The sequence below is a fragment of the Streptomyces sp. NBC_01176 genome (assembly GCF_045039825.1).
Classification (GTDB): domain Bacteria; phylum Actinomycetota; class Actinomycetes; order Streptomycetales; family Streptomycetaceae; genus Streptomyces.
The window spans coordinates 1545632-1601995 of record NZ_CP108600.1 but is presented as its reverse complement, the minus strand read 5'-3'; the positions used below and the strand labels follow the sequence as shown (position 1 = coordinate 1601995).

The following is a 56364-nucleotide window of genomic DNA, read 5'->3' as shown; positions in this document are numbered from 1 at the left end:
CGACACGGCCCAGCCGCAGCAGCGCGTCTCGGTCGTCGGGCGACAGATGGGCCATGAGCGTCCCCTGCGGCCAGCGACTCAAGGGCGTCGTGTGGCTCGTGGGACTGGAATGAGTGTGGTCGCGCATGTGGTCCCCCCTCGGTCGACACCGTCCGCTTCGTGCACGGACCGGCGTGCCGGTGCGAGGAACTTAGCGCACAAAAGAGTTGTCGGAGTATCAGATGGACAGAACACTCGTGAGGTCGAAAGAGCGTACGTATTCCCCTCGCGGTGTCTTGACTCGTCACGCCTTGTCCAGGCAACCGGTCACCTGACCGGTTCTTGCCCGGTTCGCTCCGCCACCATGGCCCGGCCGCCCGTGCGCCAGCCGAAGGAGCCGTATGGACATCGTGATGCTCGGACACAGCCGGGTGGGCAAGAGCAGCTATCTCTCGTTGATGTACGCGGCGATGCGCGACGGGATCCAGGGCTTCGGACTGTGCGCCCAGGAGGCGTCCCTGCACGACGAACTCACCTCGGCGTCCGAGGAGGTGCTGCGGGGGCGCCACCCCGGTGCCGGGCACCGGCGAGAGGTCCTCGACCTGCTGCTCCACTACCAGGGGCGCGCCGTGCTGCCGGTGCGCTGGCGCGACCACCGGTATCTCGCGGGTCGGGCCGAGGAAGGGCTGTTCCTCGGCCTGACCCGGGCGGACGGAATCATGGTGTTCGCCGACGCGCCCCGGCTGCTCGGCGACGACCCGTACCGCGCCGCCCTGCACCGCATGGCCGCGCTGGTGCAGCGGGCCCTGGCGGAGCGCGACGGGCGGCTGACACCACTCGTGCTGGTCTTCACGAAGTGCGACCGTCTCACGTCCGCGGCGGGCGCGCCTGCCCCGCTGGAGTCCCTGGTCGAACCCTTCGAGGACGTCATCGCGAAGGTCGCCGTCACCGAGAACCTGCGCGGCGCGGTCGCCCTGGTCGCCTGCGGCCGCGAGCCCGCGGGCGTGACGGTACCGGTCCTGTGGATCCTGCACCACGCGATCGTCGGGCGCGGGCTCGCCCTGCATGCCGCGCTGACCCCCGGGCGTGTCCTCGCGCCGGCGGACAAGGCCGCCGAGTACGAACGCCTGGTACCCCTGTTCGCCCCCGCCGAACGACTGGTGACCCTGCTGTCCCACGTACCCAGCTTCTGAGCGGCGCCCTGGACCCGGGAGCCGGATCGACCCCGTCGAGGGGGAACGTCCCGGCCCGCCGCCGGGTGGCGGCTCGGCCCCCGCTTTCGGGTGACCCCACAGCCTGTCGCCGACGCCGCTCCGTACGGCGTGTTCGACCATCGCAGTCGACCGGGGCCCTGCCGCCCGCACCGTCGCCGCCGGGAGGCCCTCATGCGCATCCCCGCTCGGCGACCGGAGACCCCCCTCACCCGGACGGGCGATCCAGGGCGCCACGGGCCGCCGGGGCGCGGCGCCCCTTCGGACCGGCAAGGGCAGGGGCACCGGACAGGCCCCGTCACTGGAACGGACGGTCATCGCATCCCATCGCGACCGGAGGAGTGGTACCAAGAGACCTGATGGTCGAATTAAAGGCTTTCATCCCCAAAAGGGCTTTCGTTCCCCCAGGGGATCTCATCCCTCACCTCCCCGAGGAGGCGGTCCCATGACAGCGACGACGCCGAGCACGGCCGGCGCCACGGACGCCGGTGGTGCGCCTGCCGACGAGACCCCCACGATCCACATCCTCTGGATCAACGCGGGGCTGAGCTGCGACGGAGACTCGGTCGCGCTGACGGCCGCGATGCAGCCGAGCATCGAGCAGATCGCCCTCGGCGGCCTGCCCGGCCTGCCGAAGATCGCCGTCCACTGGCCCCTCATCGACTTCGAATGCGGTCCGGTCGGCGGCGCGGACACGTTCATCGAGTGGTTCTTCAAGGGGGAGCGCGGCGAGATCGACCCGTTCGTGCTGGTCGTCGAGGGGTCCATCCCCAACGAGTCGATCAAGCCCGAGGGTTACTGGTCCGGTTTCGGGGACGACCCGGCGACCGGCCAACCGATCACGACCAGCGAGTGGATCGACCGGCTCGCGCCCAAGGCGCTGGCCGTCGTCGCCATCGGAACCTGCGCCACCTACGGCGGTATCCACGCCATGGCGGGCAACCCGACCGGAGCGATGGGCCTGCCCGACTACCTCGGCTGGGACTGGACGTCGCACGCCGGCATCCCCATCGTCTGCGTCCCCGGCTGCCCGATCCAGCCGGACAACTTCGCCGAGACGCTCACCTACCTGCTGTACCAGGCGGCCGGTTCCGCCCCGATGATCCCCCTCGACGACAAGCTGCGCCCCGCGTGGCTGTTCGGCGCCACCGTGCACGAGGGCTGCGACCGGGCGGGCTACTACGAGCAGGGCGAGTTCGCGACCACCTACGACTCGCCCAAGTGCCTGGTGAAGCTGGGTTGCTGGGGTCCGGTCGTCAAGTGCAACGTGCCCAAGCGCGGCTGGATGAACGGCATCGGCGGCTGTCCCAACGTCGGCGGCATCTGTATCGCCTGCACCATGCCCGGGTTCCCGGACAAGTTCATGCCCTTCATGGACGAACCCCCCGGCGCGAAGTTGTCCACCAAGGCCAGCGGCGCCTACGGCGCGGTGGTCCGCAGACTGCGGACCCTCACGACCCAGACCGTCGACAAGGAGCCGAAGTGGCGCCACACCGGGGACAAGATCACCACCGGATACCGGCCGCCGTGGTGATCCCCCGCCCCACCTGAGACGCAGCCCCACCACCCCGGCCACCCCTCCCGGACCACCCGCGCGAAGAAGGGCACGACACAGACGATGGCACCGAAGACGAAGGCGGCCGGCGACGGTAGCGGCCTGATGGAGATGGCCTGGGACCCGATCACCCGGATCGTGGGCAGCCTGGGCATCCACACGAAGATCGACTTCAAGCAGAAGCGGGTCGCGGAGTGCTACAGCACCTCGTCCGTCTTCCGCGGGTACAGCGTGTTCATGCGGGGCAAGGACCCCCGCGACGCGCACTTCATCACCAGCCGCATCTGCGGGATCTGCGGCGACAACCACGCCACCTGTTCGGTGTACGCGCAGAACATGGCGTACGGCGTGAAGCCCCCGCACCTCGGTGAGTGGATCATCAACCTCGGCGAGTCCGCCGAGTACATGTTCGACCACAACATCTTCCAGGAGAACCTGGTCGGGGTCGACTACTGCGAGAAGATGGTCAGGGAGACCAACCCCGGTGTCCTCGAACTCGCCGAGCGCACCGAGGCACCGCACGCCGGGGAGCACGGCTACCGCACGATCGCCGACATCATGCGCTCCCTGAACCCCCTCGAGGGCGAGTTCTACCGCGAGGCCCTCCAGGTGAGCCGGTACACCCGCGAGATGTTCTGCCTCATGGAGGGGCGCCATGTGCACCCCTCCACGCTCTACCCGGGCGGCGTCGGCACCATCGCCTCCGTACAGCTCTTCACGGACTACCTCAGCCGGCTGATGCGCTACGTGGAGTTCATGAAGCGCGTCGTCCCCCTGCACGACGACCTCTTCGACTTCTTCTACGAGGCCCTGCCCGGGTACGAGGAAGTAGGACGCCGGCGTGTGCTGCTCGGCTGCTGGGGCGCGCTCAACGACCCCGAGTACTGCGACTTCACCTACGCCAACATGACGGACTGGGGCCGGCGGATGTTCGTCACGCCCGGCATCGTCGTCGACGGCAAACTCGTCACCAACGACCTCACCGAGATCAACCTCGGCATCCGCATCCTGCTGGGCAGTTCCTACTACGAGGACTGGCAGGGCCAGGAGCAGTTCGTCACCCACGACCCGCTCGGCAACCCGGTCGACCCGCGGCACCCGTGGAACCAGCACACCATCCCGGCCCCGCAGAAGCGGAACTTCGACGACAAGTACAGCTGGGTCATGTCGCCCCGCTGGTTCGACGGCAAGGACCACCTCGCCCTGGACACCGGCGGCGGGCCCATCGCCCGACTGTGGTCCACCGCCCTGTCCGGTCTCGTCGACACCGGATACGTCAAGGCCACCGGGCACAGCGTCGTCATCAACCTGCCCCGCACGATGACGAAGCCCGAGACCACCTTCGAGTGGAAGATCCCGCGCTGGAGCAACGCGCTGGAGCGCAACCGCGCCCGCACCTACTTCCAGGCCTACACCGCCGCCGTCGCACTGCACTTCGCGGAGAAGGCCCTCGAGGAGGTCCGCGCCGGACGCACCCAGACCTGGGAGAAGTTCGAGGTGCCCGACGAGGCCATCGGCGTCGGCTTCACCGAGGCGGTCCGCGGCGTCCTCTCCCACCACATGGTGATCCGCGACGGCAAGATCGCCAACTACCACCCGTACCCGCCCACCCCGTGGAACGCCAGCACCCGGGACACCTTCGGCACCCCCGGCCCGTACGAGGACGCCGTGCAGAACACCCCGATCTTCGAGGAGAACTCCCCGGAGAACTTCAAGGGCATCGACATCATGCGCGCCGTCCGCAGCTTCGACCCCTGCCTGCCCTGCGGTGTCCACATGTACGTGGGCGGCGGCAAGACCGTACAGAAGATGCACATGCCCACCGGGCTGAGCGGACTCGGCGGATGAGCGCCGCGCGGGCGGCCGAGGCGCCGCACCCGGTGAACGCCACGCAGACCGGACTGCGCATCGAGGCCGTGCTCGACCGGCTCGCCGCCACCGGTGACCCGGCCGTCCGCGCGGCGGCCGAGGAACTGGTGCAGGCCCTGATGGACTTCTACGGGGCCGGACTGGACCGGGCGCTCCACCTGCTCTCCGCGCCCGCGAACCGCCGCGCCGACGCCGACCCGGTCGCGCCGCTGCTCGGCGACGAACTGGTCGCGAGCCTCCTCGTCCTGCACGACCTGCACCCCGAGGACCGGGCGACCCGTATCGCCCGCGCCCTCGACAGCGTGCGGGAACACGACCTGGACGTCGTGGACTTCGACGAGACGACCGGAACCCTCAGACTCCGGTCCGCCGAGGCGGCGGGCACGGGCTGCGGGTGCGCCGCGAACGGGACGACGGCGCGACAGGCCGCCGAGGACGCGCTCGCCTGCTTCGCGCCCGAGGTCACGGCCGTCGAGGTGGAGTCCGCCGGCACACCGGGGGAGCCCCCGCTCCTGCAGATCGGCCTCGGCCCGGACCGCCGGACCGCCGGCCGCCCGGCTCCGGCGAAGACCGCGTGAGCACGCCCACCGGCGCAGGCCCGGCCACCCGAGGACCGGGCCTGCGCCGGTTCCTGACCGGGCGTGGGCCGCGCCCGGAGCGGTGCGGACTGTGCGCGGTGGCGGTGGACGAGGCACACCACCGCCACCTGGTCGACACCGAGAAGCGGGCCATCGTCTGCGCCTGCCTCCCCTGCGCCCTGCTCATGCAGCAGCCGGGCGCCGCCGCCGCGGGCCGCTTCCGCGCGGTACCGGACCGCTACCTCACCGACCCGGACCACCGTCTCGACGACGGTGCCTGGGAAGCGCTGCAGATCCCGGTCGGCGTCGCCTTCTTCTTCCGCAACGCCGCGCTCGACCGGCTGGTGGCCCTCTACCCGAGCCCGGCCGGGGCCACCGAGAGCGAGCTCGACCCCGCCGTCTGGAAGACCGTGCTGGGCGGCAGCCGCCTCGCCGAACTGCTCGAACCCGACGTGGAGGCGCTGCTGCTGCGCCGCGTCGACGGCCGCGTCGAGTGCGCCCTCGTGCCCATCGACATCTGCTACGAACTGGTCGGCCGGATGCGCCTGTTGTGGCAGGGCTTCGACGGCGGCGCGGAGGCCCGCGCCGCCCTGGACGCGTTCTTCGAGCGGGTCGGGGAACGCACCCGGGACGTGGGGGAGGAGAGCCGGCCGTGACGGAGTTCTCCTTCACCTGCACCGGCGTGCGCGCCGACCGGTTCGCCGCCGGACCGACCCTCGTCTTCCGGCTGCGTGTCACCGCCTCCGGCGACGAGCCGGTGCACGCCGTCGCGCTGCGCTGCCAGATCCGCATCGAGCCCGCCCGGCGCGGCTACGAGCCCGCCGAGGCCGACGCGCTCGCCGACCTCTTCGGCGAGCGGTCCCGCTGGGGCAGCACCCTCCAGCCGGTGCAGTTCGCACAGGTGTCCGTCATGGTGCCCGCCTTCACCGGAGAGACCGAGACGGACCTCGTCGTGCCCTGCACCTACGACATGGACATCGCCGCGACCCGCTACTTCGACGCCCTCACCGACGGCGAGGTGCCGCTGCTGATGCTCTTCTCCGGCACCGCGTTCACCGGAGCGGGCGGCTTCCGCGTCGAGCCCGTCCCGTGGGACCGCGAGGCCGTCTTCCGGATGCCCGTCGCCACCTGGCGGGAGATGGTCGAACAGCACTTCCCGGGCTGCGGCTGGATCCGGCTGCCGCACGACACCATGGACGCCCTGGTCGCCTTCCGCTCCCGCAGGGCGCTGCCGTCCTGGGAGGCCACCGTACGGGCACTGCTCGACGAAGGCGCAGGCGAGGCTCCCGGCACCTCCCGGCCGGGGTCCACCCTCACCCGTATCACCGGAAGGACCGCTCCGTGAGCGTGACCACGTTCGCCCCGGAGACCGAGGCCCGTCTCGCCCTCGCCCGGCAGGTCGCCGACGCCGTCCTCTTCGAGGGCTATGTGCTCTACCCGTACCGGGCCTCCGCCGCCAAGAACCGGCTGCGCTGGCAGTTCGGGGTCCTCGTGCCGCCCACCTGGGGCGCCGCGACCGAGGAGCACGACTTCCAGCACACCGAATGCCTGATGGAACCCAGGGCGGACGCCACCCTCGCGGTCGAGCTGCGCTTCCTGCGCGCCCGGCGGCGGACCGTCCAGCGGGCGCGCCCCGACGGCGGCTTCGACACGGTCCCCGAACTCCGTCTGGGGGACCGGATCCTGGTCCCCTGGGACGAGGGAACCGAGGAACGCGTCGAGGCGGTCGTACGGGTCGACCAACTCCTCGGCGACGGCGTCACGATCCCCTTCGGCCGCCCCGCCGCGGAGGACACCGAACCCGTCCTCGACGAGACCGGCCGCCCGGTGGGCCGCATGATCCGCCGCTACGAGGAGACCGCGGGCGCCCTGCGACTGTCGGCCCGTGAACTCGACGGCCCCTACCGCGTGATGCGGCTGACCGCCGTCGTCGAGAACACCAGCACCTGGACCCCCACGGACGGCGCGACAGCCGACCGGGACGCGGCGCTGCCGCGCTCCCTGGTGGCCGCCCACCTCCTCATGGGACTGAGCGCCGGGTCGTTCCTCTCCATGACGGATCCCCCCGAGTGGGCGAAGGGCGCGATCGCGGCCTGCCGCAACCTCCACACCTGGCCCGTACTCGCGGGCGAACCCGGCCGCGCCGACGTGGTGCTCTCCTCACCGATCATCCTGGAGGACCACCCGGCCATCGCCCCGGAGAGCCCCGGAGCCCTGTACGACGCCACCGAGATCGACGAGATCCTCGCGCTGCGCACCGCCGCCCTCACCGACGAGGAGAAGCGCGAGGCACGGGGGACCGACGAGCGGGCCGCCGCCGTGATCGACCTCGCGGACTCGATGCCCCCCGAGGTCCTGGAGCGCCTGCACGGGGCCGTGCGCAGTCTGCGCGAGGTGACCGGATCGGCCCCCGCCCCCGCCGCGGACGGATTCCCCGACGAGTTCGGGGTACCGCGACCGGACACGCCGTGGTGGGACCCGGCGAGCGACGCCGGATTCGACCCCGGGCACGACCGGGTCGTCGTCGACGGGCACTCACTGGGCGCGGGCAGCCGGGTGCTGCTGCGGCCCGGCCTGCGGCGCACCGACGCCCAGGACCTGTTCCTGGCCGGGCGCACCGCCAGGGTCGAGGCCGTCCTGCACGACGTGGACGGCGGAGTGCACCTCGCGGTGACGGTCGAGGACGACCCGGGCGCCGACATCCGCCGCGAACAGGGCCGCTTCCTGTACTTCCAGCCGGACGAGGTCACCCCGCTGGAGGACGACGCATGAGCGCCGCCCCGGACCGGCCCGGCACGCCGGGCGGCAGGGTCCTCGTCGCCGGCATCGGGAACATCTTCCTCGGCGACGACGGCTTCGGCGTCGAGACCGTGCGCGTCCTGACCGGGAGGCAACTGCCCGCACACGTCGAGGTCGTGGACATCGGCGTACGGGGAGTCCATCTCGCCTACCAGGTCCTCGACGGCTACGACACCCTGATCCTGGTCGACGCCACCGCGCGCGGCGAAGCACCGGGCACCCTCTACGTCATCGAGCACGACGGCGCCGAAGGGGAAGCGCCGCCCGGTGCGGTCCTCGACGGGCATCGCATGACCCCCGACACCGTGCTCGCGCTGCTCGGGACCCTCTGCGCCGGAACCGGCGGCCGACCGCCCCGGCGCACGCTGGTGCTCGGCTGCGAACCGGCCTCGGTGGAGGAGGGCATCGGCCTCAGTCCGCCGGTCTCCGCCGCCGTACCGGAGGCCGTCCGGCTGATCGAAGAGTTGCTGCGGGCCGACGAGCCGGGAGAGTCCGCGCCGCGGGCCACGGTCGGCGAAGCCGCGAAGTGAGGAGAGAACCATGATCAAGACCCTCGTCGGCGGCGTTGTCGCCGCCGTTGTCGCCGCCGTCCTCGTGCAGTCCCTGCCCGACATCAGGCGCTACCTGAGGATGCGCAGCATGTGAGCCGGCGCCCGCCCGGCCGGACGGCCGACGGCGCGCGTGAACGCGTACCGCGCTGTTGCGGCGAACGGCGTACCCGGCCGGGCGACGACGGCGCGCCGGGCGTCCGCCCCCGGACGCCTCCCCTCTAATGAGGGCGGCGGACCCCCGCCCCACGGGTCGCCCCACGGGACGGCCGACCGGGTGGCGGCCGGCCCGGACCGGCCCCTGCCAGGACGGAGACCGATGCACGAGATGTCCATCGCGCTGGCCGTGATCGGCCAGGTGGAAGAGGCGGCGGAACGGGCCGGCGACGTCACGGCCGTGCGCTCGGTACGGCTCCAGGTGGGCGAACTCGCCGGTGTCGTGCCCGACTCCCTGTCCTTCTGCTTCGAACTCGCCTGCGCCGGAACCCTCCTCGAAGGCGCCGAACTGGTCACCGAGTCGGTGCCCGGACGGGCCCGCTGCGCGCCCTGCGCACACGAATGGGCCGTCGGCATGCCGCCCCTGCTGGCCTGCCCGCGCTGCGGCGGAGCGGGCACCGACCTGCCGGCGGGCCGCGAACTGCAGATCCTCAGCGTGCAGTGGGAGGACGGCCCCACGCACGCGCACCTCCGCGAACCGATCCCCGAGGAGCGCTGAACCATGTGCCGTGTGGTCGACCTGCAGCAGGCCGTACTCGCCAAGAACGACGAGAGCGCGCAGACCCTGCGCGCCGAACTGGCCGCCCGCGGCACCACCGTCGTCAACCTGCTGTCCAGCCCCGGCAGCGGCAAGACCGCCCTGCTGGAACGCGAACTGGAGCTGGCCCGGCGGCGGTCCGTGCCGGTCGCGGCGCTCACCGCCGACCTCGCCACCGAGAACGACGCGGTGCGGCTCGCCCGCTCGGGCGTCCCGGTCAAGCAGGTCCTCACCGACGGGCTGTGCCACCTGGAGGCCGAGATGCTCCGCCGCCACGTGGAGGGCTGGCTGCCCGACCGCACCCGGCTGCTGTTCGTGGAGAACGTCGGCAACCTGGTCTGTCCGGCCTCCTACGACCTGGGGGAGACCCTGCGCGTCGTGCTCGCCTCGGTCACGGAGGGCGAGGACAAACCCCTGAAGTACCCCACCGCCTTCGGCCTCGCCCACCTGGTCGTCGTCACCAAGACCGACATCGCCGAGGCCGTCGAGTTCGACGAGGCGGCGTTCCGCGCGAACGTCGAACGCGTCAATCCCGGCGTCGAGGTGCTGCTGACCTCGGTCCGCCGCGACCTCGGGATCGGGACCCTGCTCGACCGGGCGCTGGCGGCCGCGGACGGCGCCCCGCCGCACGTCCCCGTCATGGCCCACCGCGCTGACGCCTCCCCGCACTCCGGCGCCCCCCACACCCACGTCCACGAGCACCCCGACGGCACCGGCGCCATGGCGCACTCCCACTCGTGAGCGAACCCCGGTCCCCTGCCGCCGTCCTCGGCGGGACGCCGCTGCGCCGTCGTGTCCTCGTACGGGGCGTGGTGCAGGGCGTCGGCTTCCGCCCGTACGTCTACACCCTCGCCACCGGCCTGGACCTGCGCGGACATGTGACCAACACCCCCGAAGGCGTCGTCGCCGAGGTCGAGGGGGCGCCCGAGGCCGTCGCGCGGTTCTGCGACGGGATCGCCGTGCACGCGCCGCCGCTGGCCCGCGTGGAGTCCGTCGACCACCAGGAGGTGCCCGCCACCGGCGACACCGCGTTCAGCATCCTCGCCTCCCGCACCGACGGCCCGGCCCGCACACTGATCCCGCCGGACACCGCCACGTGCGCCGCGTGCCTGCGTGAACTCGCCGACCCGGCCGACCGGCGCCACCGCCATCCCTTCGTCAACTGCACCCACTGCGGCCCCCGGTTCACCATCGTCACCGGCCTGCCCTACGACCGCGCCCACACCACCATGGCCGGCTTCCCGATGTGCCCCGACTGCGCGCGCGAGTACGCCGACCCCGCCGACCGGCGCTTCCACGCGCAGCCCGTCGCCTGCCCGGCCTGCGGCCCGCGGCTGCGGCTGCTCGTCCCCCCGCCCGCAGACGCCGGCCCGCCGCGGCCGGTCGCGGCCGACGACCCGGTCGCCGCGGCCCGCCGGCTCCTGGCGGACGGCGCGATCCTCGCGGTCAAGGGACTGGGCGGCTACCACCTGGCCTGCGACGCCACGAACCCCGACGCCGTCGCCCTGCTGCGCCGCCGAAAGGCCCGAGGGGACAAGCCGTTCGCGGTCATGGCCCAGGGCGTCGACGACATCGGGCACCTCGTCCGTCTCGGCGCAGCGGAACGCGGCCTGCTCACCGGCGCCACCCGCCCCATCGTGCTGCTGCGCCGCCGCGCCGGCACCGCACGCCCTGCGCACGCCCCGTGGCCGGCCGGGTCCGTCGCGCCCGGCAGCCCCGACCTCGGTGTGATGCTGCCGTACACCCCGCTGCACCACCTGTTGTTCGGCCTGCCCGGCGACCCCGAGGGCCCGCGTCTGCTCGTCATGACCAGCGGCAACGTCTCGGGCGAGCCGATCGTCACCGACGACGGGGAGGCGCTGCGGCGGCTGGCCCACCTCGCCGACGCCTGGCTCACCCACGACCGCCCGATCCATGTGCCCTGCGACGACTCGGTGCTGCGGGTGTGCGACGGCGAGCCGCTCATGGTGCGCCGCGCCCGCGGCCACGCCCCGCTGCCGCTGACGCTCCCGGTGTCCGTCCGGCCGGCTCTCGCCGTCGGCGGCGACCTCAAGAACGCGTTCTGCCTCGGCGAAGGCCGCCGCGCCTGGCTGTCCGCCCATGTCGGCGACATGGACGACCTCGCCACCCAGCGGGCCTTCGAGCGGGCCGTCGCGCAACTGGGGTCCATCACCCCGGTGCGCCCGGAACTGCTGGCTGCCGACCGGCATCCCGGCTACCGCTCCGCCCGCTGGGCCGACCGCAATGCGACGGGACGGCCCGTCGTGCGCGTCCAGCACCATCACGCCCATGTCGCCTCCGCGATGGCCGAGGCGGGCCTCGACGGCAGCCGCCCGGTCCTCGGCGTCGCCTTCGACGGCACGGGGTACGGCGACGACGGAGCGGTGTGGGGCGGCGAGTTCCTGCTCGCGGACTACGACGGCTTCGTCCGGTTCGGGCACCTCGCGTACGTGCCGCTGCCCGGCGGTGACGCCGCCGTACGACGGCCGTACCGGATGGCGCTCGCGCATCTGCGGGCTGCCGGGATCGACTGGTCCGACGACCTGGCCTGCACGCCCGCCTGCCCGGCCGACGAACGCCTCGTACTGGCACGACAGTTGGAGCGTGACCTGAACTGCGTCCCCACCTCGAGCATGGGCCGGCTCTTCGACGCCGTGTCCTCCCTGGCCGGTGTCTGCCACCGGTCCGGATACGAGGCCCAGGCGGCGGTCGAGCTGGAGGCCGCCGCGCTGACGGCGCCGGCCGGGGACACCGGGGCGTACGGGTTCGCCGTGCGGTGCGCGGAGCCGGGCCGGCCCGTGGTGACGGGCGGCGGCGGGCCACGGACGGACAGGGCGCCCGTGCCGGCCGGCCCGGCGCCCGTGCTGGCGGATCCCGCACCCGTGTTCGCGGCGATCGTCGGTGATCTGCGCGCGGGCGTGGCGCCGGGTCTGGTCGCGGCCCGCTTCCACCGGGCCGTCGCCGCACTCGTCCACCGGCTCTGCGCGCTGGCACGGGACCGGCACGGAGTGGACACGGTCGCCCTGACCGGCGGTGTCTTCGCCAACTCGCTGCTCTCCTCGGCCTGCGCCGCGGCCCTGCGCGCGGACGGCTTCACGGTCCTGCGCCACCACCTGGTGCCACCGGGGGACGGCGGTCTGGCCCTGGGCCAGCTGGTGGTGGCAGCCCGCGCCGAGGAACGGACCCCGGCCGCCGACTGACGAACCGATCCGATCCGGCCCGGCCCGACCGGGCGACGACGTAGGACCCCGCACGACCCGCACGCCCCACAGCAAGGAGAGGCCCATGTGCCTGGCGGTACCCGGCAGAGTGCTGGACATCGAAGAACGGGACGGTACCCGGATGGCCAACGTCGACTTCGGCGGTGTGGTCAAGGAGGTGTGCCTGGAGTACCTGCCCGACCTCCAGGTCGGCGAGTACGCCATCGTCCACGTCGGATTCGCCCTCCAGCGGCTGGACGAGGAGTCGGCGAAGCAGACGCTGGAACTGTTCGCCACCCTCGGCATGCTGCAGGAGGAGTTCGGCGACCCCTGGGAAATGGCCGCGGAGGCGGGCGGGACAACCCTGCCGGCCGAGGAAGAGGGGGCGCGGACGTGAAGTACATCGACGAGTTCCAGGACCCGGACCTGGCGCGCAGGCTGCTCGACGACATCCACTCCACGGTGACCAGGCCGTGGGCGCTGATGGAGGTCTGCGGCGGACAGACGCACACCATCATCCGCCATGGGATCGACCAACTCCTGCCGGAACAGGTGGAGTTGATCCACGGCCCCGGCTGTCCGGTGTGCGTCACCCCGCTGGAGGTCATCGACAAGGCGCTGGAGATCGCCTCCCGCCCCGGGGTGATCTTCTGTTCCTTCGGCGACATGCTCCGTGTGCCCGGCACCGGACGGGACCTGTTCCAGGTGCGGGGAGCGGGCGGCGACGTACGGGTCGTCTACTCGCCGCTCGACGCCCTGCGGATCGCCCAGCAGAACCCGGACCGGGAGGTGGTCTTCTTCGGGATCGGCTTCGAGACGACCGCGCCGCCCAACGCCATGACGGTGTACCAGGCCCGCAAGCTCGGCATCAGGAACTTCAGTCTGCTGGTGTCCCATGTGCGCGTACCCCCGGCCATCGAGGCGATCATGCAGTCCCCGAGCTGCCGGGTCCAGGGCTTCCTGGCGGCGGGACACGTGTGCAGCGTGATGGGGGTGGAGGAGTACCCGGAGCTCGCGGAGCGCTTCCGGGTGCCGATCGTGGTGACCGGTTTCGAGCCGCTGGACATCCTCGAAGGCGTCCGCCGGACCGTGGCGCAGCTGGAGCGTGGCGAGCACACCGTCGACAACGCCTACCCCCGTGCCGTCCGCCCGGAGGGGAACGCCGCGGCGCGGGCCATGCTGGAGGACGTCTTCGAGGTCACCGACCGGGCGTGGCGCGGTATCGGGGTGATTCCCGACAGCGGCTGGCGGCTGTCCGCCAAGTACCGTGACCACGACGCCGAGCACCGCTTCTCGGTCGACGGCATCCAGACCCGGGAACCGGCCGAGTGCCGCAGCGGTGAGGTCCTTCAGGGGCTGCTCAAGCCGCACGAGTGCGAGGCGTTCGGAACCCTCTGCACCCCCCGCACCCCGCTCGGAGCCACGATGGTCTCCAGCGAGGGCGCCTGCGCCGCGTACTACCTCTACCGGCGGCTGGACCTCACCCCCGCTCCCCGGGAGGCGAGCCCCGTTGTCTGACACCACGGAGACCACCGACGTGCGGACGCCCGCCCTCGATCCCGCGGCCTGGACCTGTCCGGCGCCGCTGCGCGACCAGCCCCGTGTCGTCATGGGGCACGGCGGGGGCGGGGCGCTCTCCGCCGAACTCGTCCAGCACGTCTTCGCGCCCGCCTTCGGCGGCAGCGTGCTCGCCCAGATGGGCGATGCCGCGGCCCTGTCGGTGGGCGGTGTCCGGATGGCCTTCTCCACCGACTCGTTCGTGGTGCGGCCGCTGTTCTTCCCCGGCGGCAGCATCGGCGACCTCGCCGTCAACGGCACCGTCAACGACCTCGCCATGAGCGGCGCCCGTGCCGCCTACCTCTCCTGCGGTTTCATCCTGGAGGAGGGCGTCGAGATGGAGACCGTCGCCCGCGTGGCGGAGGCGCTCGGTGCCGCCGCGCGCACCGCGGGCGTGGAGATCGCGACCGGTGACACCAAGGTGGTGGAGTCCGGCCACGGCGACGGGATCTACATCAACACGGCAGGGATCGGGCTCATCCCGGCGGGTGTCGACCTGCGTCCGCAGCGGGTCGTGCCCGGCGATGTCGTGATGGTCAGCGGCGCGATCGGTGTGCACGGCGTGGCCATCATGAGCGTCCGTGAGGGCCTGGAGTTCGGGGTGGAGATCGAGAGCGACTGCGCGGCGCTCGGCGGGCTGGTCGACGCCATGCTCGCGGTCACCCCCGACCTGCACGTGCTGCGCGACCCCACCAGGGGCGGCCTCGCGGCCTCCCTGAACGAGATCGCGGCGGCCTCGGGCACCGGGGTCGTCGTCCGGGAGCGCGAGGTCCCGGTCCCGCCCGCGGTCGCCAACGCCTGCGCCGTGCTGGGGCTCGATCCCCTGTATGTCGCCAACGAGGGCAAGTTGGTGGCCTTCGTTCCCCGCGCGCACGCCGATGCCGTGCTCGACGCGATGCGGGCGCATCCGCTGGGCGCCGGATCGACGGTCATCGGCGAGGTGGTGGCCGACCATCCGGGCATGGTGGTGGCCCGTACCGGGCTGGGCGGCACCCGGGTGGTCGACATGCCGATCGGGGAGCAGCTCCCGAGGATCTGCTGACGCACGGAGGGCCGCACGGAGGGCCGCACGGAGGGCCGCACGGATGGCGGGAGGCGGCGAGCGGGTCTCGTCCCCTCCCGCCCTCCGTGCGTCCGCTCACACGGCGTCGGACGTCGGGCGCGCGGTGTCCTGGACGTCGTCCCGCGAGATGGCGAGGTAGGCGACGAACCCGACGATGGCGGCGGTCCAGGACAGGGTGACGGGCCCCAGCCCGAGTCCGAGGCCGCCGCGGGTGTGGCCGAGGGCCATCCAGTCGGCGACCGAGGCGCCGAGCGGACGGGTGAGGACGTACGCCGTCCAGAAGGCGGCCACGGCGTTGAGGGCGTTCCAGCGGTGCAGGACGGCCGGGACGGCGATGGCGACGGCGTACAGCACGGCCGAGCCCAGGTAGCCGAGGCCGACCGTCGCGGAGAGGTCCCCGGCGGCGGTGCCGAGCGCGAAGGTGGCCAGCACGGTGACCCAGTAGAAGAGTTCGCGCCGGCGGGTGCGGATGCTGTGGATGGAGAGGGTGCGTTCGCTCGCGTACCAGAGGACGAGGACCGCCGTCAGGGCGAGCATGAAGAACGGGGTCGAGACCGTGTAGGGCACGCCGAGGCCGACGTGCAGGACGTCCGCGGCCATCGTGCCGAACACGCTGACCATGACGATCGCCGTCCAGTAGATCCAGGCGACGTAGCGGCGGGCGGTGAGCTGGAGGGTCAGCGCGGCCGCGAGGGCCAGACCGCCGAGGCCGACCGCGGGGACGGGGCCGAGCTTCTGCGCGAGGAGGTCCGAGGCCGTTTCACCCATACCGGTGGTCAGCACCTTGATCAGCCAGAAGCAGACGGTGACGTCCGGAACCTTGCTCGCCATGCGGGTGGCGGTGGCGGCGCGACGATGGTGGGTGAGGTGCTCTGTGCTCATGCCCCGCACGATGACATGGCGAACTGGCCTGGTCACAGGGGTCTTTGCCATTGCTTTGGGGCTTCTGGTGCAGGTGTTGCCGGGCGCCCCCGCGAGCCTGAACACAACCTGAACGCGTCCGCGGAAACCCCTGGATCCGCTGGCCCGCCACGTGCACTCGGTGATACCAAGGTCCATCGGCCCGACGGCGCGGCCCGACCGCGATGCCCGACGGCGCGGCGCGACGCGATGCCCGACCGAGCGGCCCGACCGCGATGCCCGACCGAGCGATCCGGTCCGGATCTCCGCCCGGTGTGGCCGCCCCGCCCCGCCCGCCCCCGCCCTGGGCCCGCCCCGATTCCGAAAATCGCGCACTCGAAAAATTCACGCGTCGGCCGCGGAAATGCGCGACCCGTGAATGTCCGGCACGCGAAGGGGCGGCGCGTGAATCGGCCGGGGTGCGCACGAATGAGCCGTGTGCGAATACCGCGGTTTTCCCTACGCTCCAGCGTCGGTCGGCTGCCCGGTGTCACTTTAATGAACCGAGGGGTTCCGGATGACCGATATGGGGTAATTTAAGTCACAGTGCTTCGGACAGGAGGCACGTCCGTGGGAGCTGGTCCGCCAGATCGCGGGTGTGCCCCGTTCGTCAGTGTGCGCTCGCCCCCATGGACTGCCGGTCAGTAGCCCTGAGGGAGCTGTGAGCGCCATGCACACCACGGTCAGTACGAGGCATCACCCCCACGACGACGCCCCCGACACCGGCGAGGCCTTCGTGCGGTTCGCCGCACTTCCGGACGGGCCCGAGCGGGACGCACTGCGGGACGAGATCGTCCGCGCCTGGCTGCCCATGGCGCAGCGCGTCGCCGGCCGGTACCGCGGCAGGGGCGAGGCGGCCGAGGACCTCGTGCAGGTCGCGGCGCTGGGCCTGCTCAAGGCCGTGGACCGCTACGACCCCGCCCGGGGCAACGCCTTCGAGAGCTACGCCGTCCCGACCGTCACCGGCGAGATCAAGCGTCACTTCCGCGACCACATGTGGATGTTGCACGTGCCGCGCCGCGTCCAGGAAGTGCGCGCCAGGGTCCGTACGGCGCTCAAGGAGCTCTCGCAGACCACACCGGGCCGGCAGCCCACCGTCGCCGAGATCGCCGCGTGCGCGCACCTCGGCGAGGACGACGTACGCCTCGGGCTCGAAGCCCTGGACTGCTTCGCCACCCTGTCGCTGGACGCCGAACTGCCCGGCGAGGACGACGGATGCGCGCTGGCCGACACGCTGGGCGAGACCGACGCCGGATTCGACCTGGTCATCGACCGTGAGGCGGTCAAGCCCGCGCTGCGCGGCCTCCCGGAGCGCGAGCGCACCATCCTCTATCTGCGCTACTTCCGCGGAATGACGCAGCTCAGCATCGCGGAGCAGCTCGGGATCTCGCAGATGCACGTCTCGAGGCTGCTCAGTACGTGCTGCAGCACCCTGCGGGAGCAACTGCTCACCGAGGCGGCGTAGGGCACGGGAGGTGCGGGGCCGGGTGGTGCGCGGCCCAGGTGATCCCGATGACGGTGTACTGCCCGGCCGTCCGGCGGGTCGCCCCGTCCGGGCGGCCGGGGGGCGGGCTCACTGCCGAACCCTCCCGGGAATGGTTGGCCAGCGGGCCGCCTCTCTTCGAACTACCTGGGTGGACTCGATCCAAACAAATTCCGGGCGACGGGTTGAGCGCGCCGTCGCCCGATTTCCGCGTGGACCGCGACATTTCCGGGGATCCATTCCAGTGGCACGCGCATATCGACCGGAAGATCCGTCGCGCGGGCGGAAACATTTTCCCCGCACTCCGGCACCGCGGATTCCGCCCGACCCGCCCCGGGCGACCCGCCCCGGGCGACGCGGACCCATGACGACCCATGACACTCGTCCGCGCGCACGCAGTGACACCCCGTACGGGTCACCAGAACGCGCCGCCCCCCTGCGGGCCCGTTGCAATGGACAGATGACGGCGCCTCCGGACGACTGCCTCGCGCGCAACGAGTGGATCTGCGGCGCGTATCTGACCACCCGTCGCCAGATCCTGCTCGACGCCGTCGCCCAGCACCTCCAGCTCACCGTGATCGCCGTGCTCGTGGGACTCGCCGTCGCGGTGCCGCTGGCCGTCCTCGCCCGCCGCTGGGGCTGGGCCGCCGGCCCCGTCCTGGCGGTGACCACCATCCTCTACACCGTCCCGTCACTGGCGATGTTCTCGCTGCTCCTGCCCGTGTACGGACTGTCGGCCGCACTCGTCGTCGCGGGCCTCGTCCTCTATTCGCTGACCCTTCTCGTACGGAACATCCTCGCGGGCCTGCGCGCCGTCCCCGAGGAGACCCGGCAGGCCGCGCGCGGCCTCGGATACGGGCCCGTCCGGCTGCTGCTCACCGTGGAGCTGCCGCTCGCCGTGCCCGCCGCGATGGCCGGGCTGCGGATCGCCACCGTGTCCGCCGTCTCACTGGTCACGGTCGGCGCGATCGTCGGCTTCGGAGGCCTCGGCAACCTCATCTACGCGGGCATGAACACCTACTTCAAGGCGCAGGTCCTCACCGCGTCCGTGCTGTGCGTCGTCATCGCCGTCGCGGCGGATCTCCTGCTGCTCGGGGTGCAGTGGCTCATCACCCCCTGGACCCGCGGAGCCCGCGGATGAACACCCTGGCCGAGGCCTGGCACTGGCTCGGCGACCCCGCGCACTGGACGGGCGACGACGGTGTCTGGCACCGCCTCGCCCAGCACCTCGTCCTCACCGCCGTCTGTCTGGTCGTCAGCTGTCTGATCGCGCTGCCTGTGGCCCTCGTCCTCGGCCATCTCGGCAAGGGCGGCGCGCTCGCGGTCAACATCTCCAACGTCGGCCGGGCCGTCCCGACCTTCGCCGTCCTCGTCCTCCTGCTGCTCACCCCGCTCGGCAGGTACGGCGAGGGGCCCACGGTCGTCGCACTCGTGCTGTTCGCCGTCCCGCCGCTGCTCACCAACGCGTACGTCGGCATGCGCGAGGTCGACCGCGGCGTGGTGCGGGCGGCACGCGGCATGGGGATGACCGGGCGGCAGATGCTGTTCCAGGTCGAACTGCCCCTCGCGCTGCCGATGGTGATGAACGGCGTACGGATCGCCGCCGTCCAACTGGTCGCGACGGCCACCATCGCCGCGCTCGCGGGCGGCGGCGGGCTCGGCCGGATCATCACCGCGGGATTCAATCTGGCGAGCACCCCGCAGGTCGTCGCGGGTGCCGTTCTGGTCGCCGTGTTCGCGCTGATCGTCGAGGGGCTCTTCGAGACCGCCGAACGGCTCGCGCCCCGCTGGGTGAGAGGCGCGCGGTGAAGCGACGCGCCGTCCTCGCGGGTGTGCTCCTGCTGGCCGGCTGCGCCACCGGGCCGTCCCTGGAGAACCGCGGCGCCGTCACCGCGCCGCCCGGCGACAGCAGGCACCTGACCGTGGGCTCGGCCGGATTCACCGAGAGCGACCTGCTGGCCCAGATGTACGCCCTGCTGCTGAAGCAGGCCGGATACCGGACCTCCATGCTCACGGTCGCCAACCGCGAGCTCTACGAACCCGCCCTGGAGTCCGGCCAGATCGATGTCGTCCCGGAGTACGCGGCCACCTTCGCGGACTGGCTGAACGCCAAGACCCGGGGCCCCGACGCACCACCGGTCGGCTCGCCCGACCTGACCGCCACCATGAAGGCGCTGCGGTCGCTCGCCACACCGCGGGGGCTCACCGTCCTCGATCCAGGCAGGGCCGTCGACCAGAACGCCTTCGCCGTGACCGGCCGGTACGCGCGGCAGCACCGGCTGAAGAACCTCAGCGACCTCGGGGCGTCCGGTCTGAAGGTGCGGCTCGCGGCGGGCGACGAGTGCGTCAAGCGGCCCTACTGCGAACCGGGCCTGAGGAAGACGTACGGCATCGACATCACCGCGGTCGATCCGAAAGGCGTCGGCACCACCCAGGCGAAGCAGGCCGTGCAGAGCGGCCGGGACCAGATGGTGCTCACCACGACGACGGACGCGACCCTGGGCGAGTTCGGGCTCGTCCTGCTCGCCGACGACAAGCACCTGCAGAACGCCGACTACATCGTGCCCGTCGTCAACCGCTCGCGCGCGGGCAGCGCGAACGTCACCAAGGCACTCGGTGCGCTCAACGGGGTGCTCACCACCGCGGACCTGGCGTCCATGAACCGGCAGGTGGACAGCTGGCGACGGCTCCCGGAGGACGTGGCACGCGCGTATCTGAAGGAGAAGGGCCTACTGAAGTGACCGGCCGGACATGACGGGCCCGAGCGACTGTACGGGGCCGCTGGACCCGGCGGCCGGGCATGCCCGACGATCACCCTCATGACCTCGATCCCGTCCTCGTCCTCGGCCTCGCGCTCCTTCCTGATCCTGCACGGCTGGCAGAACCGTCGCCCCGAGGGCCACTGGCAGCACTGGCTGGCCGGCGAACTGGCGGCCCGGGGCCAGGGCGTGACATACCCGCAGCTCCCGGACCCCGACCACCCGTCGCTGACGTCCTGGCTCGACCGGCTGCACGCCCACCTCGACGCGCGGGAGCACGAGCGCGTGGTCGTCTGCCACAGCCTCGCCGTTCCGCTGTGGCTGCACGCGGTGGTCCGCGGCACGGTCCGCGCCGACCGGGTCCTGCTGGTCGCACCGCCGTCCGAGGCGGTCATCGCCGGCTACGAGGACATCGCCGGGTTCGGCCGCTCCGGCGCCACCGCCGCGCACCTGCGCGCCGCGGCGCCGGTGACCCGGCTCGTGGCCGCGGACAACGACCCGTACTGCCCGGGCGGTGCGGCCACGGAATACGGGGTGCCCCTCGGCCTCGACACCGACGTCGTCCCCGGCGGCGCCCACCTGGACCTCGAAGCGGGCTACGGCTCCTGGCCCTCGGCCTTGTCCTGGTGCCTCGACGAAACGACCCGCATCACCCCCCGCCCACCGAAGGCCCCATAGCCGGCGCGGAAACCGACACCCCACCCGGGTGCACGGGCAACAGCGCGCCCACACCCGAGTCCCGCTCGTACGGTTCCCCATGCCTCCCCGGCTCACGAACCGCCCCGGAAGGGGCGCGGGGAACGGCGCGCCCAGCCCCCACCCACCCGCACCCGAGTCCCGCACGTAGGGCGTCCCTTGCCCCCGGCTCACGAACCGCCCCGCAGGGGGCGCGGGGAACGGCGCGCCCAGCCCCCACCCACCCGCACCCGAGTCCCGCACGTAGGGCGTCCCCTGCCCCCCGGCTCACGGACCGCCCCGGAAGGGGCGCGGGGAACGGCGCGCCCGGCCCCCACTCACCCGCACCCGAGTCCCGCACGTAGGGCGTCCCCTGCCCCCCGACTCACAGACCGCCCCGCAGGGGGCGCGGGGAACGGCGCGCCCAGCCCCCACCCACCCGCAGCCAAACCCCACCACCCCACCCCCCCCCGCAAGCCCACCCCCCAACCCAGCGGAGCGCCTACGCCTTGGTCACCGAGTCGAACGCCACCTCCCCCCGAGCCACCCCCCGCGCATCCGCGTCCACCGAGCGCCGCAGCGCCTCGTGCAGCTTCGCCGGGGTCAGGACGCCGAGGAACCGCGCGCCTTCCAGTACCGCGACCCACCCCGCGTCGTGCTGGAGCATGACACCGAAGGCCTGTTTCAGCGGGGCACCCACGGGGACCCAGGAGTCCATCCGGTGGACGTGGTCCCCGACGGAGCCGCCCCCGGCCAGCTCGTCCACACCCACCCAGCCGTGCAGATCGCCCTCGGCGTCCAGCACCACCGCCCAGCGGGCGCTCCCGGAAAGCAACCGCTCGGCGGCCCGCCCGGCGGACTCGTCCATGCGGGCGACGGGCGGCTGTTCCAGGTCGTCGTGCTGGATCTCGGTGACCGACAGCCGCTTCAGCCCGCGGTCGGCCCCGACGAACTCGGCGACGTACTCCGTGGCCGGGGTACCCAGGACGGCCCCCGGCGTGTCGAACTGCTCGACGCGCCCCTGCCCGTACACCGCGATGCGGTCGCCGAGCCGGACCGCCTCCTCGATGTCGTGCGTGACGAACAGCACCGTCTTGCGCACCGACTCCTGCATCCGCAGGAACTCGTCCTGCAACTGCTCGCGGACCACCGGGTCGACGGCCCCGAAGGGCTCGTCCATCAGCAGTACGGGCGGGTCCGCCGCGAGCGCCCTTGCCACACCGACCCGCTGGCGCTGACCGCCCGACAGCTGGTCCGGATAGCGGGATCCGTACGTCTTCGGGTCCAGGCCCACCAGGTCGAGCAGCTCGGCGGCGCGGGCCCGGGCCTTCGCCCTCTTCCAGCCGACCAGCGTCGGAACCGTCGCCGTGTTGTCGAGGACGGTCCGGTGCGGGAACAGGCCCACCTGCTGGATGACATAGCCGATCCGCCGGCGCAGCTGGACCGGGTCGACCGTGGCGATGTCCTCGCCGTTCACGAGGATCCGGCCCGAGGTCGGTTCGATCAGGCGGTTCACCATCATCATGGTGGTCGTCTTGCCGCAGCCCGACGGGCCGACGAGCGTGACGAGTTCGCCCTCCGCGACCTCGAACGAGAGGCCGTCCACGGCCGTCGTGCCGTCCGGATAGCGCTTGGTGACCTGTTCGAACCGGATCATCCCCTCACGCTATCCGCGCACGTCACCCGCCGCTCACCAGCACCACCTCCAGGGTGCGGGGACCGTGCACCCCTTCGACCCGGTCGAGTTCGATGTCGCTGGTCGCCGACGGGCCGGAGATCCAGGTCAACGGGCGGGCCGGGTCGAGGCGCTCCAGGGCCTGGGGCACGGAGGAGACGACCTGGCCGGGGACACGGACGACACAGATGTGGTGATCGGGGACCAGCGTGATGCGGCGACGGCCCTGATCGGGGCCGCCGTCCAGTACCAGGGTGCCCGTCTCGGCGATCGCCAGCGCGCACCCGGTGACCACGCTGTCGACCCGGTCCAGGTCGGCCGCCGTGTCCTCGGCCCGGTCCGGTACACGCGTCACCTCGGTCGCGGCCAGCCATGTCTCGTCGAGACCCGCCGGTACGACCACCGAGGCCGAGCCGTGCGCGGCGAGCAGCCCGGCGACGGTCGCCGCCAGTTCGCCTGCCGCGCAGCGGTGCACGAGCGCCCGGTAGTCCGCCAGGTTCTCGGCCAGCAGATCCACCGTCTGCGCGACACCCCGGTCGCCGTGCGCGCGCAGATACCCGCGAGGTACGGCCTGCTCGTACGGCGTGTCGTCCCGCGGAACGTCGGCGAGCGCGCGCCGCACCCGCCCCAGGATCAGCTCCCTGCTGCTCACTTCGGCACGTCCTTTCCGTCTTGCGTCCGCTGCCACCAGTCGCGGAACGGCTCCGCGGGGAGCGTCGGCAGGTCCCGGGTGTCGCTCCACGCCCGGCCGGGTCCGGGCAGCGTCCGCGGATGGAAACGGCGCGTCCGGGACGCCAGCCGCTGGCCGGTGCGCAGCGCGCCGGGGTGGCCGAACGCCCAGCGCGCCGCCCGCATGGCGGCCCGCTCGGCGGCGTGCCCCTTCGCGGGCTTCAGGACGACCTTGTTGCCCTGCCGCGTCACCTGGCCACCCTCGGCGATCCGTTCCCGCAGATGGACGAGGACCTCCGGGATGTCGATGGCGACCGGGCAGACGTCGTAGCAGGCGCCGCACAGCGAGGAGGCGTACGGCAGGGAGGCGTCGATCTCGCTCTCGGTGCCCCGGAGCTGGGGGCTGAGGATCGCGCCGATCGGGCCGGGGTAGACCGAGCCGTAGGCGTGCCCGCCGGCCCGCTCGTACACCGGGCAGACGTTGAGACACGCCGAACAGCGGATGCAGCGCAGCGCCTGGCGGCCGACCTCGTCGGCGAGCGTGTCGGTGCGGCCGTTGTCGATCAGGACCAGGTGGAAGGTCCGCGGACCGTCCGCCGTGTCGGAGTCCGTGGTGCCCGTCCACATCGAGGTGTACGGGTTCATGCGCTCGGCGGTCGAGGAGCGGGGCAGGGTCTGCAGGAAGACCTCCAGGTCCTGCCAGGTCGGCACGGTCTTCTCGATCCCGACGACCGAGATCAGCGTCTCGGGCAGGGTCAGGCACATCCGGCCGTTGCCCTCGGACTCCACCACCATCATCGTGCCGGTCTCGGCGACCATGAAGTTGGCGCCGGAGACACCGACCTTGGCGCGCAGGAACTTCTCGCGCAGATGCAGCCGGGCGGCCTCGGCGAGTTCGGCGGGCGTGTCGGTGAGGCCCTCGGGCGCCGGGCGGCCCCACTCGCTCATCTCGCGGGCGAAGATGTCGCGGATCTCGCCGCGGTTGCGGTGGATCGCGGGGACCAGGATGTGCGAGGGCCGGTCCTTGCCCAACTGCACGATGAGTTCGGCGAGATCGGTCTCGTAGGCGTGGATGCCGGCCGCCTCCAGGGCTTCGTTGAGACCGATCTCCTGGGTGGCCATCGACTTGACCTTGACGACCTCGCTCTCACCGGTCGCGCGGACCAGCTCGACGACGATCCGGTTGGCCTCGTCGGCGTCGGCGGCCCAGTGCACGACGCCGCCGGCCGCGGTGACCGACTCCTCCAACTGGACCAGGTAGCGGTCGAGATGACGGAGCGTGTGGTCCTTGATCTGTTTGCCGGCCTCGCGCAGGGCCGCCCAGTCGTCGAGTTCGGACACGGCGACGGCGCGCTTGGCGCGGATCGTGTGGGTCGCGTGGCGCAGATTCGCGCGCAGGGTGGGGTTGTTGACCGCCTCGTGGGCGGCCTCGGGGAAGGCCGGCATGCCGACGAAGGTGCCACTCATGCGCTCGGCTCCCCTTCCGTGTTCGCCAGGATCTCCGCGATGTGGACCGGCCGCATGTCCGTGCTCAGCCGGGTCATCGTGCCGCCGATGTGCATCAGACAGGAGTTGTCGGCGGCGCACAGGACGTCCGCGCCCGTCGACTCGGCATTGCGTACCTTGTCGGCGCCCATCGCCGCGGAGACGTCGGGGTTCTTGACGGCGAAGGTGCCGCCGAAGCCGCAGCACTCGTCGGCGCCGGGCAGCTCGCGCAGTTCGAGTCCCCTGACGGCCTGGAGCAGCCGGCGCGGCCGGTCGCCGAGCCGCAGACTGCGCAGCCCGTGGCAGGTGGGGTGGTAGGTGACGGTGTGCGGGTAGTACGCGCCCACGTCCGTCACTCCGAGCACGTCCACCAGGAACTCGGTGAGCTCGTACGTCTTGGGAACGACCGGGGCGAGCGTGGCCGCGAGGGAGTCGCCGCGCCCCTCGGCCCGTGCCCGCTCGCCCATCCGCGGATAGAGCTCCCGCACCATCGCGCCGCACGACCCGGAAGGCGTCACGATCGCCTCGTACCCCCCGAAGACATCGGAGAAATGCCGGGCCAGTGGTTCGGCCTGATGCCGGTATCCGGTGTTGTAGTGCGCCTGTCCGCAACAGGTCTGGGCCATCGGGAAGTCGACCTCTACGCCCAGCCTGGTCAGCAGTTTCACCACGGCGCGGCCGGTGTCCGGATAGAGCGTGTCGTTGACACAGGTCAGGAACAGAGCGACACGCATCGCGGCTCCTAGGGATCGATCATCGGATGAGTGCAGAGTACGCGGCGGGCGGGCGCAAGGGGAGTCCCCGCTCGCGGCGCCGGGTCGGTCCCCCCTCACGGACGGACGAGCCGGTCCTGCGCGGCGCGCCAGACGGCGGCGTCGCCCCGGGGCTCGTACCGCCGCAACGGCTGCGTACGGGCGAGCAGTCGCCGCATCGACGTACGGTCGCCGACCAGGCCCTGGGCCCGGGCCTGGACGAGGACGTTGCCGAGTGCGGCCGCCTCCGCCGGACCCGCCACCACCGGCAGCCCGCAGGCGTCGGCGGTCAGTTGGCAGAGCAGTTCGTTGCGGGCGCCGCCGCCGACGATGTGCACGACGTCGACCGGGTGGTCGGCGAGCTCCTGCGCCTCGGCGACGGCCCGGTGGTGGGCGAGCGCGAGGGAGTCGAGGATGCAGCGGGTGGTCTCGGCACGGGACCCGGGCACCGGCTGCCCCGACGCCCGGCAGGCGTCGGCGATCCGGGCCGGCATCCGGCCGGGGGCGAGGAAGGCCGCGTCGCCCGCGTCCACGACCGATCGCAGCGCCGGGACCTCGGCGGCGGCCCGCAGCAGCTCGCCCAGGTCGGGGTGGTCCCACTCGCGCAGGCACTCCTGGAGCAGCCACAGCCCCATGATGTTGCGCAGATAGCGGACCGTGCCGTCCAGGCCCAGCTCGTTGGTGAAGTTGGCCGCCCGGCTCGCCTCCGTGAGGACCGGCGCGGCCAGCTCCAGGCCCGCCAGGGACCAGGTGCCGGTGCAGATGTAGGCGAAGCGTTCCCCGACGGCGGGGACGGCGGCCACCGCGGAGGCAGTGTCGTGCGAGCCGACGGTCGTCACCGGGACCGGGCCGGTCAGTCCCGTCTCCTCCAGCACCCGGGGCGTCAGGAGGCCCGCCGGGTCGCCCGGCCGGCGCAGCGGCGCGAACAGCTTCAGGTCGATGCCGAGCCGCCCCGCGAGGTCGTACGCCCACTCGCGCGTCCTCGGGTCGATCAGCTGGGTGGTGGAGGCGTTGGTCAACTCCGTGCCCGCCTCGCCCGTCAGCCAGTAGGCCAGCAGGTCGGGGATGAGCAGAAGCCGTTCGGCGTGGGCGAGTTGGGCCGTCGAGCGGGCCGCGGTGAGCTGGTAGAGCGTGTTGAACGGGGCGTACTGGAGCCCGGTCGCCGCGTACAGCTCGGCGGCGGGCACGGTGGCCCACACCTGCTCCGCGACGCCCTCGGTGCGGGTGTCGCGGTAGTGCACCGGGTTGCCGAGCAGCGCCCCGTCGGCGTCCAGCAGCCCGTAGTCGACGGCCCAGCTGTCGATGCCGACGGAGTCGACCTGACCGGCGGCGCGCAGTCCGTCGAGCACTCCCGCGTACAGCGCGAGAACGTCCCAGCGCAGCCCCTCGGGGACCCGCACCGGCCGGTTCGGGAAGCGGTGGGCCTCGGTGAGGTCCAGGGCTTCGGGGCCGACGCGGCCGACCATGACGCGCCCGCTGGACGCGCCGAGGTCGACCGCGGCGAAGGTCTTGTGGTGCCCGTTCATCGCAGGAATGCCGCCGCGACACCGGCGTCGACCGGGACGTGCAGACCGGTGGTGTGCGTGAGGTCCCCGCCGGTCAGCGCGAACACCGCGTTCGCGACGTGCTCGGGCAGCACCTCCCGCTTGAGGATGGTCCGCTGGGCGTAGAACTCGCCGAGCTTCTCCTCCTCGATCCCGTACGTGGCCGCGCGCTGGGCGCCCCAGCCGCCCGCGAAGATGCCCGACCCGCGCACCACCCCGTCCGGGTTGACGCCGTTGACACGGATGCCGTGCTCGCCCAGCTCGGCCGCCAGCAGCCGGACCTGGTGGGCCTGGTCGGCCTTGGTCGCGGAGTAGGCGATGTTGTTCGGGCCGGCGAAGACCGAGTTCTTGGACGCGATGTAGACGATGTCGCCACCCAGCTCCTGCTGGATCATCACCCGGGCGGCCTCCCGGGAGACCAGGAAGGAGCCGCGGGCCATGATGTCGTGCTGGAGGTCCCAGTCCTTCGCGGTGGTCTCCAGGAGCGGCTTGGAGATGGAGATGCCCGCGTTGTTGACCACCAGGTCGACGCCCCCGAAGGCGAGCACCGCCGCCCGGAAGGCCTCGGCGATCTGCTCCTCGGAGGTCACGTCGACGGTGACGGCGACGGCCCTGTCAGGACCGCCCAGCGACGTGGCGACCTCGGCGGCGTTCGCCGCGTTCAGGTCGGCGATGACCACGCAGGCACCCTCGGCCACCAGCCGCTCGGCGATCGCCTTGCCGATGCCGCTGCCCGCGCCGGTCACCAGCGCCACCCGGGTGGCGAGCGGCTTGGGCCTGGGCAGCCGCTGGAGCTTGGCCTCCTCCAGCGACCAGTACTCGATGCGGAACTTCTCCGACTCCTCGATCGGCGCGTACGTGGAGACGGCCTCGGCGCCCCGCATCACGTTGATCGCGTTGACGTAGAACTCTCCCGCGACGCGAGCGGTCTGCTTGTCCTTGCCGAAGGAGAACATGCCGACGCCGGGGATCAGCACGATCGCCGGGTCCGCGCCGCGCATCGCGGGGGAGTCGGCGTCGGCGTGCCGCGCGTAGTAGGCCGCGTACTCCTCGCGGTACTCGGCGTGCAGCTCCTTGAGACGGGCGATCGCCTCGGCCGGTTCGACGGTCGGCGGCAGGTCGAGGACGAGCGGCCTGACCTTGGTCCGCAGGAAGTGGTCGGGGCAGGAGGTGCCGAGCGCGGCGAGACGGGGGTGCTCGGCGCGCGCGAGGAAGTCGAGGACGACGTCGGAGTCGGCGAAGTGGCCGACCTGCGCACGGTCCTGGGAGGCCAGGGCCCGGACGTACGGCGCGAGGGCCGCCGCGCGCTCGCGGCGCTCGGGCGCGGGGAGGGCCGCGTAGCCCTCGACGGCCGGCCCGAAGGGCTCAGGCCTGCCGCGCTCGGCGAGGAACGCCTCGGCGGTCCTGATGATGTGCAGCGAGTTGCGCTCGCACTCCTCGGCCGTGTCGCCCCAGGCGGTGATGCCGTGGCCGCCCAGGACACAGCCGATCGCGCGCGGATTGGCCTCCTTGACGGCCGCGATGTCCAGGCCGAGCTGGAAACCCGGCCGGCGCCAGGGCACCCAGACCACGGTCTCCCCGAAACACTCGGCGGTCAGCTTCTCGCCGTCGGCCGCGCAGGCCAGCGCGATACCGGAGTCCGGGTGCAGGTGGTCGACGTGGGCGGCGTCCACCAGACCGTGCATCGCCGTGTCGATGGACGGGGCCGCGCCGCCCTTGCCGTGCAGGCAGTAGTCGAACGCGGCGACCATCTCGTCCTCGCGCTCCACACCGGGGTAGACCTCCGTCATCGCCCGCAGCCGGTCCAGCCGCAGTACGGCGAGCCCGGACTCGGTCAGCGTGCCGAGGTCACCGCCCGACCCCTTCACCCACATCAGTTCGACGTCGCCGCCGGTCACGGGGTCGGTGTCGGTGCCCTTCGCGGAGGTGTTGCCGCCCGCGTAGTTGGTGTTGCGGGGGTCGGCGCCGAGCCGGTGCGACCGGGCCAGCAGAGCGGCGGCTTCGGGATGGGGTGCCATGTTCCTGGTCCTTACAGAAAGAGGAGTGAAGAGAGAGGACGTACGGGTGCTGCGGCGCACCCGGCGGGGTCCGGGCGGCCGCACGGCCGGCGACCCGCGGGCCCCGGCCTGCCGCCGGGGTCACCCGGCGGACGCGACACGGTGGCTACGCCCCCCACCCGGCCTGCTGTCCGCCCACCCGCTCCGCGGCGATCTTCCCCGCCCACCCGGAACGGTGGTACGCGGCCACCGGGTCACCGTCCAGGCCGAGTTCCTCGCGGACCTCGCGCAGCAGCGGCCGTACGTCGGTGTTGTACGCGTCCATGATCACCGCGTTCGCGGCGAGCACGTCGCCCTCCCGCTGGGCGGCGGCCAGCGCGTCCCGGTCCACGAGCAGCGCCTTGGCGGTGGCCTCCTGCACGTTCATCACCGAACGGATGATCGCGGGGATCTTCGCCTCGATGTTGTGGCACTGGTCCAGCATGAACGCCACGTCGGGGGTGAAGCCGCCGCCGCGGATCACCTCGTACATGATCCGGAAGAGCTGGAAGGGGTCGGCGGCGCCCACCATCAGGTCGTCGTCCGCGTAGAAGCGCGAGTTGAAGTCGAAGCCGCCGAGCTTCTGTTCACGCAGCAGCGTGGCGACGATGAACTCGATGTTGGTGCCGGGCGCGTGGTGCCCGGTGTCGACGACGACCTGTGCCTTGGGGCCGAGCTTGAGGCAGTGCGCGTACGCGGTGCCCCAGTCCGGCACATCGGTCGCGTAGAAGGCGGGCTCGAAGAACTTGTACTCCAGGAGCATCCGCTGGTCGTCCCCGAGCCGCTCGTAGACCTGGGCGAGGCTCTCGGCCAGCCGGTCCTGGCGCTCGCGGATGTCGTCCTGGCCGGGATAGTTCGTGCCGTCGGCGAACCAGAGCTTCAGGTCCTTCGAGCCCGTCGCGTCCATGATGTCGACGCACTCGAGCAGATGGTCGAGAGCCTTGCGGCGCACCGTCGCGTCCGGGTGGCAGACGCTGCCCAGCTTGTAGTCGTCGTCCTGGAAGGTGTTGGAGTTGATCGTGCCCAGCCGCAGGCCGCGCTCCCCGGCGTACTCGGCCAGGGCCGCGTAGTCGTCGACCTTGTCCCAGGGGATGTGCAGCGCGACGGACGGCGCGGCACCGGTGTGGGCGTGCACCTGGGCGGCGTCGTCCAGTTTCTCCCGCGGACTGCGCGGCACGCCGGGCTGGGCGAACACCTTGAAGCGGGTTCCCGAGTTCCCGTACGCCCACGACGGCGTCTCTACTGCCTGGGTCTTGAGTGCGGCCTTCACCGCGGCGAGCTCGGTCACTTCGGGGCTCCTGTGACTTCGGGTGGGACGTCGGGTCTGAGCGACGGCGACTTCGGTCCGGACGGCTTCGATCTGAACAGGGGTGGTCTGAAACGATTCAGACCGCTGAAGCTATGAGCACCCCGAAACGCTGTCAACCCCCTCGGCAAAGACCGCTCTCCGTGACTCGGTTGTGACCTTTGGCTATCGAGAATTTCGACCCGAACCCATTGACGTGACCTGGGCTACATGCCTAACGTCCCGGCAACCTAGTTGAAACCTTTCACGACGTCGTGAGGCCTCTCCGCCCGCGTCGTTGAGGAGCTCCCATGACCCACCGGTCCGACGCGGGTCCGGCCCCCGTACTGGCGCTGGAGGACATCTCCAAGTCCTTCGGCGCGGTGCGCGCCCTGCGGGACGTGTCCCTGGAACTGTTCCCCGGCGAAGTGCACGCACTCGCCGGTGAGAACGGCGCGGGCAAGTCGACCCTCATCAAGACGCTCGCCGGCGTGCACCGACCGGACGCCGGCCGGGTGCTGCTGGACGGCGAGCCCACCGTCTTCCACGGTCCCGCCGACGCCCGCGACGCGGGTATCGCGGTGATCTACCAGGAGCCCACGCTCTTCCCCGACCTGTCGATAGCCGAGAACATCTTCATGGGCCGCCAGCCCCGGCGCGCGCTCGGCCGCATCGATCACAAGGCCACCCACGCGGCGACCGCCGGCCTGATGAAGCGCCTCGGCGTCGAGCTCGACCCCGAGCGCCCGGCACGCGGACTGTCCATCGCCGACCAGCAGATCGTCGAGATCGCCAAGGCGCTCTCCTTCGACGCCCGGGTCCTGATCATGGACGAGCCGACCGCCGCCCTGACCGGCAGCGAGGTCGCCCGCCTCTTCGGGGTCGTGCGCACCCTGCGCGAGCAGGGCTCGGCGGTGCTGTTCATCTCGCACCGGCTCGAGGAGATCTTCCAGATCTGCCAAAGGGTCACCACCCTGCGCGACGGCGCCCTGATATCCAGCGAGCCGCTGGAGGGCATGACGGAGGACGACCTCGTACGCCGGATGGTCGGCCGCGACCTCGACGAGCTCTACCCCAAGCAGGACGTCGAGGCGGGCGAGATCGCCCTCAGCGTGCGCCGCCTGACCCGCGAGGGAGTCTTCACCGACGTCTCCTTCGACGTCCGGCGCGGTGAGATCGTCGGTCTCGCCGGGCTCGTCGGCGCGGGCCGTACGGAGGTGGCGCGGGCCGTCTTCGGCGTCGACCGCTGGGACGCCGGGGAGGTGGAGGTCGACGGCAGGGCGCTCACCAACGGCGCGCCCTCGACGGCCATGTCCGCGGGCCTCGCCCTCGTCCCCGAGGACCGCCGCGCCCAGGGCCTGGTGATGGACATGTCCATCGAGCGCAACATCGGTCTCACCGGGCTGCGTACGACCGTCAGGGCGGGCCTGATGGACCGGGGTGCCGAGCGCAGCCGGTCCCTCGACTGGGCGGTCAAGCTCCAGGTGAAGTACGCCCGGCTCGCCGACACCGTGGCCACGCTCTCCGGCGGCAACCAGCAGAAGGTCGTCCTGGCCAAGTGGCTCGCCACCGGCCCCAAGGTGCTGATCGTGGACGAGCCGACGCGCGGAATCGACGTGGGTACGAAGGCCGAAGTGCACCGGCTGCTCAGCGAGTTGGCCGCGGACGGCGTCGCCGTCCTGATGATCTCCTCCGACCTGCCCGAGATCCTCGGCATGGCCGACCGGGTCCTCGTGATGCACGAGGGCCGGCTCACCGCCGAGATCCCGCGCTCCGAAGCCACCGAGGAATCCGTGATGGCCGCAGCGACCGGGAGGGCCGCCGCATGACGACGACCGACACTGAGAGGGCCGCCGCATGACGGTGACCGCACCCAACCCCGCCCCCGCCGCCGAGGTCCCCCGGTCGAGCGGTACCCGGCTGGTGGACCGCGTCTTCAAGATGCGCGAACTCGCCATCCTGGTCGTCTTCCTGGTGATGATCGCCATCACCCAGATGGGCAACAGCCAGTTCCTGTCCGAACAGGGCATCAAGGACCTGCTGTTGAACGCGACCATCCTGGTGCTGGTCGCCACCGGCCAGTCGCTGGTGGTGATCACCCGGAACGTCGACCTGTCGGTCGGCTCCACGCTCGGCATCAGCGCCTTCGCGGCCGGCACCTATCTGCAGGGCGGCGGAAACCCCGTCGTCGCCGTGGTCCTCGCGGTGCTGCTCGGCATCGGCTGGGGACTCGTCAACGGGCTGCTGGTCAGCCTCGGCCAGGTGCCCGCGCTCGTCGTCACCCTCGGCACGCTCTACATCATCCGCGGCATCGACTCCATCTGGGTCGGCTCCCGGCAGATCACCGCGGCCGACCTCCCGGGCAGCTTCGTCGACTTCGGTTCCGGCGGCATCTCGGCGGTGCCGTACCTCGCGCTGATCGCCCTCGCCGTGCTGCTGGTCACCGCCTACTACCTCAAGCACTTCGGCAGCGGACGGGAGTTGTACGCGCTCGGCTCCAACCCCGAGGCCGCGCGGCTGGCCGGCATCCCGGTCCGCAAGCGCATCCTGACCGCGTACGTCGTCTGCGGCGGTCTCGCCGGTCTCGCCGGCGCCCTGTACCTCGCCCGGTTCGGCAACGTCGACTCCGGCACCAGCACCGGCTACGAACTCACCGTGGTCAGCGCGGTGGTGGTCGGCGGCGTCGTCTTCACCGGCGGTTCCGGCAGCGTCTACGGCGCCGCGCTCGGTGCGCTGCTGCTCACCTCCATCAACAGCGTGCTGCCCGCGCTCGGCGTCAGCTCCGTCTGGGTGCTCGCCATCAACGGCGTCCTGCTCATCCTCGCCATCGCGGTCGACCGGGTCGTCGCGCTGCGCGTGGCCTCCGCACTGAAGAAGAGGAACGCCCGCCATGGCTGACTCGCCCCTCGCGCGCGCCGTCCGCTGGGACACGGTCGTCGGCGCCCTCCTCATCGTCCTGCTGCTGTTCTCCTTCGGCTTCGTCGACGGCTTCGGCAACGCCCTCAACCTGTCGTTCCTGATCGGCAACACCCTGCCCATCGCGCTGATCGCGCTGCCGATGACCCTGCTCGTGGTGGCCGGGGAGATCGACCTCTCGGTCGCCTCCACGGCCGGTCTGTCCGGCTCGGTGATGGGCGCCCTGTGGAACCAGGGCATGACGATCGAGACGATCATCCCGCTGTGCCTGCTGCTCGGCGTGGTGTGCGGACTGGTCAACGGCCTGCTGGTGACCCGGCTCGGGCTGCCCTCCCTCGCCGTCACCATCGGCACGCTCGCCGCCTACCGGGGCATCGCGCAGATCGTGCTCGGCTCGGACGCGGTGACCGACTTCCCCACCCAGTACCAGGACTTCGCGGCCGGGCGCATCGGTGACACCTTCGTCCCGCAGGCCTTCCTGCCCTTCCTGGTGCTCCTCGCGATCGCCGTGGTCGTCCTGCACGCCACCCCGTTCGGACGCTCGGCCTTCGCGGTCGGCGCCAACGAGGAGGCCGCGCGGTTCGCCGGTATCCGGGTCAAGCGGCAGAAGCTGATCCTGTTCGTCGCCACCGGCTTCATGGCCTCGCTGACCGGCATCTTCTGGGCGCTGCACTACGCCAGCGCCCGCTACGACAACGCCACCGGCCTCGAACTCTCCGTCGTCGCCGCCGTCCTGCTGGGCGGCATCGACTTCGACGGCGGCAAGGGCACGCTCGGCGGCGCGATCGCGGGAGTCTTCCTGCTCGGCGCGCTGCAGAACGTGATGAGCCTCTCCAATGTCTCCGCGCAGTCGCAGATCGTCGTCACCGGCGTTCTGCTCGTCGTCTCCGTGCTCGGCCCCCGGGTCGCGCGGCAGATCTCCGTAGCGAGGGCGGGCCGCAGAGCCGCCTCGACTCCGACCTCGTAACCGCCCACCCTCGTAAAGGAACTTCCGCCATGCGCAAGTCAACGATCCGCCGCACCTGCGTGGCGCTCGCCGCCGTCACCTCGCTCGCCCTGGCCGCCACCGCCTGCGGTGGCACCACCAAGAAGGACGTCAAGAGCGACAGCGGTTCGAACGCCACGGCCGGCAAGGCCGACCCGAACGCGGCGACCAAGAAGGGCCTGACGGTCGGGTTCCTGCCCAAGCAGGTCAACAACCCGTACTTCACCTCCTCCGACAAGGGCGGCGAGAAGGCGCTGACGGAGCTGGGCTCCAAGTACAAGGAGGTCGGCCCCAGCAGCGCCACCGACACCTCGGGCCAGGTGAGCTACGTCAACACCCTCACCCAGCAGCAGGTCGACGCGATGGCCGTGTCCGCACAGGACCCGGGCGCGCTGTGCACCGCGCTCAAGCAGGCCATGAGCAACAAGATCAAGGTCGTCACCTACGACTCGGACACCAAGCCCGAGTGCCGCAACGCCTTCGTCTCGCAGGCCAGCGCCGAGGACCTGGGTCGCACCGAGGTCCAGCTGCTCGCCGAGCAGATCGGCTACAAGGGCGAGATCGCGATCCTGTCCGCCGCGCAGACCGCGACGAACCAGAACACCTGGATCGACTTCATGAAGGACGAGCTGAAGGACCCCAAGTACAAGGACGTCAAGCTGGTCAAGGTCGCCTACGGCAACGACGACGCCCAGCAGTCCTTCCAGCAGACCCAGGGCCTTCTCCAGGAGCACCCGAACCTCAAGGGGATCATCTCCCCGACCACGGTCGGCATCAAGGCCGCCGCCCAGTACCTGTCCGGCTCCAAGTACAAGGGCAAGGTCAAGCTGACCGGCCTCGGCACCCCCAACGACATGCGCAAGTACGTCAAGAACGGCACCGTCGACGGCTTCGAGCTGTGGGACCCGGCGAAGCTCGGCGAGCTCGCCGCCCGTACCGCCGTCGCGCTGGTGTCGGGACAGATCAGCGGCAAGGAGGGCGAGACCTTCAAGGCCGGCGACATGGGGTCCTTCACCATCGGCAAGGACGGCGTGATCAACCTGGGCAAGCCGACCGTCTTCGACGCGAAGAACATCGACCAGTTCAACTTCTAGGTCCCGGAGGGTCCTTGATGCAGCGTGTGTGCTTTCTGCTGAAGGTCCGGGCGGACCGCCTCGACGAGTACCGCGAGCGGCATGCCGCCGTGTGGCCCGAGATGCTTCAGGCGCTCTCGGCCACCGGCTGGCACAACTACTCGCTGTTCCTGCGCGAGGACGGGCTGCTGGTCGGCTACGTGGAGACCGAGGACTTCGCGGCCGCCCGGGCCGGCATGGAGGCCACCGGCATCAACGCCCGCTGGCAGGCGGAGATGGCGCCGTTCTTCGAATCGCTGGACGGCGCCGGACCCGACGAGGCGATGACCCCCCTCACCGAAGTCTTCCATCTCGCCTGACCAGGAGCCCCCACATGAGACGACGCACGCTCCTGACGACGGCGCCCGCGGGCACCGTCCCGGGTCGCGGTCACGCCGGTAGGGCACGGGCCGCCGGCCCGGGCCCCGTCACCGCCGCCACGCACCGGGAGAAGGCCGGCGGCACGACGCTCCGGGCACTCCACGTCGGCGTGTCCCGGTTGCCCGCATGAGCGCCGGTCCCGGGGGACACGCGGGTAATGTGAAGGCCCGCCCGCCGCTTCTCGTTTACCTGGAGGTTCCTGCCTGATGGCTCAGTCGGTGGGTATCAAGGACGTCGCCCGCGCCGCTGGAGTCTCCGTGGGCACGGTCTCGAACGTGATCAACCGCCCGGACACCGTGGCCTCCGAGACCCGGGCGCGCGTCCAGTCGGCCATAGACCGGCTCGGCTACGTCCGCAGCGAGTCGGCGCGCCAGCTGCGGGCCGGACGCAGCCGGATCATGGGCCTGCTCGTCCTCGACATGGGCAACCCCTTCTTCGTGGACGTGGCGCGCGGCGCCGAGCGGGCGGCGCGGGACGCCGGGCTCGGTGTGATGGTCTGCAACAGCGCGCAGAGCGCGAGCGAGGAGGCCGACTACCTGTCGCTCTTCGCCGAGCAGCGGGTCCGCGGGGTGCTGCTCACCCCCGCCGACGCGACGGGGCGCAACATCGGGACCTTCCGCCGCAACGGCATCCCCTTCGTGCTGGTCGACCGGGTCGCCGAGGGCACCACCGAGTGCTCGGTCTCGGTCGACGACGTGGCGGGCGGCGCGCTGGCCGTACGCCATCTCGTCGACGCCGGCCACCGCTCGATCGCGTACGTCAGCGGTCCGCCCGGACTGAACCAGGTCACCGACCGGCGCACCGGCGCGCTGAACGCGCTGGCCGAGGCCGGACTGCCGCCCACCGCGCTCAGGGAGCTGCCGACCGAGCGCCTGGACGTGGCCGCGGGGCGTGACGCCGGAGCCCGGCTGCTCGGCCTGGCCGTGCGCCCGACCGCCGTCTTCTGCGCCAACGACCTGCTCGCCCTCGGTGTCCTGCAGGCCATGTACGCGGCGGGCGTCGGCGTCCCCGACGACCTCGCGATCGTCGGCTACGACGACATCGAGTTCGCCGCCGCGGCGGCCGTCCCGCTCACCTCGGTACGCCAGCCCGCCATGACGATGGGCGCCCTCGCCGCCGAGCTGCTGCTGGAGGAGACGGAGGCCGAGACGGCTCCGGTGCCGCACGAGCACCGCCGGGTAGTGCTCCAGCCCGAGCTGGTGGTACGCCGTTCCAGCCTGTCGGCGCGCTGAATTCTCCCCGCCCGGTGCTGAGCCGCTGTTCAGTACGGTTTCTTGATCCCCGGGCTCGGCCGGCCCGGGAGCATGTGTTCAACTGGGACGCAGCCTGGAATCCGTACGTCTGGGGAGTCCCGTTGACCGTCAGCTACCGCCAGCCCGGTGTCGTCCTCACCGACCACCGCTTCACCGTGCCCCTCGACCACGACGACCCGGCGGGGGAGAGCATCCAGCTGTTCGCCCGCGCGGTCGTCGCGAGCGAGAAGGCGCACCAGGACCTCCCCTGGCTGGTCTACCTCCAAGGCGGCCCCGGCTTCGGCGCCAACCGCTTCGTCGGCAAGCAGGCCTGGCTCGGCCGCGCACTCAAGGAGTTCCGGGTCCTGCTGCTCGACCAGCGCGGCACCGGCCACTCCACGCCCGCCAACCGCCAGACGCTCCCGCTGCGCGGCGGTCCACGAGCCCAGGCGGACTACCTCACGCACTTCCGCGGCGACTCCATCGTCCGTGACTGCGAGGTCATCCGCCCCCGGCTCACCGGCGGCGCGCCCTGGACCGTACTGGGCCAGAGCTTCGGCGGCTTCTGCGCGGTGAACTACCTCTCGACGGCCCCCGAGGGGCTGCGCGCGGTCCTGGTCACCGGCGGGCTGCCCGCGCTGGACGCGCACGCGGACGACGTCTACCGGGCCGCGTATCCCCGTATCGAGCGCAAAGTGGCGGCACACTACGCGCGTTACCCCCAGGACGTGGAGCGGGCCCGGCAGATCGCCGAGTACCTCGTGCGGCACGAACCGGTCCTGAACGGCGGCTACCGCCTCACCGTCGAGGCCTTCCAGTCGCTCGGCATCCTCCTCGGCGGCAGCGAGGGCAGCCACCGGCTGCACTACCTCCTGGAGGAGGCCTTCGTCCGCACCCCGCAGGGGCCGGCCCTCTCCGACGCCTTCCAGGAGGAGGTCCAGGGGCTGCTGTCGTACGCGGGCCACCCGCTGTACGCGCTGATCCACGAGGCGATCTACGGGCAGGACGACCGGCCCACCGCCTGGTCGGCCGAGCGGGTGCGCGCCGAGTTCCCGCAGTTCGACGCGGCCAAGACACTCGCGGACGACGGGCCGCTGCTGTTCACCGGCGAGTCCGTGCACCCCTGGATGTTCGACACCGACCCCGCGCTGCGGCCACTGCGCGAGACCGCCGAGGAACTGGCCGCCCGCACCGACTGGCGGCCGCTGTACGACCCCGCCCGCCTCGCCGCCAACGAGGTCCCGGTGGCCGCGGCGGTCTACCACGACGACATGTACGTCGACACCGGGCACGCGTTGCGCACCGCCCGTGCCATCGGCGGTCTGCGCACCTGGGTGACCGACGAGTTCGAGCACGACGGCGTACGGGCCGGCGGCCCTCGTGTCCTGGACCGTCTGCTGGCGTTGACGCGCGACGAGGTCTGAGGTCCCCTACGGTTCTGACGGTTTGTCAGAATCGAGAGGGGACCTGGTGATCGACACCTTGCGTACCGACGTCCCGGAGGGTGAGGAGCGCTTCCGCCTCGACATCGAGGACGGGATCGGCGTCCTCACCCTCTGCCGTCCGGGCAGGCTCAACGCGTGGAGCTGGGAGTCGACACGCCAACTCGGGCTGCTGGCCGACCGGATCCGCTTCGACGAGTCGGTCCGGGTGGTCCTGGTGCGGGCGCAGGGGCGGGCCTTCTGCGCCGGCATCGACGTGACGGCACCGGGCGGCGCGATCGAGGGGCGCTCGGACGCGGAGCGGGCCCGCAACTACTACGAGGGGATCCGCTGGGCGCACGAGCGGTTCGCGGTCTTCGCGGGGCTGCCGCAACCGGTGGTCGCGGCCGTCCAGGGACACTGCCTGGGCTTCGGCTTCGAACTCGCGTTGATGGCGGACCTCAGGATCGCCGCCGACGACGCGGTGTTCGCTCTGCCGGAGGCGCGGCTCGGGGTCGCCGTCGACGCGGGCGGGGATCTGCGCATCGCCCGGGAGGCGGGGGCCGGTTGGGCGAAGTTCCTGGCCCTGACGGGGCGTTCACTGGACGCCGCGACCGCCGAGCGGCTCCATCTGGTCCAACTCGTCGTCGCCCGCGACGAACTGGACGCGGCCGCCCGTGCCGTCGCCGCCGAGATCGCGGCGAACGCACCGCTCGCCGTGCGGGGCATCAAGCGCGACATCGACGGGTACGCCGACGCGGGGCTCGCGGCGGCCCTCGACCGGACCGCCGGATCGGCGGCACTCACCCTGGCCTCCGAGGACTCCCGCGAGGGATACGCGGCGAAGGGTGCGCGCCGCGTGCCGCGGTTCGAGGGGAAGTGACCGGCGTGCTTTGATCGGACGCGGCTCCGAGCCGCGTCCGACTCGGCCGGCCGAGCCGAGCCGGCCCGGCCCGGCCCGGCGAACGGTCCCGCACGAGGTCGCGTGCGGTGGGGAAGGGAGACGGGTGAGGGACGACGAAGGGCTTCTCGCCGAGCGGTTCGAGGAGCACCGGGGCCGCCTGAGAGCGGTGGCCTACCGGATGCTCGGCTCGCTGAGCGAGGCCGACGACGCCGTGCAGGAGACCTGGCTCAAGCTGAGCCGGACCGACGCGACCGGCATCAGGAATCTCGCGGCCTGGCTGACCACCGTGGCAGGCCGGGTCTGCCTGGACATGCTGCGCTCCCGCGCCGCGCGTCGTGAGGAGCCCATGGACACCTACGTCCCCGATCCGGTCGTGAGTCCCCTGGACCGGGTCGATCCCGAGCGGGAGGCGCTGCTGGCCGACTCGGTCGGGCTCGCCCTGCTCGTGGTGCTGGAGACGCTGGAGCCCGTCGAGCGGCTCGCGTTCGTGCTGCACGACATGTTCGGGGTGCCCTTCGACGACATCGCGCCCGTCGTGGGCCGTTCCTCGGCCGCGACGCGTCAGCTCGCCAGCCGCGCGCGACGCCGCGTTCAGGGGGCGGCCCCGGAGTCCGAGCCGGATCTCGGCCGGCAGAGGGAGGTCGTGGACGCCTTCCTCGCGGCCTCACGCGCGGGGGACTTCGAGGCGCTGGTCGCCGTCCTCGACCCCGAGGTGGTGCTCCGCGCCGACTCCGGTGCCCTCGTCGGTGGCGCGGCCGCGTCCAAGCTGGTGCGCGGTGCCCGGACCGTCGCCGGGCAGGCGCTCCTGTTCCGGCAGTTCGCGGACTCCTCGCGGCTCGCGCTGGTCAACGGTGCGATCGGCGTCGTCACGGCACCCGGGGGCCTGCCGCTGGCGGTCATGGGCGTCACCGTCGCCGACGGGAGGATCGTCGGGATGTACATCCTGTCCGACCCCGAGCGGCTGGCACGGCTCGACCTCACCCCGTTCGGCGACTGACCGTCAGCCGGTGAAGGGGCCGAGCCCCAGCTGGTCGCGCACCGGTACCACCGGTGCGCCGACGAGCCCCCTGCGCTGCCAGTTCGCGCCGTCCACCACCAGGGTGTGGCCGGTGATGAAACGGGCGTAGGGGGAGGCCAGGAAGGTGGCGGCCCAGCCGAGTTCGCGCGGCGCGCCGACCCGCAGCGCGGGTTGTCGCGCGTCGTGCGTCCCGGCCCGGTCCAACGCTCCCCGGATGTCGGCGGTCATGTCCTCGTGCGGCATCAGGCCGGGCACCAGCCCGTTGACCTGGATGCCGTACGGGCCCCACTCCACGGCCAGGGTCTCCACCAGGTTGCGCACCCCCGCCTTCGCCGCAGCGCTGTGCGCGTATCCCGGGCCGCCGGTCCAGGCGTACGAGGCGCCGACGTCGATGATCGAGCCGGGTGTGCCCGCGGCCAGATGACGGCGGCCGAACTCGCGCGTCATCAGGAAGGTCCCGGTGAGGGTGATGTCGACGACCGCCCGCCAGGCGTTCGGCGTCATGTCCTCAGCGGGCACGGGGAAGTTGGCGGCCGCGTTGTTCACCAGTACCCCGGGCAGCGGGCAACCGTCGAAGACCTCGGTGATGCGCTCCGCGTCCCGTATGTCGCACACCGCCGTCGTCACCCCGGTGCCCAGCCGGGCCAGTTCGGCGCGGGCGGAGCGCAGATGCTCCGGGCCGCGGCTCACCAGCAGCAGATCGGCGCCGAGCCGCGCGAACTCCGCCGCGATCGCCTTGCCCAGCCCGGTGCCGCCGCCGGTGACCATGACCAGCGTGCCGTCGTACGTTCCGGGCGGGAGCGCGCTCGCGCCCAGCGGGGGAGCGACGGGCAGGCCGGGTGGGAGTGTGTCGTCCATGGCCGCCTCGATACCCGGTGCGACCGAAAACCTCCAGAGCCGGAGCGCTCCTGTCCGTCCCCGTCTCCGGCGGACGCCCCCCGGTACCCGCCGCCCGGCCCGTCCGGACCGGTTGCCGGTCATGTCATCGGCCCAGTTCAGGCCGTTGTTCGCGGGTCAGTAGGCTGGGGGCATGCAGGAAGACAGCGCAACAGCCACGGACCGGCTCCTGGAGCTGCGGGCCGACTGCGGTGAGTGCTTCGGGCTGTGCTGCGTCGCGCTGCCCTTCGCCCGTTCGGCCGACTTCGCGATCGACAAGGACGCCGGGAAGCCGTGCCCCAACCTGGCGGCCGACTCCCGGTGCGGCATCCACACGCGGTTGCGCCAGAAGGGCTTCACGGGCTGCACGGTGTACGACTGCTTCGGCGCCGGGCAGAAGGTGTCCCAGGTCACCTTCGGCGGCCAGGACTGGCACTCCGTCCCGCGGGAGCGCGCCCGGCAGATGTTCGACGTGTTCCCGGTCGTACGTCAGCTCCACGAACTGCTCTGGTACCTGAACGAGGCGCTGACGCTGCCCGCGGCCGGCCCGGTGCACGCCGACGTACGCCGTGCGCTCGTGACCGTCGAAGGGCTGACCCGCCTGACCGCCGAAGAGCTGGGGGACCTGGACGTCGGCGCGCACCGGCAGGAGGTCAACGTACTGCTGCTGCGGACCAGCGAACTGGTGCGGGCGGGGGCCGGGCGCGGGAAGAACGGCCGGAAGAAGGACCGCCGGGGCGCCGACCTGATGGGCGCCCGTCTCAAGGGTGCCGATCTGCGGGGGGCGGATCTGCGCGGCGCCTGTCTGATCGCCGCCGACCTCACGGGTGCGGATCTGCGCGGCGCGGACCTGATCGGCGCCGACCTGCGGGACACCGATCTCACGGACGCCGACCTGACCGGGGCGTTCTTCCTGACCCAGCCCCAGGTGAACGCGGCCCGGGGCGGCGCCGGCACCAGGCTGCCGCGGTCAGTCGGCCGACCGGATCACTGGACGGCCCGGCACTGAGTCCGGTGCCGGCGCCCGCTCTTCGAGGCGCAGCCGCAGTCCTTCCGGCATCAGGGTCAGCCGTTCGGCGATCCGCAGCCGGTAGTCGGGCTCGGGGTGCAGCTCGTAGCGGCGCAGCAGCAGCCCGAGGACCAGCGTCGCCTCGTGCAGCGCGAACTGACGGCCGATGCAGGCGCGGGCGCCGGTCCCGAACGGCTTGAAGGCGTGGCCGGGCCGGGACCGCACGGCCTGCGCGTCGAAACGGTCCGGATCGAAGGACTCGGCATCGGCTCCCCAGACATCCGGATCGCGGTGCAGCATCGCCGTCAGCACCAGGGTCCACGCCCCCTGCCGCATCGGGTGGACGCCGCCCAGCACGGTGTCCTCCCGGGCCTCGCGCGCGAAGGCGGGCGCCGTCGGCCACAGCCGGAGCGACTCGTCGAGGATCCGGCGCACGTACCGCAGCTTGGCGACCTGGTCGTAGCCCGGCCGGGGTGTGTCGCCCCAGACGCGGTCGACCTCGGCGCGGGCGCGGGCGGCGATGCCGGGGTGCCGGGAGAGGTAGTGCAGGGCGAACGAGAGCGCGCCCGAGGTCGTCTCGTGACCGGCGACGAGGAACGTGATGACCTGACGGCGGATGTTCTCCGGCGTCAGCCGCTCCCCGGTCCCGGGGTGCGCGGTCTCCAGCATGCGGTCGAGCAGGTCCCCTTCGCCCGAGGTGCGCCGGCGGGCCGCCACGACCGCGTCGACCGTGCGGTTGAGGAAGGCCATGTCCGCCGCGTTGCGCCGGGTGGCGCCGCGCAGCACCACGGGTGCCAGCGGTGCGGGGAGCACGTTGAGGCGCTGCGCGTAGGTCAGGGTGCCGACCATCGCGGTCACGAAGGGGTGGGGCCGGGAGCGCTCGAAGGAGCCGAAGTCGTGGCCGAAGCCGGTGCGGGCGATCGTCTCCAGCGTCAGCTGCGTCATGTCGGCGGGCACGTCGACCGCGCGTCCGGCGGCTCGCTCGCGGTCCCAGCGGTCGGTCAGCCGCTCGGCGACGGCCAGCATCATCGGGTGGTAGCCCTCCATGGCCTCGCGGCTGAACCCGGGAGCCAGTACGTCGTGCGCGAGTTGCCAGTTCGGCTCGTGGTTGTAGGCCGTGAACAGCCCGTCCCCGGCGACCGGCCGGAGGTTGGCGACCCCGAGTCCCACGTGCTTGGCGAACCGGGCCTCGTCCGCGAGTTCGGCCGCGAGCTTCGCGCCCCACACGAAGACGATCTCCTTGCCGAAGGCCCTGCGCCGGAAGATCGGCCCGAGCTGCCGCCCGAAGCGCATCGAATCCTGCAACGGGGAGCGGATGTTGGAGCCGATCACATCCCCGACGACCGGGATCCGGTACGGCGGATGCGGGATGCGGTGCAGCTCCGGCCAGCCCAGCTCGGCACTGCGGAACCCCTTGGGCAGTGCGGCCCCTGTCGTCTCCGCCATCACGCGATCTCCCTTGTGCCTGCGGCCGTTCGGCTCTGTTGTACGCGGGTTCAACAGCGGATTCCAGTCTGTTCCCGTTGTTGAACCGACGTCAAGTAAGGTGCGGACATGGCCGGGAGTCGGGGGGAACGGGAGGAGCGCACGCGCCGTCGGCTCAGTGGCGCGGAGCGTCGGGAGCAGCTTCTTTCGGTGGGGGCGCGGCTGTTCTCGGAGAGTCCGTACGACGACGTGTGGATCGAGCAGGTCGCCGAGATCGCCGGTGTGTCGCGCGGTCTTCTGTACCACTACTTCCCGACCAAGCGGGACTTCTTCGCCGCGGTCGTGGAGCGCGAGAGCGAGCGCATGCTGCGCATGACGGCGGCGGTACCCGGGGTCGCCGTGCGGGAGCAGCTCGGTGCCGGCCTGGACACCTTCCTGGCGTACGTCGAGACGCATGCCCACGGCTTCCGTGCCTTCCACCGTGCCGACGCGGCCGGCGACCAGGCGGTGCGTGCGGTCTACCGGCGGGCACTGGCCGCCCAGGAGCGGCAGATCCTGGAGGCGCTCGCGGCGGACCCGGATTTCGGCCGCGCGGCCGCGGAACGGCCCGAACTGCGGATCGCCGTGCGTGGCTGGCTCGCGTTCACCACGGCCGTGTGTCTGGAGTGGCTGCGGGGGGCGGAGCTGACGCGGGAACAGCTGCGCGATCTCTGTGCGCGGGCGCTGCTGGGCGCGATCGCTCCGTAGCCCCAGAGGGTGACATGGCTGCGGCACGGTTGGCGCCCACCCGGATCTTCGATAGGTTAGGCAAGGCTTACCTAAATGGAGGTTGGGATGGGTGACCGAATGGGTGACCGTCATGTCTGGACGGCCGCGCCCGCCGTGGCCGAGCGCGCCCGCTCGGTGCTCGCCGCGGCCTGGTCCTGCGCGGTGACCGCCGAGGGCGGCCGGGAGGAGCTCCTGGGCGCGCACACCGTCACCGCGGACGGCAGGGTCCTCCTGCACGTGCCGGACGACAGCGCGCTGCTCACCGCCGCCGTCTGCGCGCCCCGCGGCGAGCCGTCGGCCGTCCTGGAGTTCGCGGACGTCGCGCCCGTTCCCGTACGCCGCCGGATCCGCACCCGCCTCTGGATGGCCGGCTGGTTCGTGGTGGGGGAGGGGCAGCTGGAGTTCCAGGCCTCACGTGTCGTGCTGCGCGACGCGTCCGGCGCCGTCGTGGTCGGCCTGGACGAGTTCGCCGACGCGGTCCCCGACCCGCTGGCGACGGCCGAGGCCGCCCTGCTCACCCACCTCGCCGACGCGCACCCGGACGCCGTCGAGCGGCTGACCCGCCTCGTCGAGCCCGAGAACCTGCACGGCGCGGTCCGCGTCCAGCCGCTCGCCGTCGACCGGCACGGCCTGACGCTGCGCATCGAGCGGGCGCGGGGCGACGGCGATGTGCGCCTGCCCTTCCACGCACCCGCCGACGACGTCTCCCAACTCACCGAGCGGATGCATGTGCTGCTCACGCAGGCGAGCTCCGCCGCCCGCCCTCGCGCGCTACAGCGGCAGCGCGCAGACGGCGACGGGTGACGCGAACGGCTCGCCCGCGCGCCGGAGGCCGCCGCTCGCGCCGTCGACATGGAAGACGCTGACCGTGCCGGAGCGCTGATTCGCCGCGAACAGCAGCCGCTCGTCGGGCGAGAAGGCGATCTGGCGCGGGAAGTCGCCGCCGACCGGCACGGTGTCCAGGAGCCTCAGCCGGGCGCCGTCCGCCTCGACCGCGTAGCGCGTCAGACAGTTGGCGCCGCGATTGGCCAGATAGGCGTACGCGCCGTCCGACGTCACCAGGAACTGCGCCGGGTAGTTGGTGCCCGTCCCCGTGCCCGTGGACTGCGGGTCCCCCAGGGTGAGCCGGCCGCTCGTCCGGTCGTACCCGCAGACCACGACCGTGTTGTCCACCTCGTTGGCTAGGTAGGCGAAGCGGCCGCCGGGGTGGAAGGTGAGGTGGCGCGGGCCCGCGCCCGGACGGGTGTGCGCCTGGGACACCTCGGCGAGTGTGCCCTTGGACGCGTCCAGGCGGTAGCTGTAGACGGTGTCGGTGCCCAGGTCGACGGCGAGGACATGGCCGGCGTCCGGGCCGGTGAGGAACTGGTGGGCGTGCGGTCCCTGCTGGCCCGGGCCCGGAGCAGGGCTGGAGTGCGTGACCAGATCCGTGCGCTCGCCGAGCGCGCCCGAGGCGTCGATGGGATGCACGGCCACACTGCCCGAGCCGTAGTTGGCGCTCAGCAGCCAGCGCCCGCTCGGATGGACGGACAGGTGGCAGGGGCCCGAGCCTCCCGTGCCACGGGTGCCGAGCACCTTGTTCCCCGCGAGCCGTACGGCCGTCACCCCGCCCTCGGGCCGCTCGTCGACGGCGTACAGGGTGCGGCCGTCCGGATGTACGGCGAGGTACGAGGGGTCGGCGACGCCGGTGACCGTGCCGGTGGCCTTGACGGCGCCCGTGACGGGGTCGTACGTGGCCAGCCCGATCCCCTTCCCGCCCCCGTCGACCGAGGTGTACGTGCCGACGAACAGGGGTCGGACGGCGGGAGCGGACGAGCGGGCGGCCGGGTGCGAGCCGACGGTGGGCGCGGTCACGGCGTCCGCGGGCTCGGCACGGGGCGCGGCCGGGGCGGGCAGTGCCGTCGCCGCGACGGCTCCCGTCAGCGCTCCGACGAACCGGCGCCTGCTCCAGCCGCCGCCCGCGCCGCGCGCCGGTTCTGCACCACTGCTCATGCCTGCACCTCGGGTGTCGGTCGCCTCAGCCGTGACACCCACCATGACGTGCGACACCCGTGCGGTGCAAAGACGGCGCGGGATGTGGCACGGTACGCGACGCGCACCGTTTTCTACCAGTCACCGTCCGTGACCGGTTTGCCCGGTGCGTCCCCGAGCGGAACGACCTGGTCGGGCGAGGGCGGCTGCCAGGGCTCGTGGTCGGCGCCGAGCCACTCGCCGACGGGCCGCACCGCGCCCAGCGCGTCGGTGGGGGCCACGTCCCCGGCGTCCTGGTCGTAGTACTCGAACCAGGGCAGCCCGGCCCGGGTATAGGCCGCGCGGTCCACGGGTGACGGCGGGGGAGCCTCGCCCGTGACGCGCCGCCACTCGGGAGGCGTCACGAGGTGGACGAACACGCGGCCGGCCGGCTCCCTGGCCCAGGCGTCGAGCGGCCGGTCGGCCGGGTAGATCTCCTGACGCATCGAGCCGCCCACCCCGAGCCCCATGGCCGGCGCGCTTTTCGCAGGGCCGGCGGCGGGAGCGGGGGCCGGCACGCCGCCGGGCGCCGGGGGAGCGGCTCCGTAGCCGGACATGGTCACGGCCGACCTCCTGGCCCCGGCCCGGCGGCGCTCCTGCTCGCGCCACTTCGCGAGCTCCGCCGCGCGCAGGGGGAACGACTGCAGCTGGATGCCGCCCCACACCTCCTCGCCGGTCACCTGTCCCTCGACCGTGGCCCCGAGGCCGAGGGGCACGGCCACGAACTGGCGGACCTTCCCCTTGCCGGAGTTGATGCCGTCGAGCCAGGGCTGCCGCGGCAGCACCACGTGGTTCTGCGGGTCCAGGGCAAGCAGCGGGCTCCACGGGCTGCCCGAGATCGCGCACACCTTGCCCACCCCGACCTGCAGTGCGGCCGGTTCCGTCGAGCCCGCGAAGCTCAGCCACATGGCCTCGCGCAGATAGACCGGGAGCATCACACCGCCGCGCGCACGCCATTCGGCGGGCACCGTGTCCGCGTGGTCCTCGACGCGGCGCAGGGGGAACTCTCCGAGGCCGGGCGGCAGTCCGTGCGTACCCGTCTCGGGCAGGCGCAGCGTCCGCATGAAGCGGATCCGCACACCCCCCGGCAGCAGGAGTGAGTTCCCCTCGATCCTTACGGTGCCTTCGGTCATCTGCGCTCCCCCTCGTCGTCGGCGCCGCGCCTCCCCGGCGCGGCACGGGCTTCCTACAAAGAACGCCGCGAGGCCGCCGTACGGTTCCGGCTCCGGCGCGGCAGCGGGACGCGCAGGTACTCCCGCAGACGGGTGAGGTGCGGCCGGCGCTCGCGCTGCTCGCGCGCGCCGCGGTCGAGTTCCTCCATCAGCCGGCGCGAGCGGTGCTCCGTGTCGAGCTCGTCCAGGATGCGGTTGACCTCCGTGAGGACGGCGCCGTGCAGCTGCCACTGACGGGCGTCCCGCTGGACCCCGTCGAGCAGCAGCTGGGCGAGTTTGTCACGGGTCGCCGACGCCGTGGACAGCTCCGCGGCGAGCCGGGTCTCCGCCGACTCGGCGCTGTGGCTGACGTCGGTGGTCACCAGGACGGCGAAGCTCACCACGGCGTCGGCGACCTCGCTCAGCAGCTGCTCCAGCACCGCGCCCACCTGCGGGTCGAACAGGGGCTCGGGATCGCGCTCCTTGGCGAGGTCGGTGAGGGTGCGCGCGAGCACCCGCAGCACCACCGTGCAGATCTCCAGCGTGTCGAGTCCGGTGCGCAGCACGATCCGGTGCAGCAGGCCCTCACGGACGCGGGGATTGAGTTTCAGGCTGTCCTCGGCCTGCCGCAGTGCCGCGTCCACCCCGACGATGTCGTGGTCCAGGCGCCGCGCCTCGTGCAGCCGGGCGGTGGCGTGCTCCACGGGGGTGCGGCCCGCCGCCTCCTCGCCCATGCGCAGCATCAACTGCCGTACGCGCCGTGCCAGGTCCTCGATGGACTGGCCGGCCGCGCCCACCCACACCGGGGGAGCGAACAGCAGATTGCAGCCGAGCCCGACCACCGCGCCGATCAGCGTCTCCAGGACCCTGGCCCAGGCGGTGTCCCCGACCCGGGTCACGCCGAGGACGAGCATGGCGCTGATCGCCACCTCGGGTACGAACTCGCTGACCCGCACCAGATGGCCGACGGCCAGCGACGCGAGGATGAGCAGGGCCAGGCTCCACCAGGTCAGCCCCACGAGCAGGCTGAAGCCGATGGCGACCATGACGCCGGCCACCACGGAGTTCACCCGGCGGATGCCGGTGGTGAGGGTGGAGTAGAGCGTGACCTGGACGACGAGGAGCGCGGTCAGCGGGGCGGTGAGCGGTGCGGGCTCGGGGCTGAGCCGGACCGCGATCACATACGCGATGCTCGCCGCCGCGGCCGACCGCACCGACTGGACGACCACGGGTTCCTGGTGCCACTTCCGGAACTGTGGCCCCACCACGGCCCACACACCACGTACGTCTCGCATCCTTGGCCTTTTCCCCTTTCGTCCCTGTACCGAACGTGCTGATTGAGGACTGTAACTGTCCGCAAGGCAGCCAAATTTGTCGTCGCCGGGCCCCTTCCCCGATCTGCCCCGCCGACGCACCGACCGCCGACGCACCGACCGACGCGTCGACTCGGTACGCACCGGCCACCGACGTACCGGCCACCGGCATACGGGTGTCAGGGCGCGGGCTCGTGGGCCCCCCGTTCGCCGATCGCGTGGAGGCGACTGTCCCTCACTGGGGGGAGGCGGCGCGGCTGCGGGACCGGTAGCCGGCCACCTTGGCGAGATTGCCGCAGCGGTCCATGGAGCACCAGCGGCGCCGGCGGGCCTGGGAGTCGTCCAGGAAGAGCAGGGAGCACGTGGGGTTCTCGCACTCCTTGACCCTTCCCAGCAGGGGGCCGCCGATCAGGAGCACGGCGTCCCGGGCCACGGTCGCCAGAGCCGCGGGGCCGGGACGCGCCGCCGTCCAGCGCAGGAGCGGCCGCGTGCCGTCGTACGGCTCGGCGAACTGGGGTGCGAGGTCGGGCAGAGCCGCCGCTTCGTTCACCCGCGTGACGTCGCCCGGGTCCGCGGCCTCTTCGAGCATCGCGGCGCGTACGAGGCGGTACACGGCCTCCCGCAGTGAGCGGGCGTGGCCGAGATCGGCCTCGCTGATCCGCACCGGCCCGTCGTCCGCTCCCGTGTGCAGGCCCGCCTCGGCGATCCAGCGCGCGAGGGCCTCGGGGTCCGGGAGCCGTTCGAGCGGCGTGCCGTGCCGTTTGCCGAGCGTGGCGACGAAGTTCAGGGCGGGTCGTCCGCCTATGAAGGGGAACGCCGCCTGCGGCTCGGGGACGGGGGGTGAGGGCATGGTCCGAGTCTAACGCCTTGACACCTGTTGATGAGGTGTCGCACAGTGACACCACTTCAACCGGTGTCACTGTGCGCCCCGTCCGGCGCGTGGGGCTCCGGTACGTCCCGAGGGAGCAGGTATGCGTGCGGTGCGGATCGACGAGTTCGGCGGGCCCGAGGTGCTGGTCCCGGTGGAGGTGCCGGACCCGGTCGCGGGCCCCGGCCAGGTGCTGGTGCGGGTCGCGGCGGCGGGCGTGAACCGGGCGGACGCGCTCGTGCGGGCCGGGGTGTACCACCGGGCCGGCCGTCCGCCGCTGATCCCGGGCGTCGAGGCGTCCGGTGTCGTGGCGGCCGTGGGGGAGGGGGTGGCCGGGGTCGGGGTCGGACAGCGGGTCATGGCCCTGGACGGGGTGAACGCACCTGGTTTCTACGCCGAGTTGGCCGTCGTACCGGCCGAGCGGGTGACCGTGCTCCCGGACGGTGTCGAGCTGACGCAGGCCGCCACCCTGCCCGTGGCGTGGCTGTCCGCCTGGTACTGCCTGCTCCGGCTGGCGAAGGTGACCAAGGACGACACCGTACTGGTGAAGGCCGCCGCGAGCGGGGTGGGCAGTGCGGCCGTGCAGATCGCGGCCGGTGCCGGTGCCCGCGTCATCGCGTCGGCGGGTTCACCGGAGAAGACCGCCTGGGCCGCCGGGTTCGGTGCGCACGACGTCCTCGACACCTCCGTGCACCCCGACGACGCCGAGGTCGAGGAGGTGCTGCGACTGACCGGGGGGCGCGGGGCGGACATCGTCCTGGACACGGTCGGCGGCCGCGCCTTCGGGCGGAGTCTGCGCGAGGTCGGCCACGGCGGACGGGTGGTCGCCCTCGCCAACGTGGCCCTGGAGCCGAGCGTCGTCGACACCCGTGACTTCTATCCGAAGAACGCGTCCGTCCTCGGCTTCCAGCTCACCAACCTGCAGATCCACGGCTACGACCCCCGCGCGGACCTGCGGGAACTCGCCGAACAGGTCGCGGCGGGCCGATACCGGGTGCCGGTAGAGGCGGTGTTCCCCCTGGAGCGGGCACGCGCCGCGCACGAGCGTCTGGAGCGGAGGGACCACCGGGGCAAGATCGTGCTCGCCGTTCAGGACGGGGTGTGACCCGGGGCGGACGCGCCGTCCTGGACGGGCGAAGGGGCTCGGGCGAGTGGGGTATCGGATGGCGTCGGCACTGTTGACACTTCAACAATAGGGCCTATTGTGGACTCATCAACAAACGTCCTGGTGTGACCCGCCCCCGGAACGAAGCGGCACACAGTCCTGACCCGCACTGATGTGGGACACCTCAAGGAGAACCCCATGAAGGCACTTGTCGCCCGCTCCTACGGGCCCGTGGAGAATCTGACCCTCGCGGACGTGCCCGAGCCCACGCCCGGACCGGGTCAAGTCCTGGTCCGTACCGAGGCGTCGGCGCTGAACGCCATCGACCTTGCCCTGGTCACCGGCGCGGTCAAGGATCATCTGCCGATCCAGCACCCCTTCGTGCCGGGCGTCGACGTCACCGGCGTCGTCGAGGCGGTCGGCGAGGGCGTGTCCCGCTTCAGTGTCGGGGACCGCATCCTCGCCTGGAACGGCGTGCCTTCTGGCGGCCTCGCCGAGTACGCCCTCGTCCAGGACGCTCCTTCCGCCGCTCTGCGCCCGGCCGCGCTGGGCCCGGCCGAGTCGGCCGCACTCCCGACCGCCGCGCTCACGGCGGCCGCACTCGTCGACGAAGCCAAGCCGCTGACCGGCGAGAGGGTGCTCGTGGTCGGCGCCTCCGGAGGCGTCGGCTCCTTCGCCGTACAGCTCGCCAAGCAGGCCGGCGCCGAGGTCCTGGCCACCGCGCGAGCCGACGAGGAGAACCTTCTGCGCCGGCTCGGTGCCGACGCGACCGTCGACTACAAGAACGCCGACGTCACCGCGGAGGCTCTGCACTGGGCCCCCGGCGGCGTCGACGTCGTGATCGATCTGACCCATGCGGGACCGGCGTTGGACGGCGCCGCAGCGGCGGCACGCCCGGGTGGCCGTCTGGTCTCCCCCCTGATGGGTCCGCCGGCCTTCGACCGCGACGTCACCGCCGTCTACACCGGCACCCGGACGCCTGCGGGACGGCTCGAAGCCCTCGCGGCCCAAGCGGCCGAGGGGCGCCTCATCGTCGAGATCGGTGCACGCTACTCCTTCGCGGACGCCCCGCAGGCGCTGGCCGACTATGCCCACAAGCACCTGCCCGGCAAGGTCGTCATCACCTTCTGACCCGACTCGACGGCCTGCCGGCCATCGGGCCGGCTGCGGCGCACGTCCGCGAGTACCGCATCGAGTCGGCACACATTTTGTTGGCGTGTCAACTTTTTGGTATCCTCGCACCATGGGACGAGGGCAGTGGCTGAACGAGCAGGAGGCTCATGTCTGGCACTCGTTTCTGGATCTGCGCCGCCGCATCGAGTCCGTGATCAACCAGCAACTCAACGAGGACGCCGGTCTGTCCTCGGTGGACTACGAGCTCCTCGTTCCCTTGTCCGAGGCCCCGGACGGGGTCCTCCGATTCCGGGAACTGGGGCGCATGGTGGGCTGGGAACGCAGCCGCCTGTCGCACCAGGTGCGACGCATGGAGCAGCGGGGGCTCGTTCAGCGGGAGGACTGCGCCACCGATGCCCGCGGTTTGATGATCCGCCTCACGGCGACAGGTCGCGCCGCCATTACCGCCGCCGCGCCGGAACACGTCAAGGTCGTGCGACGGTACTTCTTCGAATCCCTCACCGAAGAAGAGGTGGCAACGCTGGCGGACGTCTACGACCGGCTGCTCGCCAAGATCGATTCCGACGTTCCCGGCAGCGCTGCACCCTGACTCTCGTCCCGGGGACGGCTGTCCGGTCGAGGAGACCAGGACGCCGGTGTGCGTCCGGAGCTCCGTGACCGCGCCCCACTCGTGGTCAACGCCGGGTGAAGCGATATCCGGCGTGGTGCAGGGTGCCGTCCTTGAACTCGCCGAAGGCCCAGAAACCCAGGTCGTCCAGGTAGTCGATGCGCGTGCCGTCGATCCAGTAGCGGCCCTGATAGGCGCTCGGGCGGTCGCCGCGCGCCTCGTCATAGCGTCCGTCGGGCAGCAGTTCCTGGCGTACGAAGTTGTTCTCCTCGACCCACATCCCCGTGAACGGGTGCGCCGGGTCGAAGACCGGTGCTTCGTCCGGCGTGGCGGCGGCGGAGTCCTCTTCCAGGGACCGGCCGTTCCAGAGGCGGACCCGGCCTCCGGTGACCAGGACGTCGAGATGCGTACCTCGGGCCGGGACCGCGCCGGCCGGGGTTCCGGGGGCGTCGGCCAGCTGGAGAACGGCGACGTCGGCGGCCTTGCCCGGCGTGAGAGTGCCGCTGTTGGCGGCGTCCGCGAAGTCGGTCGCGGCCGGCAGGACGAGGGTGCCCGCACAATCGATGACGATCATGTTGTCGTCGCCCGCTGCCGTCAGCAGGCCAGGGCCGACTCCCACGATCAGCGAGCCGCCGATGAGGACGTCGGCTTTCTGCCAGTCGCCCATCAGCGGGTTTCCGGTGATGACCGCGCCGCCGGCCAGCAGGAGTGGCCGGCCCTGAGGGCTCCGCAAGCCGCTCCGCAACTCGCTCAGAGCGGCGTCGTCGCGGCGCGGAGTCGCGGTCGTGGTGGTGCTGTTCGTCATGGCAGTTCCTCTGTGGTCGTCGGTGGCCCCGAGGTGTGGTGGACCTCATGGCCCTGCGGTCGGGGTCACGGCCGATGCGGTACACGGCCAGGCCGCGCAGTTGCCGGGCGCACGTCATCCCTCTGCGCGGCCCGAAGGGCCCCGCGGCGCCGGGGCGTGGGCCGGTGCGATGGCGCACCGGGGTCCTGGCAACGCGAAGGAGGCCGTCGGCACTGAAGCCGAAGGGGCTCTCAGTCGATGGTGGAGGTGTTCAGGACGTACTCACGCGAGGCGTGCACCTGGCTGCGCAGGGCCGGCAGGTCGACGTCGAGGACCTCGCCGTTCCACTTCCTGGTGTCTCCGTTGATGAGGACGGCGGTGATGTTGCGTGCGTCCGAGCCCAACACGATCGTGGCGACAGGGTCGTTGAGAGGCATGTTGTTGAGGTCCTCGGCCTGGACGACCAGCAGGTCGGCTTTCTTGCCCGGGGTGAGCGAACCGGTCACCCCCTGCAGGCCGTTGGTGCGGGCCCCCTGCAGGGTGGCGAAGTCCAGCACATCGTGCGTGCTGATGCGTGAGGGCTGCTGGCCCGTGCTGTGGGCGGCGTTGACGGCGCGCATCCGCTGAATGGCATGCAGGGCTCGCATCTGGGTGAACATGTCGCTGGCCAGGGCGACTTCGACGTCGATGCTCAGTCCGGGCCGGATGCCGACGGCCAGGGCCTCGTCGACGGCGGGGATCGCGGTCTCCAGGCCGATCTGCGCGTCGGACGTGGGCGCGAGCGCCACGGTGGTGCCGGATTCCCCCATCGCCCGCCACGCCTCGGCGGTGAGGCCCGTCGCGTGGATGAGGGTGACGTCCGGGCCGAGGATGCCTTCCTTGTTCCAGCGCAGCACGGCCTCGGAGGACACCTTGCCGAACACCGCGTCGACGCTCACACCCACCCCCAGATCCTCGGCGATACGGGCCAGTTCAGGTCCGTAGGCGAAGGCGGGTCCGGCGATCTCGTCGGTGGCGAGGGCCGCCACACGCAGGGTCAGCAGTTGGTCATCGCTGTGGAAGAACTGGTTCCTGAGCCGGCTCAGGTCACCGGGCCACTGCCGGTCCCAGTCGCCGAAGTGCGGGCCCATGGAGGCGTGCACGCCGCGGATGCCGGTGTCGAGGAGGGCCTGGACGGCGGCGTCGGAGTGCTCGGAGGTGCGGGAGTTGTGGGAGAAGTCGAGCATGCAGGTGATGCCGCTGTCGATCGCGGTCAGCGCGGCCAGCCGGGTGCCGACGTACATGTCCTGGGGTCGGTAGACAGGGGCGTAGCCGGCCAGGGTGGTCGTCACGTAGCCGCCGAGGTCGTCGACGTCCGGCATGATCCGGCGCAGTTGGGCTTCCCAGGCGTGCCGGTGGGTGTCCACGAAGCCCGGGGCGAGAATCGCGTCGGTGGCATCGACGACCACGGCGCCGTCCGCCCTCAGATCGTGTCCGACGGCCGTGATCGTGCTGCCTTCGACGAGCAGCTCACCGCCGGAGACGACTCCGAGTTCCGGATCCATCGTGACGATGGTCGCGCCGGTGAACAGGATGCGTCGCCGCGGGTCGGCGGACTGCCGCTGTAGTCGGTCGAGCACGGCCGCACTGGTGGTGTCGTTGAGGTTCATGGGTGTCCTCTTCCTCGCCCGGAGGCGCGGTGGGCTGGTACGCATCGGCTTGCGGACACCAGCGTCGACCGGTCTCACCGGGGTAGCCAGGCTGTGGTTTCCCCGGGTGCCTCACACCCACCTTGACCGCGGGTGGCGGTGACCCGGGCCTTCGCGCCGGGTGGCGGTGAGCGGGGGAATCGAGGAGACGAGCAGCTGCGACGGATGACGTGGAAGGCGATCGGCCGGACCGCCTTCTGGTGGGGAGAAGACCCTCCTCCACGGCTCGCGAACTTCGGCCACGGATGCCCGCTCGCAGGCGCTTACAGGGGCTGGGCGGCCCACCGGCGCCCTGTCGGACAGGGCGGACGGCGAGGCGGTCACCGCTGGGCCTGGCACCGTCGGTCCGCCCGTGCTCGGGTCAGTTCGGTGTCGCACCGATCAGCGTCGAAACGAAACGCGGGGGGCCGCGCCGAGCGTCCGGCCAACTACCGGTCGCGAAGGTTGCCTTGCGGCACCAGGGCGTCTTTCATGAGCGGCGCCTCGGACTCAGGTCTCGGGAAGCGACGGATCGGGTGTCCAGGGGTTCGGCGCGGTGATGGACCAGCGTTCGTGGTCCCGCCAGTCCCCGTCGATGTAGAGGTAGGCGGGAGAAACCCCTTCGTGACGGAAGCCCAGCCGCCGGACCAGGGCCAGGGATGCCTTGTTCGCGGGCTGAATGCTGGCCTCCAGCCGGTGGAGCCGTAGGTCGGTGAAGGCGTGCTGCAGGGTGATGGTGAGCCCGTCGGTCATGTAACCCCGTCCTGCGGACGGGGCGAAGGCCGCGTAGCCGAGGGACGCGCCCTGGTAGCGGCCTCGGATGATCGAGTTGATGTTGACCATGCCGGCGGCCGCGCCGGTCTCCGCGACGCGGACCAGGAATCCCAGGTTGGTGCCGTCGTCGAAGCGGCGCATCCAGACCCGGAACTCCTCAGCGGTCGCGGGTAGTTGCATCCACGGCTGGTGCAGCCCGGTGCTGGCCCGCACGAGCATGCAGAACTCGTCCTGGTCGGCGAGGGTGAGCGGGTGCAGTTCGACCCGCGACGGCATCGTGAGCATGCACCCACATTAGGGCCTGGCAGTGGTGACCACCCGAGTGATCCACCAGCGGGATGATCTCGCAGCACCGGGCCGTGGCCACTCTGGTGGTCCAGCGGGTACCCGACCTGCCTGACGTCTTCGCCCAGGTCTGGCACGAGGCCGGTGGTGACTACACGCTGGAGCACCGGGACGGTGCCGCCGACCGGCACTTCCAGGCGACGGTCGGCGCGTCCGAAGCCGTGACCGCGGCGATCACCGGCTGGG

The 56364-nt window shown here is 72.0% G+C and carries 56 protein-coding genes (2 of these 56 only partly in view); 38 read left to right on the top strand and 18 right to left on the bottom strand.

Features of this window, described 5'->3' with window-relative positions:
- Window positions 1-55: the start of a Crp/Fnr family transcriptional regulator gene (locus OG199_RS06765; RefSeq protein WP_356802294.1), read on the bottom strand. It extends 761 nt beyond the left edge of the window; 55 of the gene's 816 nt are visible here — the first part of the coding sequence; it begins with the start codon at window positions 53-55; the stop codon falls past the left edge of the window.
- Window positions 56-380: 325 nt separating this feature from the next.
- Between OG199_RS06765 and OG199_RS06760 the strand changes: the two genes are divergently transcribed.
- The 15 genes from OG199_RS06760 to hypE all read left to right on the top strand — a co-directional run bounded on the left by OG199_RS06760 (window position 381) and on the right by hypE (window position 15092).
- On the top strand, window positions 381-1172 hold the full coding sequence (locus tag OG199_RS06760) for a hypothetical protein (protein ID WP_405828553.1): 792 nt from the start codon (window positions 381-383) through the stop codon (window positions 1170-1172).
- 463 nt (window positions 1173-1635) lie between these two features.
- Window positions 1636-2724: a hydrogenase expression protein HypE gene (locus tag OG199_RS06755; RefSeq protein WP_266704997.1), complete on the top strand. Its 1089-nt coding sequence runs from the start codon at window positions 1636-1638 to the stop codon at window positions 2722-2724.
- Window positions 2725-2808: 84 nt separating this feature from the next.
- Window positions 2809-4593: a nickel-dependent hydrogenase large subunit gene (locus OG199_RS06750; protein WP_356802291.1), complete on the top strand. Its 1785-nt coding sequence runs from the start codon at window positions 2809-2811 to the stop codon at window positions 4591-4593.
- The gene (locus tag OG199_RS06745) at window positions 4590-5192 is read left to right on the top strand and encodes a hypothetical protein (protein WP_401807864.1); all 603 of its coding nucleotides are present in this window, start codon (window positions 4590-4592) and stop codon (window positions 5190-5192) included. The genes OG199_RS06750 and OG199_RS06745 overlap by 4 nt, the downstream gene beginning before the upstream one ends.
- Window positions 5189-5848, top strand: a complete 660-nt coding sequence (locus OG199_RS06740) for a DUF5947 family protein (protein WP_266705003.1) — start codon at window positions 5189-5191, stop codon at window positions 5846-5848. The genes OG199_RS06745 and OG199_RS06740 overlap by 4 nt, the downstream gene beginning before the upstream one ends.
- Entirely contained in the window at window positions 5845-6537 is a 693-nt protein-coding gene (locus OG199_RS06735; RefSeq protein ID WP_405828551.1) for a DUF6084 family protein, read from the top strand. Before OG199_RS06740 ends, OG199_RS06735 begins: the two co-directional genes overlap by 4 nt.
- Entirely contained in the window at window positions 6534-7964 is a 1431-nt protein-coding gene (locus OG199_RS06730; protein WP_405828549.1) for a hypothetical protein, read from the top strand. Before OG199_RS06735 ends, OG199_RS06730 begins: the two co-directional genes overlap by 4 nt.
- Window positions 7961-8521 carry a hydrogenase maturation protease gene (locus tag OG199_RS06725; protein WP_356802284.1) on the top strand — a complete coding sequence of 187 codons (561 nt, stop codon included), beginning with the start codon at window positions 7961-7963 and terminating at the stop codon, window positions 8519-8521. The genes OG199_RS06730 and OG199_RS06725 overlap by 4 nt, the downstream gene beginning before the upstream one ends.
- Before the next feature lie 10 nt (window positions 8522-8531).
- The gene (locus OG199_RS06720; RefSeq protein WP_381242641.1) at window positions 8532-8636 is read left to right on the top strand and encodes a DUF6893 family small protein; all 105 of its coding nucleotides are present in this window, start codon (window positions 8532-8534) and stop codon (window positions 8634-8636) included.
- Between the two features lie 222 nt (window positions 8637-8858).
- Window positions 8859-9254, top strand: coding sequence for a hydrogenase maturation nickel metallochaperone HypA (gene hypA / locus OG199_RS06715; protein ID WP_405828547.1), 396 nt, complete (start codon window positions 8859-8861; stop codon window positions 9252-9254).
- A gap of 3 nt (window positions 9255-9257) precedes the next feature.
- The gene (hypB, locus tag OG199_RS06710) at window positions 9258-10034 is read left to right on the top strand and encodes a hydrogenase nickel incorporation protein HypB (protein ID WP_356802282.1); all 777 of its coding nucleotides are present in this window, start codon (window positions 9258-9260) and stop codon (window positions 10032-10034) included.
- The gene (gene hypF / locus OG199_RS06705) at window positions 10031-12493 is read left to right on the top strand and encodes a carbamoyltransferase HypF (RefSeq protein WP_405828544.1); all 2463 of its coding nucleotides are present in this window, start codon (window positions 10031-10033) and stop codon (window positions 12491-12493) included. The genes hypB and hypF overlap by 4 nt, the downstream gene beginning before the upstream one ends.
- Before the next feature lie 85 nt (window positions 12494-12578).
- Complete coding sequence (locus OG199_RS06700) at window positions 12579-12890, top strand: HypC/HybG/HupF family hydrogenase formation chaperone (protein ID WP_356802279.1); 312 nt, start codon at window positions 12579-12581, stop codon at window positions 12888-12890.
- The gene (hypD, locus tag OG199_RS06695) at window positions 12887-14011 is read left to right on the top strand and encodes a hydrogenase formation protein HypD (RefSeq protein WP_401807850.1); all 1125 of its coding nucleotides are present in this window, start codon (window positions 12887-12889) and stop codon (window positions 14009-14011) included. The genes OG199_RS06700 and hypD overlap by 4 nt, the downstream gene beginning before the upstream one ends.
- On the top strand, window positions 14004-15092 hold the full coding sequence (gene hypE / locus OG199_RS06690) for a hydrogenase expression/formation protein HypE (protein WP_405828542.1): 1089 nt from the start codon (window positions 14004-14006) through the stop codon (window positions 15090-15092). Before hypD ends, hypE begins: the two co-directional genes overlap by 8 nt.
- 96 nt (window positions 15093-15188) lie before the next feature.
- Here the strand turns inward: hypE and OG199_RS06685 are convergent, their stop codons facing one another.
- A complete protein-coding gene (locus OG199_RS06685; protein WP_405828540.1) occupies window positions 15189-15995 on the bottom strand; it encodes a hypothetical protein in 807 nt (268 codons plus the stop codon).
- A 688-nt stretch (window positions 15996-16683) separates the two neighbouring features.
- Between OG199_RS06685 and OG199_RS06680 the strand changes: the two genes are divergently transcribed.
- The 5 genes from OG199_RS06680 to OG199_RS06660 all read left to right on the top strand — a co-directional run bounded on the left by OG199_RS06680 (window position 16684) and on the right by OG199_RS06660 (window position 20933).
- Entirely contained in the window at window positions 16684-17478 is a 795-nt protein-coding gene (locus OG199_RS06680; RefSeq protein WP_356802275.1) for a SigB/SigF/SigG family RNA polymerase sigma factor, read from the top strand.
- Window positions 17479-17956: 478 nt separating this feature from the next.
- Window positions 17957-18637, top strand: a complete 681-nt coding sequence (locus OG199_RS06675; protein ID WP_356802273.1) for an ABC transporter permease — start codon at window positions 17957-17959, stop codon at window positions 18635-18637.
- Complete coding sequence (locus OG199_RS06670) at window positions 18634-19305, top strand: ABC transporter permease (RefSeq protein ID WP_356802271.1); 672 nt, start codon at window positions 18634-18636, stop codon at window positions 19303-19305. Before OG199_RS06675 ends, OG199_RS06670 begins: the two co-directional genes overlap by 4 nt.
- A complete protein-coding gene (locus OG199_RS06665) occupies window positions 19302-20237 on the top strand; it encodes an ABC transporter substrate-binding protein (RefSeq protein ID WP_405828537.1) in 936 nt (311 codons plus the stop codon). Before OG199_RS06670 ends, OG199_RS06665 begins: the two co-directional genes overlap by 4 nt.
- A gap of 78 nt (window positions 20238-20315) precedes the next feature.
- On the top strand, window positions 20316-20933 hold the full coding sequence (locus tag OG199_RS06660; RefSeq protein ID WP_405828535.1) for an RBBP9/YdeN family alpha/beta hydrolase: 618 nt from the start codon (window positions 20316-20318) through the stop codon (window positions 20931-20933).
- 499 nt (window positions 20934-21432) lie between these two features.
- On the opposite strand, the gene OG199_RS06655 is transcribed toward OG199_RS06660, so the two are convergent.
- The 7 genes from OG199_RS06655 to rhaI all read right to left on the bottom strand — a co-directional run bounded on the left by OG199_RS06655 (window position 21433) and on the right by rhaI (window position 30379).
- Window positions 21433-22587, bottom strand: a complete 1155-nt coding sequence (locus OG199_RS06655) for an ABC transporter ATP-binding protein (RefSeq protein ID WP_405828533.1) — start codon at window positions 22585-22587, stop codon at window positions 21433-21435.
- 22 nt (window positions 22588-22609) lie between these two features.
- Window positions 22610-23257, bottom strand: a complete 648-nt coding sequence (locus OG199_RS06650; RefSeq protein WP_405828531.1) for a lactate utilization protein C — start codon at window positions 23255-23257, stop codon at window positions 22610-22612.
- Window positions 23254-24741: a LutB/LldF family L-lactate oxidation iron-sulfur protein gene (locus tag OG199_RS06645; protein WP_356808518.1), complete on the bottom strand. Its 1488-nt coding sequence runs from the start codon at window positions 24739-24741 to the stop codon at window positions 23254-23256. Before OG199_RS06645 ends, OG199_RS06650 begins: the two co-directional genes overlap by 4 nt.
- Window positions 24738-25493 (bottom strand): (Fe-S)-binding protein, encoded by a 756-nt coding sequence (locus OG199_RS06640; RefSeq protein WP_405828529.1) that lies wholly within the window; start codon window positions 25491-25493, stop codon window positions 24738-24740. The genes OG199_RS06645 and OG199_RS06640 overlap by 4 nt, the downstream gene beginning before the upstream one ends.
- Window positions 25494-25588: 95 nt before the next feature.
- A complete protein-coding gene (locus OG199_RS06635) occupies window positions 25589-27037 on the bottom strand; it encodes a rhamnulokinase family protein (protein ID WP_405828527.1) in 1449 nt (482 codons plus the stop codon).
- Window positions 27034-29073, bottom strand: coding sequence for a bifunctional aldolase/short-chain dehydrogenase (locus tag OG199_RS06630; protein WP_405828525.1), 2040 nt, complete (start codon window positions 29071-29073; stop codon window positions 27034-27036). The genes OG199_RS06635 and OG199_RS06630 overlap by 4 nt, the downstream gene beginning before the upstream one ends.
- 145 nt (window positions 29074-29218) lie before the next feature.
- On the bottom strand, window positions 29219-30379 hold the full coding sequence (gene rhaI / locus OG199_RS06625; protein WP_401807829.1) for an L-rhamnose isomerase: 1161 nt from the start codon (window positions 30377-30379) through the stop codon (window positions 29219-29221).
- 308 nt (window positions 30380-30687) lie between these two features.
- On the opposite strand from rhaI, the gene OG199_RS06620 reads away from it, so the two are divergent.
- The 10 genes from OG199_RS06620 to sigJ all read left to right on the top strand — a co-directional run bounded on the left by OG199_RS06620 (window position 30688) and on the right by sigJ (window position 40324).
- The gene (locus OG199_RS06620; protein WP_401807826.1) at window positions 30688-32205 is read left to right on the top strand and encodes a sugar ABC transporter ATP-binding protein; all 1518 of its coding nucleotides are present in this window, start codon (window positions 30688-30690) and stop codon (window positions 32203-32205) included.
- Between the two features lie 28 nt (window positions 32206-32233).
- Window positions 32234-33274, top strand: coding sequence for an ABC transporter permease (locus tag OG199_RS06615; protein WP_356808783.1), 1041 nt, complete (start codon window positions 32234-32236; stop codon window positions 33272-33274).
- Window positions 33267-34259, top strand: coding sequence for an ABC transporter permease (locus tag OG199_RS06610; RefSeq protein ID WP_266705051.1), 993 nt, complete (start codon window positions 33267-33269; stop codon window positions 34257-34259). The genes OG199_RS06615 and OG199_RS06610 overlap by 8 nt, the downstream gene beginning before the upstream one ends.
- 29 nt (window positions 34260-34288) lie before the next feature.
- The gene (rhaS, locus tag OG199_RS06605) at window positions 34289-35371 is read left to right on the top strand and encodes a rhamnose ABC transporter substrate-binding protein (RefSeq protein WP_356808785.1); all 1083 of its coding nucleotides are present in this window, start codon (window positions 34289-34291) and stop codon (window positions 35369-35371) included.
- A gap of 17 nt (window positions 35372-35388) precedes the next feature.
- Window positions 35389-35709 (top strand): L-rhamnose mutarotase, encoded by a 321-nt coding sequence (locus tag OG199_RS06600; RefSeq protein ID WP_356808790.1) that lies wholly within the window; start codon window positions 35389-35391, stop codon window positions 35707-35709.
- Between the two features lie 14 nt (window positions 35710-35723).
- A complete protein-coding gene (locus OG199_RS06595; protein WP_356808786.1) occupies window positions 35724-35900 on the top strand; it encodes a hypothetical protein in 177 nt (58 codons plus the stop codon).
- A gap of 76 nt (window positions 35901-35976) precedes the next feature.
- A complete protein-coding gene (locus tag OG199_RS06590; protein WP_356808787.1) occupies window positions 35977-37002 on the top strand; it encodes a LacI family DNA-binding transcriptional regulator in 1026 nt (341 codons plus the stop codon).
- A 122-nt stretch (window positions 37003-37124) separates the two neighbouring features.
- Window positions 37125-38426, top strand: a complete 1302-nt coding sequence (locus tag OG199_RS06585; RefSeq protein ID WP_356808788.1) for an alpha/beta fold hydrolase — start codon at window positions 37125-37127, stop codon at window positions 38424-38426.
- A gap of 46 nt (window positions 38427-38472) precedes the next feature.
- Complete coding sequence (locus tag OG199_RS06580) at window positions 38473-39306, top strand: enoyl-CoA hydratase/isomerase family protein (protein WP_405828521.1); 834 nt, start codon at window positions 38473-38475, stop codon at window positions 39304-39306.
- A 124-nt stretch (window positions 39307-39430) separates the two neighbouring features.
- Window positions 39431-40324, top strand: a complete 894-nt coding sequence (gene sigJ / locus OG199_RS06575) for an RNA polymerase sigma factor SigJ (protein WP_356809999.1) — start codon at window positions 39431-39433, stop codon at window positions 40322-40324.
- A gap of 3 nt (window positions 40325-40327) precedes the next feature.
- On the opposite strand, the gene OG199_RS06570 is transcribed toward sigJ, so the two are convergent.
- Window positions 40328-41203 (bottom strand): SDR family oxidoreductase, encoded by an 876-nt coding sequence (locus OG199_RS06570; RefSeq protein WP_405828519.1) that lies wholly within the window; start codon window positions 41201-41203, stop codon window positions 40328-40330.
- Between the two features lie 172 nt (window positions 41204-41375).
- Between OG199_RS06570 and OG199_RS06565 the strand changes: the two genes are divergently transcribed.
- On the top strand, window positions 41376-42230 hold the full coding sequence (locus OG199_RS06565) for a pentapeptide repeat-containing protein (RefSeq protein ID WP_401807817.1): 855 nt from the start codon (window positions 41376-41378) through the stop codon (window positions 42228-42230).
- Here OG199_RS06565 and OG199_RS06560 read toward each other — a convergent pair.
- Complete coding sequence (locus OG199_RS06560) at window positions 42192-43676, bottom strand: cytochrome P450 (RefSeq protein ID WP_405828517.1); 1485 nt, start codon at window positions 43674-43676, stop codon at window positions 42192-42194. The two genes, OG199_RS06565 and OG199_RS06560, sit on opposite strands and share 39 nt — an antisense overlap.
- 108 nt (window positions 43677-43784) lie before the next feature.
- Between OG199_RS06560 and OG199_RS06555 the strand changes: the two genes are divergently transcribed.
- Together OG199_RS06555 and OG199_RS06550 are read left to right on the top strand one after the other, a co-directional pair.
- The gene (locus OG199_RS06555; protein ID WP_356808262.1) at window positions 43785-44402 is read left to right on the top strand and encodes a TetR/AcrR family transcriptional regulator; all 618 of its coding nucleotides are present in this window, start codon (window positions 43785-43787) and stop codon (window positions 44400-44402) included.
- A 99-nt stretch (window positions 44403-44501) separates the two neighbouring features.
- Window positions 44502-45227 (top strand): DUF2470 domain-containing protein, encoded by a 726-nt coding sequence (locus OG199_RS06550; protein WP_405834455.1) that lies wholly within the window; start codon window positions 44502-44504, stop codon window positions 45225-45227.
- On the opposite strand, the gene OG199_RS06545 is transcribed toward OG199_RS06550, so the two are convergent.
- From OG199_RS06545 to OG199_RS06530, 4 genes are all read right to left on the bottom strand, one after another.
- Window positions 45195-46412, bottom strand: coding sequence for a lactonase family protein (locus OG199_RS06545; RefSeq protein ID WP_405828515.1), 1218 nt, complete (start codon window positions 46410-46412; stop codon window positions 45195-45197). The genes OG199_RS06550 and OG199_RS06545 overlap by 33 nt on opposite strands.
- Before the next feature lie 113 nt (window positions 46413-46525).
- The gene (locus OG199_RS06540; protein WP_405828513.1) at window positions 46526-47563 is read right to left on the bottom strand and encodes a hypothetical protein; all 1038 of its coding nucleotides are present in this window, start codon (window positions 47561-47563) and stop codon (window positions 46526-46528) included.
- A 53-nt stretch (window positions 47564-47616) separates the two neighbouring features.
- Window positions 47617-48876 (bottom strand): FUSC family protein, encoded by a 1260-nt coding sequence (locus OG199_RS06535; protein WP_405828511.1) that lies wholly within the window; start codon window positions 48874-48876, stop codon window positions 47617-47619.
- Between the two features lie 253 nt (window positions 48877-49129).
- Window positions 49130-49744, bottom strand: coding sequence for a CGNR zinc finger domain-containing protein (locus tag OG199_RS06530; RefSeq protein WP_405828509.1), 615 nt, complete (start codon window positions 49742-49744; stop codon window positions 49130-49132).
- A 121-nt stretch (window positions 49745-49865) separates the two neighbouring features.
- On the opposite strand from OG199_RS06530, the gene OG199_RS06525 reads away from it, so the two are divergent.
- The 4 genes from OG199_RS06525 to OG199_RS06510 all read left to right on the top strand — a co-directional run bounded on the left by OG199_RS06525 (window position 49866) and on the right by OG199_RS06510 (window position 52689).
- Window positions 49866-50867 (top strand): zinc-binding alcohol dehydrogenase family protein, encoded by a 1002-nt coding sequence (locus OG199_RS06525; RefSeq protein WP_401807800.1) that lies wholly within the window; start codon window positions 49866-49868, stop codon window positions 50865-50867.
- A gap of 198 nt (window positions 50868-51065) precedes the next feature.
- A complete protein-coding gene (locus OG199_RS06520; protein WP_405828507.1) occupies window positions 51066-51998 on the top strand; it encodes an NADP-dependent oxidoreductase in 933 nt (310 codons plus the stop codon).
- Window positions 51999-52110: 112 nt separating this feature from the next.
- Complete coding sequence (locus tag OG199_RS06515) at window positions 52111-52590, top strand: MarR family winged helix-turn-helix transcriptional regulator (protein WP_356804420.1); 480 nt, start codon at window positions 52111-52113, stop codon at window positions 52588-52590.
- A gap of 48 nt (window positions 52591-52638) precedes the next feature.
- Window positions 52639-52689 (top strand): hypothetical protein, encoded by a 51-nt coding sequence (locus OG199_RS06510; RefSeq protein ID WP_405834453.1) that lies wholly within the window; start codon window positions 52639-52641, stop codon window positions 52687-52689.
- Here the strand turns inward: OG199_RS06510 and OG199_RS06505 are convergent.
- The 3 genes from OG199_RS06505 to OG199_RS06495 form a co-directional block, all read right to left on the bottom strand.
- Window positions 52676-53413 (bottom strand): Atu4866 domain-containing protein, encoded by a 738-nt coding sequence (locus tag OG199_RS06505; protein ID WP_356804422.1) that lies wholly within the window; start codon window positions 53411-53413, stop codon window positions 52676-52678. The two genes, OG199_RS06510 and OG199_RS06505, sit on opposite strands and share 14 nt — an antisense overlap.
- Window positions 53414-53643: 230 nt before the next feature.
- On the bottom strand, window positions 53644-55041 hold the full coding sequence (locus OG199_RS06500) for an amidohydrolase family protein (RefSeq protein WP_405828504.1): 1398 nt from the start codon (window positions 55039-55041) through the stop codon (window positions 53644-53646).
- Between the two features lie 528 nt (window positions 55042-55569).
- Complete coding sequence (locus tag OG199_RS06495) at window positions 55570-56118, bottom strand: GNAT family N-acetyltransferase (protein WP_405828502.1); 549 nt, start codon at window positions 56116-56118, stop codon at window positions 55570-55572.
- A 53-nt stretch (window positions 56119-56171) separates the two neighbouring features.
- On the opposite strand from OG199_RS06495, the gene OG199_RS06490 reads away from it, so the two are divergent.
- Window positions 56172-56364: the 5' end (the start) of a DUF6891 domain-containing protein gene (locus OG199_RS06490; protein ID WP_405828500.1), read on the top strand. The gene runs 647 nt beyond the window's last position; the window shows 193 of its 840 coding nt (coding positions 1-193); its start codon is at window positions 56172-56174; its stop codon lies off the right edge, out of view.

Coding starts and splice junctions, on each gene's coding strand:
- OG199_RS06555 (WP_356808262.1), top strand. CDS start 43,785: ATGGCCGGGAGTCGGGGGGAACGGGAGGAGCGCACGCGCCGTCGGCTC.
- OG199_RS06540 (WP_405828513.1), bottom strand. CDS start 47,563: ATGACCGAAGGCACCGTAAGGATCGAGGGGAACTCACTCCTGCTGCCG.
- OG199_RS06760 (WP_405828553.1), top strand. CDS start 381: ATGGACATCGTGATGCTCGGACACAGCCGGGTGGGCAAGAGCAGCTAT.
- hypA (WP_405828547.1), top strand. CDS start 8,859: ATGCACGAGATGTCCATCGCGCTGGCCGTGATCGGCCAGGTGGAAGAG.
- OG199_RS06620 (WP_401807826.1), top strand. CDS start 30,688: ATGACCCACCGGTCCGACGCGGGTCCGGCCCCCGTACTGGCGCTGGAG.
- OG199_RS06680 (WP_356802275.1), top strand. CDS start 16,684: ATGCACACCACGGTCAGTACGAGGCATCACCCCCACGACGACGCCCCC.
- OG199_RS06500 (WP_405828504.1), bottom strand. CDS start 55,041: ATGAACCTCAACGACACCACCAGTGCGGCCGTGCTCGACCGACTACAG.
- OG199_RS06535 (WP_405828511.1), bottom strand. CDS start 48,876: ATGCGAGACGTACGTGGTGTGTGGGCCGTGGTGGGGCCACAGTTCCGG.
- OG199_RS06750 (WP_356802291.1), top strand. CDS start 2,809: ATGGCACCGAAGACGAAGGCGGCCGGCGACGGTAGCGGCCTGATGGAG.
- OG199_RS06755 (WP_266704997.1), top strand. CDS start 1,636: ATGACAGCGACGACGCCGAGCACGGCCGGCGCCACGGACGCCGGTGGT.
- OG199_RS06495 (WP_405828502.1), bottom strand. CDS start 56,118: ATGCTCACGATGCCGTCGCGGGTCGAACTGCACCCGCTCACCCTCGCC.
- OG199_RS06570 (WP_405828519.1), bottom strand. CDS start 41,203: ATGGACGACACACTCCCACCCGGCCTGCCCGTCGCTCCCCCGCTGGGC.
- OG199_RS06595 (WP_356808786.1), top strand. CDS start 35,724: ATGAGACGACGCACGCTCCTGACGACGGCGCCCGCGGGCACCGTCCCG.
- OG199_RS06660 (WP_405828535.1), top strand. CDS start 20,316: ATGACCTCGATCCCGTCCTCGTCCTCGGCCTCGCGCTCCTTCCTGATC.
- OG199_RS06515 (WP_356804420.1), top strand. CDS start 52,111: ATGGGACGAGGGCAGTGGCTGAACGAGCAGGAGGCTCATGTCTGGCAC.
- OG199_RS06520 (WP_405828507.1), top strand. CDS start 51,066: ATGAAGGCACTTGTCGCCCGCTCCTACGGGCCCGTGGAGAATCTGACC.
- OG199_RS06530 (WP_405828509.1), bottom strand. CDS start 49,744: ATGCCCTCACCCCCCGTCCCCGAGCCGCAGGCGGCGTTCCCCTTCATA.
- OG199_RS06655 (WP_405828533.1), bottom strand. CDS start 22,587: ATGATCCGGTTCGAACAGGTCACCAAGCGCTATCCGGACGGCACGACG.
- OG199_RS06675 (WP_356802273.1), top strand. CDS start 17,957: ATGACGGCGCCTCCGGACGACTGCCTCGCGCGCAACGAGTGGATCTGC.
- OG199_RS06640 (WP_405828529.1), bottom strand. CDS start 25,493: ATGCGTGTCGCTCTGTTCCTGACCTGTGTCAACGACACGCTCTATCCG.
- OG199_RS06630 (WP_405828525.1), bottom strand. CDS start 29,073: ATGGCACCCCATCCCGAAGCCGCCGCTCTGCTGGCCCGGTCGCACCGG.
- OG199_RS06670 (WP_356802271.1), top strand. CDS start 18,634: ATGAACACCCTGGCCGAGGCCTGGCACTGGCTCGGCGACCCCGCGCAC.
- OG199_RS06505 (WP_356804422.1), bottom strand. CDS start 53,413: ATGACGAACAGCACCACCACGACCGCGACTCCGCGCCGCGACGACGCC.
- OG199_RS06745 (WP_401807864.1), top strand. CDS start 4,590: ATGAGCGCCGCGCGGGCGGCCGAGGCGCCGCACCCGGTGAACGCCACG.
- rhaS (WP_356808785.1), top strand. CDS start 34,289: ATGCGCAAGTCAACGATCCGCCGCACCTGCGTGGCGCTCGCCGCCGTC.
- OG199_RS06635 (WP_405828527.1), bottom strand. CDS start 27,037: ATGAACGGGCACCACAAGACCTTCGCCGCGGTCGACCTCGGCGCGTCC.
- OG199_RS06700 (WP_356802279.1), top strand. CDS start 12,579: ATGTGCCTGGCGGTACCCGGCAGAGTGCTGGACATCGAAGAACGGGAC.
- OG199_RS06560 (WP_405828517.1), bottom strand. CDS start 43,676: ATGGCGGAGACGACAGGGGCCGCACTGCCCAAGGGGTTCCGCAGTGCC.
- hypB (WP_356802282.1), top strand. CDS start 9,258: ATGTGCCGTGTGGTCGACCTGCAGCAGGCCGTACTCGCCAAGAACGAC.
- OG199_RS06685 (WP_405828540.1), bottom strand. CDS start 15,995: ATGAGCACAGAGCACCTCACCCACCATCGTCGCGCCGCCACCGCCACC.
- OG199_RS06590 (WP_356808787.1), top strand. CDS start 35,977: ATGGCTCAGTCGGTGGGTATCAAGGACGTCGCCCGCGCCGCTGGAGTC.
- OG199_RS06525 (WP_401807800.1), top strand. CDS start 49,866: ATGCGTGCGGTGCGGATCGACGAGTTCGGCGGGCCCGAGGTGCTGGTC.
- OG199_RS06550 (WP_405834455.1), top strand. CDS start 44,502: ATGGGTGACCGTCATGTCTGGACGGCCGCGCCCGCCGTGGCCGAGCGC.
- OG199_RS06610 (WP_266705051.1), top strand. CDS start 33,267: ATGGCTGACTCGCCCCTCGCGCGCGCCGTCCGCTGGGACACGGTCGTC.
- OG199_RS06720 (WP_381242641.1), top strand. CDS start 8,532: ATGATCAAGACCCTCGTCGGCGGCGTTGTCGCCGCCGTTGTCGCCGCC.
- OG199_RS06645 (WP_356808518.1), bottom strand. CDS start 24,741: ATGAGTGGCACCTTCGTCGGCATGCCGGCCTTCCCCGAGGCCGCCCAC.
- OG199_RS06565 (WP_401807817.1), top strand. CDS start 41,376: ATGCAGGAAGACAGCGCAACAGCCACGGACCGGCTCCTGGAGCTGCGG.
- OG199_RS06615 (WP_356808783.1), top strand. CDS start 32,234: ATGACGGTGACCGCACCCAACCCCGCCCCCGCCGCCGAGGTCCCCCGG.
- OG199_RS06725 (WP_356802284.1), top strand. CDS start 7,961: ATGAGCGCCGCCCCGGACCGGCCCGGCACGCCGGGCGGCAGGGTCCTC.
- OG199_RS06545 (WP_405828515.1), bottom strand. CDS start 46,412: ATGAGCAGTGGTGCAGAACCGGCGCGCGGCGCGGGCGGCGGCTGGAGC.
- OG199_RS06600 (WP_356808790.1), top strand. CDS start 35,389: ATGCAGCGTGTGTGCTTTCTGCTGAAGGTCCGGGCGGACCGCCTCGAC.